Source organism: Chloroflexus sp. (genome assembly GCF_034434295.1).
GTDB lineage: Bacteria > Chloroflexota > Chloroflexia > Chloroflexales > Chloroflexaceae > Chloroflexus.
The window spans coordinates 1-57,671 of the sequence record NZ_DAOTZQ010000060.1 but is presented as its reverse complement, the minus strand read 5'-3'; the positions used below and the strand labels follow the sequence as shown (position 1 = coordinate 57,671).

General features: G+C 55.0%; 41 protein-coding genes (1 of these 41 running past the window's edge). 12 read left to right on the top strand and 29 right to left on the bottom strand.

All coding sequences use genetic code 11. The features are described 5' to 3' along the window. Positions 1–61 carry part of the coding region annotated (locus VAE57_RS09710) for a Calx-beta domain-containing protein (RefSeq protein ID WP_322821685.1) on the bottom strand (this coding region is incomplete at its 3' end). Its footprint begins 2,781 nt before the window's first position, so 61 of the 2,842 annotated nt are shown. Continuing rightward, positions 9–2,264, bottom strand: coding sequence for an ATP-binding protein (locus VAE57_RS09705; protein WP_322821684.1), 2,256 nt, complete (start codon positions 2,262–2,264; stop codon positions 9–11). The genes VAE57_RS09710 and VAE57_RS09705, both read right to left, overlap by 53 nt. A gap of 371 nt (positions 2,265–2,635) precedes the next feature. On the opposite strand from VAE57_RS09705, the gene VAE57_RS09700 reads away from it, so the two are divergent. Together VAE57_RS09700 and VAE57_RS09695 are read left to right on the top strand one after the other, a co-directional pair. Further along, positions 2,636–3,388, top strand: a complete 753-nt coding sequence (locus tag VAE57_RS09700) for an MBL fold metallo-hydrolase (protein ID WP_322821683.1) — start codon at positions 2,636–2,638, stop codon at positions 3,386–3,388. A gap of 21 nt (positions 3,389–3,409) precedes the next feature. Continuing rightward, positions 3,410–4,531, top strand: coding sequence for a glycosyltransferase family 1 protein (locus tag VAE57_RS09695; RefSeq protein WP_322821682.1), 1,122 nt, complete (start codon positions 3,410–3,412; stop codon positions 4,529–4,531). A gap of 36 nt (positions 4,532–4,567) precedes the next feature. Here the strand turns inward: VAE57_RS09695 and VAE57_RS09690 are convergent, their stop codons facing one another. Together VAE57_RS09690 and VAE57_RS09685 are read right to left on the bottom strand one after the other, a co-directional pair. Further along, positions 4,568–5,494 carry an initiation factor 2B gene (locus VAE57_RS09690; RefSeq protein ID WP_322821681.1) on the bottom strand — a complete coding sequence of 309 codons (927 nt, stop codon included), beginning with the start codon at positions 5,492–5,494 and terminating at the stop codon, positions 4,568–4,570. Between the two features lie 104 nt (positions 5,495–5,598). After that, the gene (locus VAE57_RS09685) at positions 5,599–7,992 is read right to left on the bottom strand and encodes a response regulator (RefSeq protein ID WP_322821680.1); all 2,394 of its coding nucleotides are present in this window, start codon (positions 7,990–7,992) and stop codon (positions 5,599–5,601) included. A 130-nt stretch (positions 7,993–8,122) separates the two neighbouring features. Between VAE57_RS09685 and VAE57_RS09680 the strand changes: the two genes are divergently transcribed. From VAE57_RS09680 to VAE57_RS09670, 3 genes are all read left to right on the top strand, one after another. Then, positions 8,123–9,097, top strand: coding sequence for a carbohydrate kinase family protein (locus VAE57_RS09680; RefSeq protein WP_322821679.1), 975 nt, complete (start codon positions 8,123–8,125; stop codon positions 9,095–9,097). 21 nt (positions 9,098–9,118) lie between these two features. After that, complete coding sequence (locus VAE57_RS09675) at positions 9,119–9,973, top strand: BtpA/SgcQ family protein (protein ID WP_322821678.1); 855 nt, start codon at positions 9,119–9,121, stop codon at positions 9,971–9,973. 766 nt (positions 9,974–10,739) lie between these two features. After that, complete coding sequence (locus VAE57_RS09670; RefSeq protein ID WP_322821677.1) at positions 10,740–11,528, top strand: hypothetical protein; 789 nt, start codon at positions 10,740–10,742, stop codon at positions 11,526–11,528. 525 nt (positions 11,529–12,053) lie between these two features. Here the strand turns inward: VAE57_RS09670 and accC are convergent. From accC to VAE57_RS09650, 4 genes are all read right to left on the bottom strand, one after another. Beyond that, a complete protein-coding gene (accC, locus tag VAE57_RS09665; protein ID WP_322821676.1) occupies positions 12,054–13,844 on the bottom strand; it encodes an acetyl-CoA carboxylase biotin carboxylase subunit in 1,791 nt (596 codons plus the stop codon). Between the two features lie 77 nt (positions 13,845–13,921). Beyond that, a complete protein-coding gene (locus VAE57_RS09660) occupies positions 13,922–15,508 on the bottom strand; it encodes an amidase (protein ID WP_322821675.1) in 1,587 nt (528 codons plus the stop codon). A 310-nt stretch (positions 15,509–15,818) separates the two neighbouring features. Then, the gene (locus tag VAE57_RS09655; protein ID WP_322821674.1) at positions 15,819–17,099 is read right to left on the bottom strand and encodes an NAD(P)/FAD-dependent oxidoreductase; all 1,281 of its coding nucleotides are present in this window, start codon (positions 17,097–17,099) and stop codon (positions 15,819–15,821) included. Further along, positions 17,080–18,540: an NAD-dependent succinate-semialdehyde dehydrogenase gene (locus tag VAE57_RS09650; protein ID WP_322821673.1), complete on the bottom strand. Its 1,461-nt coding sequence runs from the start codon at positions 18,538–18,540 to the stop codon at positions 17,080–17,082. The genes VAE57_RS09655 and VAE57_RS09650 overlap by 20 nt, the downstream gene beginning before the upstream one ends. 245 nt (positions 18,541–18,785) lie before the next feature. Between VAE57_RS09650 and VAE57_RS09645 the strand changes: the two genes are divergently transcribed. Then, positions 18,786–20,879 (top strand): NAD(+) synthase, encoded by a 2,094-nt coding sequence (locus VAE57_RS09645; protein ID WP_322821672.1) that lies wholly within the window; start codon positions 18,786–18,788, stop codon positions 20,877–20,879. Between the two features lie 392 nt (positions 20,880–21,271). Then, the gene (locus tag VAE57_RS09640; RefSeq protein ID WP_322821671.1) at positions 21,272–22,012 is read left to right on the top strand and encodes a class I SAM-dependent methyltransferase; all 741 of its coding nucleotides are present in this window, start codon (positions 21,272–21,274) and stop codon (positions 22,010–22,012) included. A gap of 75 nt (positions 22,013–22,087) precedes the next feature. On the opposite strand, the gene VAE57_RS09635 is transcribed toward VAE57_RS09640, so the two are convergent. Beyond that, complete coding sequence (locus tag VAE57_RS09635; protein ID WP_322821670.1) at positions 22,088–23,560, bottom strand: hypothetical protein; 1,473 nt, start codon at positions 23,558–23,560, stop codon at positions 22,088–22,090. A 251-nt stretch (positions 23,561–23,811) separates the two neighbouring features. On the opposite strand from VAE57_RS09635, the gene VAE57_RS09630 reads away from it, so the two are divergent. Beyond that, positions 23,812–24,246 (top strand): carboxypeptidase-like regulatory domain-containing protein, encoded by a 435-nt coding sequence (locus tag VAE57_RS09630; protein WP_012257255.1) that lies wholly within the window; start codon positions 23,812–23,814, stop codon positions 24,244–24,246. A 10-nt stretch (positions 24,247–24,256) separates the two neighbouring features. Here the strand turns inward: VAE57_RS09630 and VAE57_RS09625 are convergent, their stop codons facing one another. The 3 genes from VAE57_RS09625 to VAE57_RS09615 are packed head-to-tail and all read right to left on the bottom strand — an operon-like array spanning position 24,257 to position 27,973. After that, entirely contained in the window at positions 24,257–25,435 is a 1,179-nt protein-coding gene (locus VAE57_RS09625; RefSeq protein WP_322821669.1) for a glycosyltransferase family 4 protein, read from the bottom strand. A 10-nt stretch (positions 25,436–25,445) separates the two neighbouring features. Then, on the bottom strand, positions 25,446–26,705 hold the full coding sequence (locus tag VAE57_RS09620) for a polysaccharide pyruvyl transferase family protein (protein WP_322821668.1): 1,260 nt from the start codon (positions 26,703–26,705) through the stop codon (positions 25,446–25,448). After that, positions 26,702–27,973, bottom strand: a complete 1,272-nt coding sequence (locus VAE57_RS09615) for a lipopolysaccharide biosynthesis protein (RefSeq protein WP_322821667.1) — start codon at positions 27,971–27,973, stop codon at positions 26,702–26,704. Before VAE57_RS09615 ends, VAE57_RS09620 begins: the two co-directional genes overlap by 4 nt. A 528-nt stretch (positions 27,974–28,501) precedes the next feature. Here VAE57_RS09615 and VAE57_RS09610 point away from each other — a divergent pair. After that, positions 28,502–28,990: a hypothetical protein gene (locus VAE57_RS09610; protein ID WP_322821666.1), complete on the top strand. Its 489-nt coding sequence runs from the start codon at positions 28,502–28,504 to the stop codon at positions 28,988–28,990. Between the two features lie 201 nt (positions 28,991–29,191). Here VAE57_RS09610 and VAE57_RS09605 read toward each other — a convergent pair whose 3' ends face one another. The 6 genes from VAE57_RS09605 to VAE57_RS09580 form a co-directional block, all read right to left on the bottom strand. Beyond that, the gene (locus VAE57_RS09605) at positions 29,192–30,709 is read right to left on the bottom strand and encodes a YifB family Mg chelatase-like AAA ATPase (protein ID WP_322821665.1); all 1,518 of its coding nucleotides are present in this window, start codon (positions 30,707–30,709) and stop codon (positions 29,192–29,194) included. Between the two features lie 348 nt (positions 30,710–31,057). Further along, complete coding sequence (locus tag VAE57_RS09600; protein ID WP_322821664.1) at positions 31,058–32,017, bottom strand: ABC transporter permease; 960 nt, start codon at positions 32,015–32,017, stop codon at positions 31,058–31,060. Further along, positions 32,014–34,038, bottom strand: a complete 2,025-nt coding sequence (locus VAE57_RS09595; RefSeq protein ID WP_322821663.1) for a dipeptide ABC transporter ATP-binding protein — start codon at positions 34,036–34,038, stop codon at positions 32,014–32,016. The genes VAE57_RS09600 and VAE57_RS09595 overlap by 4 nt, the downstream gene beginning before the upstream one ends. Further along, positions 34,038–34,877: an ABC transporter permease gene (locus VAE57_RS09590; protein ID WP_322821662.1), complete on the bottom strand. Its 840-nt coding sequence runs from the start codon at positions 34,875–34,877 to the stop codon at positions 34,038–34,040. The genes VAE57_RS09595 and VAE57_RS09590 overlap by 1 nt, the downstream gene beginning before the upstream one ends. 384 nt (positions 34,878–35,261) lie before the next feature. Continuing rightward, positions 35,262–36,881, bottom strand: coding sequence for an ABC transporter substrate-binding protein (locus tag VAE57_RS09585; RefSeq protein ID WP_322821661.1), 1,620 nt, complete (start codon positions 36,879–36,881; stop codon positions 35,262–35,264). A gap of 108 nt (positions 36,882–36,989) precedes the next feature. Beyond that, positions 36,990–37,481, bottom strand: a complete 492-nt coding sequence (locus tag VAE57_RS09580) for a DUF427 domain-containing protein (RefSeq protein ID WP_322821660.1) — start codon at positions 37,479–37,481, stop codon at positions 36,990–36,992. Positions 37,482–38,071: 590 nt separating this feature from the next. Between VAE57_RS09580 and recA the strand changes: the two genes are divergently transcribed. Next, complete coding sequence (gene recA / locus VAE57_RS09575; RefSeq protein WP_322821659.1) at positions 38,072–39,127, top strand: recombinase RecA; 1,056 nt, start codon at positions 38,072–38,074, stop codon at positions 39,125–39,127. A gap of 1,106 nt (positions 39,128–40,233) precedes the next feature. Here the strand turns inward: recA and VAE57_RS09570 are convergent. From VAE57_RS09570 to VAE57_RS09545, 6 genes are all read right to left on the bottom strand, one after another. Next, positions 40,234–42,561: a sodium-translocating pyrophosphatase gene (locus VAE57_RS09570; RefSeq protein WP_012257190.1), complete on the bottom strand. Its 2,328-nt coding sequence runs from the start codon at positions 42,559–42,561 to the stop codon at positions 40,234–40,236. A 222-nt stretch (positions 42,562–42,783) separates the two neighbouring features. Beyond that, the gene (locus VAE57_RS09565; protein WP_322821658.1) at positions 42,784–43,665 is read right to left on the bottom strand and encodes an STAS domain-containing protein; all 882 of its coding nucleotides are present in this window, start codon (positions 43,663–43,665) and stop codon (positions 42,784–42,786) included. 128 nt (positions 43,666–43,793) lie between these two features. Further along, positions 43,794–44,657, bottom strand: a complete 864-nt coding sequence (locus tag VAE57_RS09560) for an STAS domain-containing protein (RefSeq protein WP_322821657.1) — start codon at positions 44,655–44,657, stop codon at positions 43,794–43,796. A gap of 15 nt (positions 44,658–44,672) precedes the next feature. Next, positions 44,673–45,518, bottom strand: coding sequence for an STAS domain-containing protein (locus VAE57_RS09555; RefSeq protein ID WP_322821656.1), 846 nt, complete (start codon positions 45,516–45,518; stop codon positions 44,673–44,675). Between the two features lie 30 nt (positions 45,519–45,548). Beyond that, the gene (gene proS, locus VAE57_RS09550; RefSeq protein ID WP_322821655.1) at positions 45,549–46,991 is read right to left on the bottom strand and encodes a proline--tRNA ligase; all 1,443 of its coding nucleotides are present in this window, start codon (positions 46,989–46,991) and stop codon (positions 45,549–45,551) included. 201 nt (positions 46,992–47,192) lie between these two features. Further along, entirely contained in the window at positions 47,193–47,438 is a 246-nt protein-coding gene (locus tag VAE57_RS09545; protein WP_012257195.1) for a hypothetical protein, read from the bottom strand. 194 nt (positions 47,439–47,632) lie between these two features. On the opposite strand from VAE57_RS09545, the gene VAE57_RS09540 reads away from it, so the two are divergent. Together VAE57_RS09540 and pulA are read left to right on the top strand one after the other, a co-directional pair. Then, positions 47,633–48,205, top strand: a complete 573-nt coding sequence (locus VAE57_RS09540) for a DUF1997 domain-containing protein (RefSeq protein ID WP_322821654.1) — start codon at positions 47,633–47,635, stop codon at positions 48,203–48,205. A gap of 642 nt (positions 48,206–48,847) precedes the next feature. Further along, entirely contained in the window at positions 48,848–52,402 is a 3,555-nt protein-coding gene (gene pulA / locus VAE57_RS09535; RefSeq protein ID WP_322821653.1) for a pullulanase-type alpha-1,6-glucosidase, read from the top strand. 377 nt (positions 52,403–52,779) lie between these two features. On the opposite strand, the gene pxpB is transcribed toward pulA, so the two are convergent. The 5 genes from pxpB to VAE57_RS09510 form a co-directional block, all read right to left on the bottom strand. Continuing rightward, the gene (gene pxpB, locus VAE57_RS09530; protein WP_322821652.1) at positions 52,780–53,424 is read right to left on the bottom strand and encodes a 5-oxoprolinase subunit PxpB; all 645 of its coding nucleotides are present in this window, start codon (positions 53,422–53,424) and stop codon (positions 52,780–52,782) included. Then, on the bottom strand, positions 53,421–54,182 hold the full coding sequence (locus tag VAE57_RS09525; RefSeq protein ID WP_322821651.1) for a 5-oxoprolinase subunit PxpA: 762 nt from the start codon (positions 54,180–54,182) through the stop codon (positions 53,421–53,423). Before VAE57_RS09525 ends, pxpB begins: the two co-directional genes overlap by 4 nt. Positions 54,183–54,189: 7 nt before the next feature. Beyond that, positions 54,190–55,350, bottom strand: a complete 1,161-nt coding sequence (locus tag VAE57_RS09520; RefSeq protein ID WP_322821650.1) for an MFS transporter — start codon at positions 55,348–55,350, stop codon at positions 54,190–54,192. Then, positions 55,347–56,627 (bottom strand): glycosyltransferase, encoded by a 1,281-nt coding sequence (locus VAE57_RS09515; RefSeq protein WP_322821649.1) that lies wholly within the window; start codon positions 56,625–56,627, stop codon positions 55,347–55,349. The genes VAE57_RS09520 and VAE57_RS09515 overlap by 4 nt, the downstream gene beginning before the upstream one ends. A 414-nt stretch (positions 56,628–57,041) precedes the next feature. After that, positions 57,042–57,671: glycosyltransferase family 2 protein (locus VAE57_RS09510; RefSeq protein ID WP_322821648.1), on the bottom strand; the 630-nt coding region annotated here is incomplete at its 5' end.

The window sequence follows — 57,671 nt, the reverse complement described above, 5'->3', positions numbered from 1 at the left end:
GATCGCGCTCAAGCAGCCGATTCCAGACCGGTTGCTGGTTTTTCAGGAGTGGCGGTATCATCGGCGTACCGTAACGTGAAGAAGAACGTACTTCCCTGACCTGGCGCACTCTCGACGCCGATCGTTCCCCCCAGACGCTCGATCAATTGCTTACAAATAGCTAATCCCAACCCAATGCCACGTTCGCTGGAATTAATCCCCTCACTTGTCCCATCACCGCGAAAGAAGCGCTCGAAGATTTGTTGATGCAGGTTTGGTGGGATGCCACGCCCTGTATCACTAACCTCAATCCGCAATGCATCAGATTGAGGAACAGCACGAACGGTGATGGTACCGGCACTCGTATAACGCCGGGCATTGTCAAGCAACTGAAGCATGATTGTGCGGACATGATCGAAATCGGCCAGGACCTTCGGCAACTTCTTTGGTATTTCAACCTCAAGCCGCAATCCCTTAGCTTTGATCTGGCCTTGCGTCTGCCAGATCGCATCTTCAATTGGCCGCTGCACCTCAATAGGTTCGAGCGTGGATTTCAGCGAACCAGAGTCGAGATTAGCAATCGTGATGACATTGCTAATCAGAGTTGTCATGTTGTTTGCCTGTAACCGAATTGCTTCAACGAAGCTCTTCTGTTCATCTTCGAGTGGCCCGGCCAGACCACGCGCCAGCAGGTCGGCATTCCCACGAATGACCGTGAGCGGGGTGCGAAGCTCGTGGGAAATCGTACCGATGAAGTTGGTCTTTGCCCGGTCGACCATCACCTCTTCGGTGAGGTCTTGCAAGACGGCAACGTACCCTAACAGATGCCCATCATCTTCACGTACATCTTCGACTGACAGCCGAACAATATAATCGCCAAGGGTATAGAGATTTTGGGCACGTTGATCGCCAAAGCCCGGAATACCTTCGGTCAGTGGTGCGAGTGGTAGATCACTGAGATGTTTGGGCAGTGCTGTATCATCACTCAAACCAAGCAGGCTGCGTGTAGCGCGATTAATGGAACGAATCTCGCCATGGACATCAATAAAGATAATACCGTCGGTGATACTTTCGACGATTGCAGTGCGCTGGCGAGCTTCGGCACGTACCTGGGCAAGCAACTCAATCAGGTACTCGGTCATTCGATTGAATTGTCGAGCCAAAACACCAATCTCGTTCTGCGTATTCACTGATGCACGTCGTTGCAGATCGCCGTTCACAATGGCACTGGCTGTTTCCGCCAGCTCTTCGACGGGGCGGGTAATTCGGCGGGCTACCCACAAGCCAAGGACGGCAATGCCCAGGCCTAAACTGAAGGTGACCAGTGCCAGCAACGGGCTGATATTGTCCCACGTTAATAGCACCTCTTCGCGGGTGCGGGCGGTCGCCAGGATACCGGCACGTCCCCCACGGATGGTTAATGGTACATAAGCAAATTGATACTCTACATCATTGATCGTTTCGATGGTGAAGAGGGTTTGTCCATACGGGTTGGGATTGGCTTTAACCTGTGAAACCAGCTCCTGCCGCAGTGGTGTAGAAGGCACCTGATTGCTAAAGGTAGTGGCTATCACGTTTCCTTCCTGATCGTAGAGAATGATCCCATCTAATCGGGACTGTTGTACAACAGTGTTGAGCAGGTTATCGATGCGAATTGCTACGATCAGGCCGCCAACTACCTCATTACCCCGTCGTACTGGTGCGATAGTTGCCAGGTAGAGCGTTTGCGTATTGCTAAACTGGATCAGACCAGCGTATTTGTCACCACGCTCATCGGCCTCACCATTGAGGATGCGTGACGTAAACCAGGCACTGCTGAGATCAATGGAATCGTGCGTAATATACGTCTCTTCACGGGCGAGTGGTGGCCGCTCAAAATCGACGATTGTGCGACCGTTGCGATCAAATGCAATCAACCGGTCAAGGCGGACATCACTGCGCCGGGTACCTTGCCGGAAGAAAGGTTCGAGGGCGAGCCGTAATCCTTCAACGTTGTTTTCGTAGAATGCGTCAGCAACTGCTGGTGCATTGATGCTTTCGTTGCGCTGGGCGAAAGCTACTTCGCGTAAAAAGCTGAGATTCGCCTGTTCCTGAGCAAGAAATGCATCGCTAACTGTGCGAGTTGCTGCGGCCAGCTCGTTGTCAAAGCGATCCTGTTGCTGACGGGCGAGAAAAAAAGCGACAATTGTCAACCCCACGATTGCCACCACAATCGCGAGGAGGAGGAAGGGGCCGATGATCTGGTACTTGAGCTGTCTTTGCAGCTCGCCAATCAGCCGTCGCATGACTGTCTTCCTGTAGTACGCTGGTTTGTTGTCCGAAAGCAGAAAGGATGCGTGTCATAAGCCTATCTGTCTGAGAGGCGTCTTGTACTTCCACGTGCATCCCGCTGGTGAATGATACATTCCTCCATTTAGGTCACTCACCAATAGTATAAGACAGGTTAGGACACTTGCGAATACCTTTATGATGCCAAATGGCTGACAGTTTATTTATGTACGAAAGGTCTGTAGTACGGTCCTGTAGTACGGTATAGTTTGAGATAATGCGTTGTGATATCTGAAGCCAAAACCGCAAAAGCGCTTTTCGTCGTGTTGTCATGGTATAATGCCGCCAAGTGTTTAGATTCATTGTTTATTCATCTCTGTGCGGCGCCATGCAATTACGCTTTCTCGGCACCGGTACGTCAATGGGCGTGCCCGTTATCGGCTGCGATTGTCCAATTTGTACCTCTTCCGATCCACGCCATCACCGGTTACGTACATCGGCGCTGATCCGCAGTCACGGTCTCACAATTCTCATTGATGCCGGCCCTGATTTCCGCATGCAGGCGCTAAATGCCGGTCTACGGCGCATTGATGCGGTACTGTTGACCCACGCTCACTTCGATCACGTCGCCGGTCTCGATGATTTGCGACCGTTCTGTTTGCGGCAGGGATCGCTTCCCATTTTCGGCAGTGCGCGAACGCTGGCCGATGTGCGACAGCGCTTTGCCTATGCCTTTGATGATACGTCACAGGGTTCTTCGCGTCCCTCAATTACCCTTCACGTCGTCGAAGAACCGTTTCAGATCGGGCCATTGACGGTTGTGCCGATTGCTGTCCCCCACGGTACCTGGATGATTACTGCCTATCGGATTGGTGCGCTTGGGTATGTAACCGATGCCAGTAGGGTGCCGCCATCCGCTATTATGGCACTCCGCGGTGTGCGAGTTTTAGTACTCAATGCGCTGCGTGCTGAGCCACATCCAACCCACCTCTCGATTGCTGAGGCGGGTCAGGTGGCACAAGAAATCGGCGCTCAACGCACCTTTCTGGTTCACATGACCCATTCGGTTGATTATCGGGCAGACTATGGCCTGCCACCTGAGGTGACCTTTGCCTACGATGGTCTTGAGATTGAGGTGTGATCCACTGTTACCGAATAACCAATGATGATGCGTTTTGCAATCGATGCCCGTTTACACGCCTACCGACAGGGTGGTATTACCCACTACACGCGCAGTCTGGCGACAGCCATGATCCCGTTGCTCGGCGATGATGAGGAGCTGATCGTTTTGGAGCATGTCCGTGCCCGTACCTCGCTCGTTGCAGCAGTACACCGGAGCCGGTTGTTTACCCCGCCGCATCATCCCCTCGAGCAACTCGCGTTACCGCTTGAAGTCTGGTTTCGTCGTCCCTCACTGCTGCACAGCCCCGATTTTATTCCGCCGTTGTTCCGTACATTCCCGGCAGTCATTACTATTCACGATCTTGCATTTCTGCACTTCCCAGAGATCCTCGACCGTGCAGCACGGCGCTACTATGGTCAGATTTACCAGGCTGCTGCCAGCGCCGAGGCAATTATTGCGGTATCGCAGGCGACTCGTGATGATATTGTTGATCGATTAGGAGTACCACCCGAACGAATCACGGTTATTTATGAAGCAGCCGATACCCGTTTTTGTCCCTGGCCCCTGCCTCCAGGTGCAACACGAGTAATCGATGGTCAGACATTGCGAGCCGATACGTTCTTGCTCTTTGTCAGTACCATCGAACCGCGTAAGAATATTCCTACGCTGCTGTACGCTCTGCGCATCTGCTGTGATCGCCGACCATCGGCAAATTATCGCCTGGTACTGGCCGGCGCACGAGGCTGGCTTGATCAACCGATTTTGTCACTGATTGGTGAATTGGGTTTGCAGGATCGCGTCACCCGGATCGGCTTTGTTAGCGGTGAAGATCTGCACTGGTTGTATGCAGCCTGCCGCATCTATTTGAATCCATCGCGTTACGAAGGGTTTGGATTACCGGCACTTGAAGCACTGGCCTGCGGTGCGCCAGCAATTGTCGCCGATACCAGCAGTCTGCCCGAAGTTGTTGGTGATGCCGCCTGGCTGGCACCGCCCCTCGATCCGATTGCCTGGGCCGATCTCATCGAGAGTCTCTGGCATGATGATTCGGCAAGGAGGGAACTCTCCCGGCGTGGGCCACAGCAGGCGGCACGTTTTTCATGGACAACGGCAGCTCAGCAGACACTTGCCCTCTACCGTCAGTTGATCAGCCGATCCTGAGAATGGTAGATCTCTGCAATGCAACAACTCTACCGTTTAACCCTCTGTTATTTCGTTGCGTAAAAGGGGATGCAGGTGCGTTGCCGCCAGCCACGCCTCGATGCCAGCCGGTGGCGAGATGCCCCGTTCCGAGATAATACCGGTCAACAAATCGAGTGGTGTCCGGTCGGAATACGCGGTCTGCACCGTAATGCCCGGCGGTGCGTCTGGCCAGATCTGGTACGGTGCCATTGATGGTTGTGGTGGTAAACGATAGCCGGGGGGGAGCAGTTTTTCACTGGAACAGAGCGTGTAAAACGGCACATCAGTCGCATGGGCGACCAGGGCAAGAGGATAGGTTCCGACACGGTTGATCAAGCCATCGCTGCTGATCAGATCGACGCCAACCAGGACGAGCTGGCAGTGGGCGACCTGAGTCGCTGCTGAGGCATCGGTGATGAGCGTGGTGTTAATACCACTTGCGGCCAGCTCACCGGCCAGCATTCTCCCTTCTCCAGCAGGACGGCTTTCCGTACAGATGACTCGCGGTCGCCGACCGGCTCGCTGTGCGTGACGCAACGCCGCTCGTACCGTTGTACTTCGTCCGATGGTGAGAATTGTAGCTTCCTCGCTAATCAGACGAAGGGTTGTTTCAGCAATTGCTGCCTCATGGACATGCAGACGGCGGCGAAAATCATTTGTCGTTTCATCGACCAATCGCAGCGCCGTTTCACTCTCGTCCGTCTCGTCGAGTCGCCAGAGTAAGCCATTGACCAGATTCACCAGTGGCGCTATCGTTGGGTGGCTGCGAATTAATGCTCGCCCAACGGTAAGTATCTCACGTTGCACGTCAGCGCGATCAGCCATCGGTCGGCTACGTACCGCCCTGGCCAGTATTTCTGCACATTTTTGGGCTATTTCTACGGCACCTGAGACCGTATCGGCTGCAATTGCGGCAACGGATTGGGCGATAAATGGATCCATAGCAATTCCTGTGCCGGCATTCAATAAATATACATCACTGGCTTCATTGCCAGCCTTCACCTATCGAATCTTACCATAGCACAGGTTGGTAATGTTCAGAGTCGTTAATTTGTTTGCCGGTGAGGGAGATTGCGCAACAGTTCGGCCAGTTGTGGAATCGAGAACGGTTTGGAGAGCAATTTACCACGGAGTTGCTCTTTCTGTTCCGGTTTCAGCGTGCTAAGTGTGTCACCGCTGATAAAAATGATACGCTCGGCTAAGTGTGGATACGTATGCCGAATGGCTTCGCTGAGATCAAAACCACTTTTTTGCGGCATCCGCAGATCGGTAATCACCAGATCGAACGGTTGGGTTGCCAGCGCTACCATTGCCTCATCGACAGTGCCGACCGTTATTGTCTGATGACCCAGTTCGCCAAGCAGGCGTTGCAGCATGTGCCGAATAGTTTCTTCGTCATCGACCACTAACACCCGTTGACGCGGGCCACTCTCTATCTCAAGAGGTTGCTCTGGTGGTGCCGTTTCGGTAGTCGATGTGCTGATCACCGGCAGACGGATGAAGATAGTTGTGCCTGTTCCTTCATGGCTTTCAACCCAAATCTGGCCATTATGCTCTTGAATGATGCCATAGCAAATCGAGAGGCCAAGGCCGGTACCTTGGCCAACCGGCTTCGTGGTGAAGAACGGGTTGAAAATCTTATCGAGATATTGGACCGGAATACCGATACCTGTGTCACTAACGATAATTTCAATAGATAAACCATCACCCGATTCATAACGCTGGGTACGAATGGTTAGCGTGCCCGATCCTTTTTCGCTCATTGCCTGGCGAGCGTTCGTGATGAGATTAAGCAGCACTTGCTGCAACTGATGGGGGTCGGCCAGCGTTTGCGGCAACTCCGGATCGAGTTCGAGCTTAACGGTGATATTGTCTACGCGCAACTGATACGCTTGTAACGACAGCGTACTCTGCACAACCTCATTTATCTGGACGAGCAGGCGTTCCGGTTTATGCTCACGGGCAAACATCAACAGGTTCCGCACAATGCGACTGGCGCGGTCGGCCTGTTGACGAATTTGTTCAACGTCGGCACGAACATCGTCTGGCAGCGTGCGATTGCGCATCAGTAATTGCGCATAGCCAGAGATGCTTGCCAGCGGGTTGTTTAATTCGTGCGCAACACCGGCAACTAACTGACCAAGCGCCGAGAGTTTATCCGACTGAATGAGCTGCTGTTCCAGACGACGCCGTTCGGTAAGGTCTCGTCCGACACAGACAATCATTGCCTGGTCGTCAACGTTAAGGCGTTGAGCATTCATCTCAACAATCGCAGACTCTTTTGACTGACGTTGGAGTGAAACGGTAAACGGTGGCTGTGGTAAACCTCTTGCTACTCGCTGGAGCGCTTGCGCAATCGTTGGCCATTCCTGGGCCAGGCACCAGCGCTGTAATGATTGTCCGACGAGTTCACTGACTTCAACGCCGAGTATCTGTGCACTGCTCTGGTTGCCACTGATGATACGCCAGCTCGCATCCAGCATTAGTATCATATCGGAGGCGTTGGCAAAGATTGTTCGATAACGTGCTTCATTCCGCTGGGCTGCCTGGTACAGGCGGGCGTTTTCGAGCGCAATCGCTGCGTAGTCGGCCAGGGCTGCGAGCAGATACTGGTCGCTCTCACTAAAGCTACGATTGCTTCGGCGATGATTGACAACCAGGACGCCGGTAATCCGATCTCCAACCTGCAACGGTGTCTGGAGGGTTGCATGGACAACAAATGCCGGTGCGATAGTGATCGGTTCACCGGTCATACCACTGTGCAGGCGTAGTGATTTTCCGCTCTGAATAACCTGACCTACCAGTGAACTGGTGACCTGGAGACGAAGCTGGTGCGGTGATTCGACGGCAACATTACGTAATGCCAGAGGTATAAGTTCGTTCCCCTGATCACTGTATTGGAAGAGCACTCCCTCATCGGCCTGCGTGATATAGACAGCCGCTTCCACGATCCGATCCAGCAATTGACGTTGATCAATTAACGCAGTGACCGATTTGCCAACGCGGGTCAGCACAGTTAACTCTTGCACCCGCTGTTGGAGCAGAGCAACCAGACGATCACGTTCACGCTTCAGGCGTCGTTCGCGCAGAGCCTGATCAATCACTTCACGGGCTTCAGCATCAGAAAAGGGCTTGATGAGATAATTGCGGGCACCAAGGCGAAATGCTTCAACCGCAATCATTTCAGAGCCGTGAGCCGTCATTAAAATGACCGGAATGTCGATCCCTTCCTGAGTTAAGATACGGAGAAAGTCAAGCCCATTCATATCGGGCAACTGAAGATCGAGTAAAATCAAGTCTGGCTGGTGTGTGCGCAATCGTGCCAGCCCACCCTGGCCGGTGAGGGCAATTGCCGCCCGGTAGCCCAGTTCTGGCAGCACAGTGTTGGCCAGCATGCGGCCCACGTGCTCACTATCATCAACCACAAGGATCTCTTCCATGGTGAAGGTTCCGCATTGATCTCATGTAAGGAGAGGTTGGTCAGGTTGTAAGTTATATATAACGATAACCAACTCTGGTGTAGAATTGTACATGGAAGCTATGCTAACTGCAACTTTGTAAAGGATAGCCATGGAAGCGGAAACGCGGCGAATTGTGACGACGCTGGGCGACATCAATGTCGATCTCGGCTTTTTGTTGCCGCACTTTCCCCGCGAAGGCGACGACAATCCGGCGATGGCGGTGCATTGGGGTGGGGGTGGTGCCGGTCTCAATATGGCAGTTGCGGTTGGGCGATTAGGTGCTATTCCCTATCTGATTGGTCGGGTTGGGAATGATCTAGCCGGCTCGTTTGCGCTACAGACGGCACGTGCCCATGGTGTGCAGGTAAGTACGGTACAGGTTGATCCCGGTGCTGCTACCGGTTTATGCGGCATTGTGGTGCCCCCTGGCGGTCAGCGTAGTTTTCTGAGCTTTCGCGGTGCGAATGTCTTTTGTGATGCCTCTACGATTACGCCTTCGCTCATCCGTTCAAGTCGTTTGCTGCTGATAGGATCGCATACACTACTTGATGATCCACAGCGTTCAGCCGCACTTCAGGCAATGGAACTGGCTATCGAGCAACGTTGCCCAATTGTGCTTGATCTTTGTTTGCCGGCGATCCGTGTTGCACGCCGCTTGATAGTGCGGCTCTTACCACAGTTGTGGCTCCTGACGATGAATGAAGATGAACTGCGGGCCTTGTTGCCAGGACAAAGTATTGCCCAGGCACTTGACAGCTTACTGAGCGCCGGTGTGCAGCATGTGGCGATTAAACGTGGTGCCCAGGGGTGTAGTGTCGCCAACAATCAGGGGCGCCGACTCGATGTTTTGCCGCCTGCGGTGTCGGTCGTTGATACGACAGCATGCGGTGATGCGTTTAGCGCTGCATATGCCTGGGGCTTGATCCACGATCTCGATCTGTCGCAAAGTGCAACCCTTGCCAATCTGGTCGGTGCGCTAACGGCGACGCGCCATGGTGCAGTTGAGGCAATTCCTGCAGTAGACGAAATTCGGAGTCGGTTGAATGCCACTATCGCTGATCGCTTGTGGCCGTCTGTACCGTAAGGTACGGTAAGGAGTTTAGAGATGCCCCCAATGTGGAAAGAACATCTTGATCGCTTGCGTTTGCACGATTTGCGCGAGATTTTTCGTACTGCAAAGCCGATCATTGGTATGGTGCACTGCTGGCCTCTCCCCGGTGCTCCCGGATACACTGGCTATGGGATGCAAACGATCATCGATCACGCTATTCGAGATGCTGAAGCACTTGCCGAAGGTGGGTGCGATGGACTGATCGTTGAGAACATGTGGGATATTCCCTTCCGGGCCGGCCCTCATGTCCCACCGGAGAGCATCGCCGCTCAGTCCGTGGTTGCTCACGCCGTGCGGCAGGCGGTTCCTGAATTACCCCTTGGGATCAATCTTGTTCACAACGGTGGTGTGGCTTTGCTGGGGATTGCCATTGCGGCTGGGGCCAGCTTTATTCGCGTGTGTATGTTCACCGGGGCTGGCGTGTGGGATGCCGGGAGCTGGGACGAAGGATGTGCTGCTGATCTGATGCGTCGGCGTAAAGAGTTGCACGCCGAGTCGATCAAGATTTTTGCCGATGTTGATAAGAAGCATTCGGTACGTTTCCCGGGCATTGATCTGGCAACTCATATCGAATGGACGCGCTTCTTCGGCGCCGATGCGATCATCGTTTCTGGCCGTATGACTGGTGATGCACCGGATATCGCAAAGGTCAGGCAGGCACGAGAGTTGGCCGGCGACACCCCCATTCTGCTTGGCAGTGGTACCACCGAACAGAATATTGCTGACTTTATGGAGGTAGCCGATGGGGTTATTGTTGGCAGCAGTATCAAACAGGACGGTGAGATTTCCAATCCGGTGGATGTGGCACGGGTGCGTCGGTTCGTGGCGGCGGCACGTGGCCGTGGCTAGGCGCATCTGAGATTATCGCTCTGCTCATTGCTAGCTGTTCAATCTAGGTTATAGCAATGCTACCTTGTGCATGGTATGATATGATCGTCTACTCTGCCTCGCGTACAGGTGCGGGGTGTGACCATCGCTAACAGCTCATGGTTCTATACACTCCTAATAGTACTTTTGGCTTGATAAGAGATAGTACCGATTTTATTCTTCGACGGGACTATCACACTATTGCGGTGCTGGTTGCCGTAAGATAATATAGGGTTGAACGGTAAATATATTTGACATTCTGCTCCACCGTTCTTCAGGTCAGGTTGTTAGTACGGCGTTACGGGGTATCAACAATCGTTTGCCCACCGTCGTTGCTAGCGTTGCAGCTTCATCTCATCAGACATTGTAGCATCAACCTTGCTAGTTGTTGAGCGTGACGTCGTAGAGATCATCATCTTACAGTACGTTGTTCGGCAAAATCATCTAACAGCCTTGACCACTAAACGCCCCGCCTACTGGCGGGGCGCTTTCTTTTCGTGTTTGCCGGCGGACAGATTGCCTGTTAGGGTAAGGTGTAAAACGAGCTAGTGGTTTGCTGTCGGTGAGTAGTTGTGATACGTTACCTGTAATCCGGGCCTTGCATCTGCCTTTACTGCTATGATTTGAATGAATGCTTTGCATGATGCAGGCGTGGATTTATGTTGTGCTCACCGGCAGCACCACAGTAGTTTTGTAACGCCTGAGAACAGAACCACTCGCGCACTCGCTTCTGGGAAAGGATTGAATAATGAATGTCGCTTTGGCCGCAACCCACCATGATCCCGATGGTCGGCTTTATGCGCAGATGGTACGTGCCTTTCCGCGTCTTCAACAGTATTTTGATAACATCGCCATTCTCTTGACCCCAACCAGTGCCGTACAGACCCAAAGCTGGCTCGCGCAAGCTGACATTACCTTGCGCGTGGCACCGCCTGATGAGCCGATTGGTCATTTGCACCTGGGGCGCTGGCGGAGAGGAGCGGTTGCTCTGGCATTGCAGGCGTTTGCTGATGCCGATTGGTTTCTGTTTTGTGATCTCGACCGGGTGTTGCACTGGATTGAATATTGGCCTGATGAGCTGATGGCGACGCTTGAGGGGTTACCGGCGGCTGATGTGACAGTGCTTGGCCGCACGCCACGGGCGCTCGCCAGTCATCCGCGTGCGCAGGTAGCGACCGAGTCGCTGGTGAATGAGGTGTTTGGGCGCGTAACCGGGTATGCGTGGGATGTCATGGCTGCAGCCAGAGGTCTGTCTCGACGGGCAGCTCACCTGATTGCGACCACCAGCCGGGATGATAGCATCGGCGCCGATTGTACGTGGTTGCTGTTGGCTCAGCAGGCAGGGTTGACCATGGCGTATCGGGCCACGGAAGGGTTAGAATTTGAGACCCTTGATCGCTTTCCCGATGAAGTAGCGGCTCTTGGTAGCGCAGAGGCATGGATCGAGCGTTTCGATGCCGATCTGCGCAACTGGCTTATGCGGGTTGATCTGGCCCGCACCGTCATTGCTGCGCTGGTTGCATCCAAAGCGCTGTGATCCTGTTCAGACGATCGGGTTGCTCGCCAGCTTCTCACTTGTGGGCAAAGCAGAGTGTCTACTTCGTCTCGATCAGGTGCCGGTGAACGTGCTGTCGCAGGTACCGTCATACCGGCAACCTGAAGGCAGCTACGGAGTGGGCACTCTGCTGCCCATGCCGTGGGGTCACTTACTGGCGAGGAGGCGGTTTCCCACCCAGGTTGCCCGTGGCGCACAATGTTGCGTGCGACAGCCGCACTGCCGCACAGCGTGCTCACGCGCAGGTGCGGGTTGCAGCGCGTACTCGTGCCGGTACGTCTCCTGGTGACGAGGATACACAAGCGCGGGCAGTAGGGGCGACGCATGCCTCGCCCCTACCAGCGCTGACGGTGCATCGTTCTGGTAAAGCATCTGGATCAGCGTTGGCTGGTGTATTATAACCTCTATGCTGCCAGATTTGACAGAATATGTCTGTTGAAATTGGCATCAAAATGGGCGAAGGATTTGCCTTCGCCCACCAGTGTGATCGAATCTCAAGACAGGTTCCTATTTGCCATTCGTGTTGTTCGCCGTATTCTGATACATTGCCAGTATCGCCCCGGCTTCAACCGTCGTTCCCACCTCAACGCGCACTTCAGCAATAGTGCCGCTATGTGGCGCAGTGATCTCATTCTCCATCTTCATCGCTTCCACGATAAAGAGCACCTGGCCCGCTTCCACCTGCTGCCCATGGGCCACCCGCACTGCGACGACGCGACCCTGAATCGGGCTGATCACTGCATCAACCGGCGCAGCCAGCGTCGTCTTCTTGGGGGCAGCACGGCGAGCAGGTGCTGAACGTGATGGCAATGCGACCGGTGCCGAATTCATACCGTCACCAAAAACGGCCACCCCAAAACGCCGGCCATTGACTTCGACAGTAAATCGGCGTGGTTCCGGTGCCGGTTCAGCCGTTGCTGAAGCCACCGTTGGTGGCATTAGTTCTGCCGCACGGGAGAAGAGTTCGGGATGGCGCGGAATAAAGTTGACGGTCGCTACACCCGCCGTAAAAACAGGATGCTCAAGCGCTGCCTGATGGAATGGAATAATTGTCGTGATACCCTCAATCCGGTACTCGGCCAGCGCCCGTCGCATACGGGCAATTGCTTCCTGTCGGTCACTTCCCCAGGTGATCAGTTTAGCCAGCAACGAGTCGTAATGTGATGGCACGGTATAGTAGGCGCGCACGCCACTATCTACCCGTACCCCAAAGCCAACCGGCTCGCGGTATTCGCCGATGGTGCCCAGTGCCGGGCGAAAGTTGTGGAGCGGGTCTTCTGCATTGATCCGACACTCGATAGCGTGGCCGCGGGGCACTACATCCTCTTGTTTGAACCAGAGCTTCTCGCCCTGGGCAATCCGAATCTGTGCGGCAACCAGATCGATGCCGTACACCATCTCGGTGACCGTGTGTTCGACCTGAATGCGCGTGTTCATCTCCAGGAAGTAGTAACGTCCATCTTGAAAGAGAAACTCTAACGTGCCGGCGCTGACATACCCGACGGCTTTTGCCAGCCGTACCGCAGCAGCTCCCATCTCTGCCCGCAGTTCGGGCGTCAGGGCCGGCGAGGGGCACTCTTCGATCAGTTTTTGATGGCGGCGCTGTACTGAACAGTCGCGTTCTCCCAAAGCCACCGCATTCCCATAACGATCAGCCAGCACCTGGATTTCAATATGTCGCGGATCGTCAAGGTATTTTTCGACGTACAGCTCACCATTCTTGAACGCGACTTCAGCTTCACGTCGGGCTGCTGCGAAGGCTTCATCAACCTCTTCCGGTGACCGCACCACGCGCAGACCACGACCACCACCACCGCCTACCGCTTTGATCGCAATTGGGTAGCCAAATTCTTTCCCTAATCGCCGCACCTCTGCCGCTTCCGTAACCGGTTCGAGCACACCAGGAACAACCGGTACGCCGGCAGCGGTTGCTTCGCGCCGGGCAGCAGTCTTGCCACCCATGCGCTCCATAGCTTCGGCGGGAGGGCCAATGAAGATCAGACCGGCTGCGCTGACTGCACGGACAAAACTGGCATTTTCAGCCAGAAAACCATAACCAGGATGAATCGCCTCAGCACCGGTAGCTTTGGCCGCTCGGATAATCGCGTCAATATTGAGATAACTTTCAGCCGGTGAAGGTGGGCCGATCAGGAAGGCATCATCGGCATAAGTCACGTGCGGGGCGTCGCGATCTGCTTCTGAATAGACGGCGACGCACCGCAACCCCAATTCCCGGCAAGCGCGCATTACGCGCAGGGCAATCTCTCCACGATTAGCAACCAACACTGTACGAAACATCGCAGCGCTCCTCAATGCTGCTCTCGTCGCTTCAACACTGTGCGACGCCGGCACCAATTGTAGCATAGCACCGCGTGTTACAGTGGCAGCGGTAAGTGCCCGATAAATTCCTCGGCGTTTTGCGCGACGCACAAGAGCAGCGATTCACTCCAGGGTCGGGCAATCAGTTGGGCAGCGCGAGGCAACCCGTTCTCATCCCGTCCGGTTGGCAGGCTGAGAGCAGGCCATCCCAGGAAGTTCCATGGCCCGGTAAAGGACGTTGGTGTCGGAATACCTAGTGCTGGCGCTGGCCCCGGCGTGACCGGTGTGATCAGGACATCGATCCCGGCCAGACGTTCTGCCACTCGCCGACGCAGGTTGGCCCGGGCCTGTTGGACGCGAACAGCATCTACCGGTGAGTAGATGAAGGCGGCCAGAATACGCTGGCGCATAAACTCGCCATACTCGTCGAGACGGGTGCGTAGCCATGGCAGATGCAAGGCGGCTGCTTCCATTGCCAGCAGTGCCGGGTTGAGTAACCGCAGCGCTTCCAGTTCGGGAACTTCAATCGGTATCACAGTCGCGCCTCGCTCAGCCAGTGCATCGGCAACGCGCTGCATTGCGGCCAGCCCAGCTTCATCGGTCAGTGCCTGATCACTGCCATCGGCGGTGAGAAGTCCAATCCGTACCTGATCAATATCATCTAGCAGACCGCTTACCGTAAAAGGGGATTCCGGTCGTAAGGTACGGGGATCGCGTGGATCGGGCCCGGCGATAGCCTGGAGGACGATGGCAACGTCGGCGACTGAGCGGGCCAGCGGGCCGGCGTGATCGAGTGACCACGATAAAGGAAATCCACCGGCCAGGCTTACCCGGCCATGGGTTGGTTTGAGACCGACGATCCCGCAGTGCGCCGCTGGTATCCGAATCGAGCCGCCGGTGTCAGTACCGATAGCGGCATAGGCCATCACCGTGCTGACAGCAACCGCACTACCGCTGCTACTGCCACCGCTATCCCGCTCCGGGTTGTAAGGGTTGGCAGTTGGACCGTAATGGGCATTATTCGAGCCGGGTGAGTAGGCGAATTCTGACATCCGTGTTTTGCCGATAATGATGGCCCCGGCTGCCCGTAAACGCGCAACCACCGTCGAATCACTGCTCGCCATGGCTCCGGCACGGATGCGCGATCCGGCTGCGGTCGGATAGCCGGCGACATCGAACAGGTCTTTCACCGCTACTGGTACGCCGTGCAGTGGACTACGAATGGTGCCAGCTCTGATTTCGGCGTCGGCAGCCCGTGCGTCGGCTAAGGCACTTTCGGCCATCACAATCTGAAATGCGTTTAAACGGCTATCCTTCGCCGCAATTTCCCCTAGCGCCCACTCAACCACTTCAACTGATGAAAGTGTGCGCTTCCGTAATTCTTCAGCTACACCCATAATGGTGTTCAGATCATCGTCGGGCAGCGAAGTGTCGCCACTGTCTGTCTGATCGCCACTTACCGGCAGACTGGTGGCGTCGAGCATATCGGGTAACTGCTCCTGATCGACGGTATCGAGCAAGCGTTCGACATCGGCAAACCGGCTGAGAAAGCCCTTCTCCAGAATACCGGCGAAATCGGTGTCGGTAGCCGGGATTCCAGCGGCGTATAAGGCAGCCTGCAATCGTTCAATAAGCGCGTCCATAGATGCTCCTTTTCAGTAGCGGAGGCTCAGCCCTGGTATGGAAATCATCTCATCATAGGGTACAGTGTGCATAGAATTCAGCCAGTGCTCCATCAGAGCGGTCATTAAAGAGATGTTGTTCGCAAATGTGTGAAATGTTCATGCTGGTCTGGAATGATGATATTTCGCTACCGCAACCTGTCTGGTACGGCGCACAGATGCTCACAAATTGAACGCATGGCGATTGAGAGCGTACAGCTCAGCCTTCCGCGTTGCTCCTTGTGCGATGGCATACTTGCCCGGTTCACTGTAAACAACTTGCTGTGTTCTCTCAGCGCAAGCACTCCTGCGCTGCTCGCCGGCCACTATCAATTGCGCCGTGGACTGTTTGCGGGTTGCTGTCGAACGCGGTGGCTTCACCGGCAAAATGCAGCGAACCTTCTGCCGTAGCCAGTGCCAGTCGTGCCCACGCTGTCCCCGGCAGCAGATGGGCATAGCCACCTCTGGCAAAGGGATCGTGTGCCCAGCGATAGCGGCGAAACCCGGTACACCGCATGGCGACATCGTCACGGCCCAGGATGCGACTGAGCTCGGCGAGGCCCAGCGTTCGCACTGTATCATCGGGTAAGCGGTCGAGTATTTCAGCCCGACTGGCCGTTACGTAACAGCAGATCAGGGGCGCCTTCAAATCGGGATGGGCCGGCGTCCACCAGCGCGCAAACAGGCCGCCGTGTGCGGCGTAGGCAAACCCGGCATCCCACAGCGGCTCATCGAACCAGAAGAAGTGCTTGGTAGCCGGTAGGGTGCGAAATGCGGTTATTGCCGCCTGTTTGGAAGCGGAAAGTGGCGGATCAAACCGAATCATCCCGGCAGCCAGCACTGCTACCGGTACCGAGATGATGCAGTGACGTGCCCGCAAGATGCTGGTCGGCGTTTTGATCTGAACTTCATCAGCCTGATGGATGATCGCGTGTACCGGCGAACCTAACCGAATGTCGAGGTCTCGTGCCAGCCAATTCAGCAGCGTATCGTAGCGTTCACGCAACCGGAATTCACGAGGACCGGCGCGATCTCCGCGTATTTCGCGGGCCAGATCAACACAACTGAGCGTTTCCAGTTCAGCGCAACAGGTCTGCGCCAGAATAACATCGGCAATCGGTAGCCTGGCCGGGTCAACTCCGCGCTGCATCAATTCGGCGGTCAGGGAGCGATCAGCAGCGTCATCAGGGTACTGTGTCGCCAGCTTATACCACACATCCCGTGCCGCAGTGATTGTCTGCCGATCCGGGTCGGTGGTTGGCAAATCCTGGATTGAGCGTGCAGGTGCGCCCCACCGTAACCCGTTGTAACGGTCAACCTCATCGATAGTAAGCCCGGCCATGTGTGCCAGCGCTACCGTACTGGTGTGCTCACCGTGGATCAACTCGGCCCCTAACTCGATTGGGTAGGGGCCGCAGCTCCGTTCAGTCCAGACGCGGCCACCGATTCGTGGCCGGGCTTCAATAATGGTTACCCGTGCACCGGCGTCGTGTAAGGTGCGGGCCGCCGCCAGGCCGGCGGCACCGGCGCCAACGACGACCACATCCAATACGTCAGATGCCAATCGAGACATACTTGATATCCAGATATTCGCCAATACCGGTTGGCCCACCTTCGCGTCCGATCCCACTCTGCTTGACACCGCCAAACGGCGCCTGGGCTGTCGAGGGAATGGGATCGTTGATACCAATGATCCCGTATTCCAGCCCCTCCGCCAGCCGCCAGACCCGACCAACATCGCGGGTGAAGGCGTAAGCAGCCAGGCCATAGGGTGTGTCATTTGCCATCCGAATCACTTCTGCTTCGTCGTCGAAGGGAATGAGGGGGGCAACCGGGCCGAAGGTCTCTTCACGGGCAACCAGCATATCGCTGCGCGCATCAAGCAGCACCGTCGGCAACCAGAAATTGCCGCCGAGCGGGGCAGGTTCGCCACCAACCAGAACCCGCGCACCGGCAGCAATCGCATCGTGAACGTGACGTTCAACCTTCTGGCGTGCTTGATCATCAATAAGCGGGCCAATGTTGACCCCCGGTTGTAAGCCATCACCAACGGTCAGGCGGTTGACTTCAGCCGCAAACCGCTCAGCAAAGGTCGCATAGATAGGACGCTGCACAAAGATACGATTTGCACACACACAAGTTTGACCGGCATTACGGAACTTCGAGGCCACTGCACCGCGAACCGCAGCATCGAGGTCGGCATCAGCGAAGACAATAAATGGCGCATTCCCACCCAATTCCAGCGACACTCGTTTAAGAGTGTCGGCTGAGCGGCGCATCAGCTCTTTGCCGACCTCAGTGCTACCGGTGAAGCTAATCTTGCGCACGCGAGTATCGGCGAAGATTGTATCAGCGAAGGGGCGTGGGTCCTGACAGGTCAGGATATTGATCACACCGGGTGGGGCACCTGCCTCGCTGAAGAGTTGACCTAGCGCCAACGCCGAGAGCGGGGTCTGCTCGGCAGGCTTACAAATGACCGTACAACCGGCGGCCAGGGCTGGCCCTAGCTTGCGGGTTATCATCGCACTCGGAAAGTTCCAGGGCGTAATCATCGCCACCACACCCACCGGTTGACGTAACACCAGAATCCGTTTGGCGTTGGTTGAAGCGGGAATAGTCATGCCGTAAATGCGTTCCGCTTCACCGGCAAACCAGCTCAGAAAACTCGCAGCGTAAGCGATTTCACCGCGTGCTTCGGCCAACGGCTTGCCTTGTTCGAGGGTCATAATGGTGGCGAGTTCTTGCTGCCGGTCAAGCATCATCTGCGCAACCCGCCGTAACAAGGCGGCCCGCTCACCGGCTGGCGTGGCTGCCCAGCCCGGTTGAGCGGCTACGGCTGCCGCAATTGCAACTCGTGTCTCTTCGACGCCGGCGTCAGGAACATAACCCAATACCGCACCATTCGCCGGATTGATCACCGCAAACGTTGCCCCATTGTTTGCTTCACGCCGTTCGCCATTTATCAGCAGACGCAATGGCAGCGTTGACAACACGTCCTCTACGGTCGCAGTCATCGCTCACTCCTTTCTCAACGGCACCTTCGGTGGACAGAATAACCAGTTTTCGGGTAACCTGTGCTTCTTCTATTGTACAGCGTTTGCCCAGAGAGTATACTAACAGTGGTACTGAACAACGGGTGAAAAAAGGCTGGTCTCAAGCGAAATCACCTTTCTGTCAGGCCGATGTTGCTTTCGGGTAACGGTTATCCTGACAGCACGCCAACCTGTTCATTAATCGCAACACAGTCGTGGATGATGATATGCAACCATTCTTCTCAATCTATCGCCACAATCTGGTCCGATTAGCCGTGGCCATTCCCGCAGTACGGATTGCCGAACCGGTCTTCAATGCTGAACGAACGATTGTCCTGGCCCGACGTGCTGCGGCTGAAGGGGCAATTCTGGTGCTATTCCCCGAACTCGGCATCTCGGCCTACAGCAACGATGATCTCTTTCAGCAGTCAACTCTTCTCGATGCGGTTGAGCAGGCGCTACTCACGATTGCTACGGCGACAAACGACATCAATGCCCTGCTGCTCGTCGGCGCTCCCCTTCGGCACGAAGGCCGGCTTTTCAACTGCGCGGTAGCCATCCACCGCGGGCAGATCGTTGGGGTTACACCCAAGAGTTACTTACCGAATTACCGGGAATTTTACGAAAAACGCCATTTTGCCGCTGCCCGTGATGCCATCGGTGACACTATCCAACTGGCTGGTTGGAACGTACCTTTTGGCACCGATGTCATTTACGACGTTACAACGCTGCCCGGTCTTGCTGTGCACGTTGAAATTTGCGAGGATTTGTGGACGCCGCTCCCGCCCAGTACCTTTGCGGCGCTGGCCGGGGCGACAGTTCTCTGCAATCTGTCGGCATCAAACATCACGATTGGCAAAGCCGATTACCGGCGGGCGTTGTGTATGAATCAATCGGCGCGTACCCTTGCCGCCTACCTCTACTCGGCTGCCGGGCCGGGTGAGAGTACGACCGACCTGGCGTGGGATGGACATGCGCTGATCTGCGAAAACGGCGAGCTGTTGGCCGAGTCGCAGCGCTTCTGTGACGAGGAACAGATCATTTTTGCCGATGTCGATCTGGAGCGCCTGCTCCAGGAGCGTGCTCGCCAGACTAGCTTTAGCGACAGTATTGGCGACTACCGCTCACACGTGCGTTACATGCGCCGTATCCCGCTCGCCATCACCCTGCCGGTTGTGACCGACTTGCGGCGCAGCGTTGCCCGCTTCCCCTTTGTGCCCAATGATCCGGCGACCCGTGATGAACGCTGCTACGAAGCGTACAACATCCAGATGCACGGTCTCATGCAGCGCATGCGTAGTGTCGGGGTGGAAAAAGTGGTGATTGGTGTTTCGGGCGGTCTTGATAGCACCCAGGCGCTGATCGTCGCGGCCCGCACGATGGATCGGCTGGGATTACCGCGTCAAAACGTTCTGGCCTACACAATGCCCGGCTTTGCGACTAGCAGTCAAACTCGACGCAACGCGCACGCGCTGATGTCAACCCTTGGCGTGAGTGCGCATGAAATTGACATCCGCCCCTCGGCGTTGCAAATGCTCCGCGATCTGGGCCATCCGGCAGGTGCAGGGGCAGCCGTCTACGATGTCACGTTTGAAAATGTGCAGGCTGGCGAACGCACCTCGCATCTCTTTCGTCTCGCCAACTACCACAATGCGATTGTCGTCGGCACCGGTGATCTGAGTGAATTAGCACTTGGTTGGTGTACCTATGGGGTGGGTGATCAGATGGCGCATTACAACGTCAATGCGTCGGTACCTAAAACCCTGATCCAGCATCTGATTCGCTATGTCATCCGTAGCGGCGAACTGGGAGACGAAGCCAACCGGGTGCTAGAGGACATTCTGGCGACTGAAATCTCGCCTGAGCTGGTACCGGCTTCGAGCAGCGACGACAAACCGGCGCAACGCACCGAAGAGATTATCGGGCCATACGCGCTTCAGGATTTCAACCTCTACTACATCACCCGCTACGGCTTTCGTCCGGGCAAAGTTGCCTTTCTCGCCATGCACGCCTGGGGCAATGCCGACATTGGTGCCTGGCCAGAAGGGCTACCGGCAAGCGAACGGCGCACTTACGACTTGCCGACCATCCTGCACTGGTTACGGGTCTTCCTGTTCCGTTTCTTCCAGATCAGCCAGTTCAAGCGGTCGGCCATGCCCAACGGCCCCAAAGTCGGCTCAGGTGGCTCGCTCTCGCCGCGTGGCGACTGGCGGGCACCGAGTGACGCACGGGCAACGGTGTGGCTGGCGGAACTTGATCGGGTGGTGGCGGAGGTGGGGGATACGCTTGAGGAAAAGGATTGGGATGTGCGAAATGCGTGATCGCACCGATCTGACGCATGAGAATGCGAGATAAGCACAAGTGTAGAGAAATTGGTGTCATCTACCCAAAGCTATCGTACTGTACCATGACAAGCCTGGGCAAGACGGAATATAGCTCCTTCGATGATCGATCACGAAGCGGGTAAAGGGAAATCTTTGCGCAGATGGAGCATGTCTCTGACTCCCATAATGAAGGGCATTTAGGAAGTTTAAACTAATCAGATCGCATCACAACACAGGAAATGATAGAGGTATCTGCTCAGAGCAACTCAGGGCTTAGCCCAAAACCCTACACAGGAATCTTGCCCGATGCTGAGGCGAAGGTCTTACTTTCGTCTTCCCAATAGTAGTCTGCGGATAGGTGCTTAGAATTCTACATAAGGTGCTATGTTATGTCATTGTATACAACAGCACGACGCTGGTTAGCCACGAACTCTTCACGTGTTTACTTAGAACGCTTTCTTCAACAAGCTGCCCGACAACTACCGGCAGGTAGTCTTGTACTCGATGCAGGTGCAGGAGATTGTCGATATGCAGACCTGTTTCAGCATACCAACTACATAGCCGTCGATTTTGCGAAAGTGGCGAAGCCATACGGTGAACTTGACGTAATTGCTGATCTGGTTCATTTACCGTTTCCATCCGCGTATTTTGATGCGATTATCTGCACCCAGGTGCTTGAGCATCTCCCAAAACCACAGATTGCATTGGGCGAACTACACCGACTGCTGCGTCCCGGCGGAAAGTTATGGCTCACTGCGCCGCTCTACTACGAAGAGCATGAGGCACCATTTGATTTTTATCGCTACACTCGGTTTGGTCTCGACCATCTGCTTTCCGCTGTCGGTTTTCAGATCACATCACTCATGCCATTGGAAGGCTATTGGGGAACACTGGCATACCAATGGCGTTCGGCAGCGTACCAGTTACCCTGGATACTGCCATCTTCCTATGGCGGTACTATCGTGCGTCTCGTTTCAATACCTTTTTTGATCACCATGAAACTGGTGTTAGCAAGCGCGAGTGTGTTTGCCACACATATAGACCTGCGATATTACGATACATCACGCTGGCATTGTAAAAATTACAAGATAGAAGCGTATAAGCCAGATATACCCAAAAGTGCTCTGTAGCAACAGTAAGGTATATACAAAGAGCGCGGCACACATTTGTGTGCCGCGCTCTCACCGTTGCTCTAGCCTATCAAATTAATTGATCGGAATTGCGTTATAGTCTTCGGCGACAATATCTGCCGTGTTCGTTGCCGAGTTCGCCGACGCGATACGAACAACGGCAACAATCTGACAGCCACTTCCTGCACATTCAATCGTCGCACTGCCACCGAAGCCACCGATGTAGCCAAACTCCGCAAGGTCGGCTGTCGTCTTGCCTGCCGCAGGTGTGGCAGCGATGGGGGTCGAGTTCGTCTTCTGACCAGAGTTGATAGAGTTGATCGTATGGGTGCCAATCAGATTACCATTCAAATCGTAGTATTTGACCGTAATGGTACCTGACGCGCCCGAACCGACATTCTGAATGGCAATAAATGCGCGCTGTCGGTTACCAGGGTTAATATCGAAGCGGGTCTGTGTCCAGCGCACATATGGTGCTGCCAGCTTGCTGGCACCGGCAGACGCACCAACGAATGCGGTGGCCAGTGCGGCGTATGTTGGGCTGCCTGAGAAGACTTTACCAATGGCAACAATCGGTGCGCCCGAGCTGGTAATGGTTGCTGAGCCGCTAAAGTTATTCGGGATACCGGCGGCACTGCACGTCTGGAAGCTGAATTTGGCGTTGGCCGGAATAGTTGCATTCTGGGTGGCAACTGTATTGTTGCTTGTATCTTTATACGTCACAGTGACAGTTGCCGAACTTGTGGTGCTGGTGTTCTGCACAGCATAGGCAGAGCGCTGCTGAGTGCTACCAAAATTGCAGAGGGCGCTTGGCATGTAGACCGTATTGCTCCCCTGGGCAACACCTTCAAACGCGCTCACTTTGTAAGAAGTATCGGTTGTTGCTTCAATTGCCGTAGCCACAACTTTACCGGTAGCTTGAATGGTTGCCGATCCGTTGAAGCTTGTGCCGAGCTGGCTAATGGTACCGGCATCAAAGAAGCGAGCGGTACCAACACTCAATGAAAAGGTCTCGGTGTGGGTAGGCGTGGCTGAACCAATGGCAAAAAATCGCAACGTTACGTTAACATTTGTTGTGTCAGCATTTTGGATTGAGAACTTGGTGGTCTGATTAAACGTATTCTTCAATACCGTTGCAATCAGAACGTTGTTGCTACCATCGTTGCTACCAAAGCCATTGGACAGGGGACGATTGCGTACACTTGCATTCTGTGGCAATTGCACGACCGTCGCCACAATTGGCTGATCCGAGGAAATGACCGCCGAACCCTGCCCGGAAAAGCCGCTCAGCTCGCTTGTTGAGCCAACATTGAGCGATGCGCCGGCATTAGCAGCAAGAGTACGGCTGAATGAAATTGGCGTACCGCTCGATGTTGGGTAAAAGGTAAACGTAATGTTTGCGGTAGTGGTGCCGACATTCTGGTACGTAATGGATGTGATAAAGTTGGTGTTGTAGGCACTGCCCTGTTGTGCGCTCACCGGAAGTGCAGAATGAGTTGCCAGGAGCAGCGCAATCACTACTAAAAGGGCATTGAACACACGACGCATAGCTATCTCCTCTCCTGAACCGATATGCTCGTTCGGTCGTATCATACTGTTGCTGCGCAGGATTAGCGATACCACCAACAGGTTATTTGTGCTACTCGCTTTGGGTAATAGGCTTGCACTGAGCCTTGATTGTAAGTAACATTAGCGATACGAGATCGCGCTAGTTGTGCAGTGTAAAAATGTAAGAAGCTACGTTCTTCTGAGATAGCAAGATTTATTCGCTCGTTGCCAATGATGAGGTGGAGGTAGCCTTGCGTACCATTATCGTCTTGTGCCTGTTGTTGAGCTTGACCGCTTGCACCACAGCTCAACCTACACCCACGCCCACTGATGAATTAATCATTCCAACCCCGGTAAGTGGGCAGGCTGTTGTCTATGGTCGGGTACTTTCCAGTATTACTGGACAACCAATCTATCGCGTCCGGGTGGCTTTCGCGGAAGTGATTCGCAACGGTGAAACTGCGATCTTTGTCGATGACGCTGCCTTTAGTCCTTTCGCCGAAACTGACACTGATGGTCGTTTTGTGTTACCAGATTTGCCACCTAAAGAGTACGTGATTGTCATCGGTGACCCGTTTGGCCTCAATGATGTAGTGCGTAATCCTGATGGATTACCAAAAGTGTGGAACATCGAAGCCGGCCAGCAGCTTGATATTGGCGAGGTGCGTGTTAATATCGGGGTCTAATACTTTTGGGTTATTGACGTTTTTGAGGTATTAATGAGTGATACAGCCGTTCATATTGTCGTGCGGCAGCGGTTATCGAGAATTGTGCTGCTCGTTCGCGGGCAGATGCCACTAATCGCTGCGCCAATCCATGATCGCTGACTAACCGTATCATTGCTTGCGCCAGCGCCGGTGGATTCTGCGGTGGTGCGAGTAATCCGGTTTGCTCGTGTACGATAAGTTCACGCGTGCCGGGAATGTCAGTTGCTACAACTGGGGTACCGACAGCCATCGCTTCCAGGATGACTGTTGGTAACCCTTCCCATAGCGATGCTGAGAGTAATACATCGAGACTGGCAATAATATCAATTGCATCGGAACGCGCTCCCAGCCAGAAGACTGCTTGAGACAAACCAAGGGCAGTAGCTTGTTCCCTATAGCGTTGCGGTTTTTCGCCGTAGCCATCTCCAACGATAATCAGTACGGCATGGGGTAGCCGTTCGCGCACCAGCGCAAAAGCCTGTAAGGCATCAGGGATACCTTTCTGTTCGGTCAGCCGTCCCACTAACCCAAAGAGGGGAGTATTGGGATGTAATCCCAAATCCTGGCGAATGTTTGTACCTCGTCGCTGCTGGACGATCCGCTCAACGTCGATCCCATTATTGATTGCCCAAATCGGTTGCCGGGTGATGCGTACCAAAAGCTGGTGACGTAAATTATCAACAATCGTGCTCGATACACCAACCTGTACAGTGGCAAGGAATGGATAAAGTATTGTGGTGGCCAATCGCAATGGTGGATGATTGGGAAATTCGCAGGTGGTATGACAGGTGCGAATCAAGGGGATAGACCGATTTATTAATCGTAGACCCATCCCTATGACGCCGGCGTATTCACCGTGAGCATGAATGATGTCGGGGCGAAGACGGTTCATTAACGGGTGGAGGTCCGTTAGTGATTGCACTACGGCGTGTATCATGTGGGGATTGTAAGGTGGGCCGTAATGGACCTCGATCCCATCACGCCGTAGCTCGGTTTCCCACTGTTGTTCAACCGGTCGATTAAAGCGCCACAGACAAACCATCTGTACGCGAAATAGCCGCCGATCCAGCGCCTGTGCCAGCCGGATACTGTAGAGTTCCAGCCCTCCGCCCAAATCACCTACGATCAGACCGGGTATCAATTGAACCACACTGATATGCTCGTCCATAGCCCGACTTTTAATCCTTTCCATATCGGCTGGCAAGTTCTTGCCGGAGTGCTTGCTGGTGTGAACGAGCCATAGCGATATAGGATTTGATGTGCTCAGGTAGTCCTTCACGCTGCAAGCGACAAAATGCCTGCCAGAGATCTGCAATGTTCACATGTTGAATGTCAAGACAGCGATCAGGTAAACCCATATCGGATAGAATGCCGATACTCTTGGTCAGATAACCAATCGACAGGGCTGGCACGCCAGCATTTGTTGCCAAAATAAAAGAGTGAAGGCGGGTTGCGACGAAGTAATTCATGCACCCGTAAAGTGCCTGGAGCAGTGCCGGGTGAATGTGTTCATTGAGCATCACGACTCGTGCTTGATGTCGCACCTTGTGATACAGCCGCATATTAACCAGTCGGTCATCTTCTTCCTGACCAGGGCCACAGGTCTGGGCAAACAGGACAACTACCGCACCCTGGTCAGTTAGACGATTGATGAACTCAACTAATGTCTCCTCGTAGTGTTGTTGTTGTCGAAAGCGCGAATTTTGACCCTGCCAGTTGATAGCAGTAATACCAACGTACATCGTTGCCGCATCGGGTATTGACAGTTGCCACTGCAACCATGCCTTGGCCACTTCGGCTGGGGCCGAGGGAAAGGCAAATGCCAGATCAGGTTCGTAACGCGCTTCTCTGGCTCCCAAATCTTGTGCGCGGCGGAGCGAGATTGACTCACGGGTGAGTACCAGATCGGCTCTGGCTACAATCTGCCTCGCCAGCCAGACTTGCAATGGATGATGGAATGGCCCAATGGATTGTGGCAGCATGACCAGCTTGCGCCGCATTACAAGTGCACTGAGGCTTAGTGCAGAGGCAAAGGTAAACCAGTGGTAGAGATACCCGCCACCACTTGCCACAACCAGATCGGCTGAAGCCAGTTCTACGAGCAAGCCTTGTTTTTGAGGATCACGGAATACTCGGATTGGTTTGCCTGTCCAGCGTACCAGGAGTGCGCCGATCAGTAAGAGGATGAGATACCATCCGCGAATAAATCGTGATGCCTTAACAGATTGCCGGTGCTGGTTGAGTTCGACCCCCCAGGCTGGTGGTGCAGCATAGATTCGATAGGTTGGGAGCAGTGCCCGGGCAAGTGCTGGCTCGTTGAAGGTTAAGCTAATATCAGCTTGCGGGAAAGCCGCGTGAAGCAGATTGAGAGTCTGGAGCAGAATTGCATAATCACCAGCATTTAACACTGAGTGATTATTGATCAAAACGATCTTCATATGCGTGTCTTGTGCAGTGTGTAGAGTGCTCCGATCCAATAGAACACACAAAGTGCTATCTCAACCACTACATACGTTGCAGTTGCACCCATGACACCGGAGGAGGGGATAATGATTAGACCTAACAACAGGCTGAGGATGACAACGATACTCTGCATAACAACGCGCAAGCGTTGCGCACTTAGTGCCAGCATAATGGCAACTGCAACGAAACTGAGGGATTTGAAGAGCGGCACAACGCTAAGTGGTGTAAGCAAAGGAACGACTGCCTCGTATTTATTGCCGTAGAAGAGGCGGAGCAGGTCAGCGCCAAACCACCAAAAACCGAACAAGGTAATGACTCCATAACAGGTAGCTAAACCAAATATGCCGAAAATTATATGATACCTCTGTCGTCGTTCAATGTTTTGACGACTCAATAGAGGTAGGCTCACATTGAACATTGCCATAGGTACCAGAAAACTCATAGTGATGAGATTGATCGCAGAGCGAAATATACCAACATCTACATCACTGGTAAACAATGCCAGAATAGCGATTTGGGCCTGAGAATAGATATTTGCCAGTACATCGGCTAAAACAAAAAAACCGGCACTCCGCATCAAATGCCCCAATCGTAGAGGCCGCCATGCTCCACGCCAGTGGTTGGCCAGTAGTATTGCCGCAATCATCAGGACAGTACCACTTACGATGCTTTGACCAACAACCAGTGTCGCTACCTGGGGTGGCCAGTTCATCAACAGAAGTATCAGCACCACTGCTAGCAAGGCGTCGAGACTCTGCAAAACAGCGACCAGTCCATTTCGACTGAGTGCATGGAACATTACATAACCGGTATTAAGGTAGCTCTCGGCAATGATGCCAAGCATGCCGACGATGACGAGCCAACTGAGATCCCTCTGGTTCCAGGCCACTACTAATGCCCCAATGAGGATGCTGGCTGCACCGAATTTCAGGACTAGCAGGCGCCGAGCATTGAACGACAACAGGCCAGGGTCACGACCACCCTCGCGGAGTAACCACGTGTCAAACCCCAGCCCAAGCAGGTTTGACATCAAGGTCAGGGTGGTAACCAGTGTCGCATATTGGCCATACAGGGCCGGCCCGTCAAAATAACGAACGAGTAGAATACCGGCGACTGCGCTGAGAATTCTTCCGAGAAGTGAGCCAGCAGCTACCGCTACAAAACCTCGAATGAGGATGAGCATTGCTGGTGAGGTGACATGGTGTAAGTGGTGTTTGATCGCAATAAGTTTAGGTGATGTCATTATTATTATTGTCTGATGTGTTGCTCAGTAAATCTTCGTTTCGGTTTGAGAGGTTTCTTTGAGTTCCGGTTGATAAATTTGATAAGTGAGTTTTGTTGACGTTGTTGTTAAAACATGTTTGTATGTTATTAATTATGTTTGATTTTTCTTTTAAAAGATTTTGATTTATTTAGGAATGGCGCGAAAGATTATACCAGATAGTGTGGATGATTGTCAATAACGTCGGTTCTCCCTTGCACAACAGTGATATGTGGTTGGGGAAAATGGTCTTCAGAGAAATATCTCTTTCGGGCTGGTCAGGTGTTTTTGTTTGGTGATATTGTCACGAACCCCGGACCCTCCAGGATGGTGCTGCATACGCCTCTTTTCTGTTTGATACCTTTTCTGGATGGCTGATAGTGTCTTTCTGAATACAAATGTAATCTATGTATCTATTAATGTCATGACTTTCTATGCTATATTACACTATCAGGGTGCGGTATACTCTTGAGGGACAATCGTACTGCAATATCTTTCTACGAGGTTACTATGTATCGTCTCTTCATCGGCTTGCTCTGTCTACTTGTTATTTCTGGGTGTGCAAACACAACCGTTTCAGAACCTTCACCTACGCCATTAATTCCTTATCCGGCTTATCCGGTAGAACCAATTCCCACTAGTCCGGATGCGAGTTATCCAGGACCTGATAGCAGTGGTCAGTCGCAGGCTACTCTTTTCTTTTACATTGCCGAACCTGTACGAGTGTCTGATAGCCAGATTCAGGGTGGTGGTCCTCCACAAGTGCCGATCCGTGTAATCAATTTGTCTCGTAACAATGCGGTAATTGCCGACACAGTGGTAGGGGCCGACGGTCAGTTTGTCGCGCCGTTGCGTGATGTCGCTGCAGGTGATTCGGTGGCAATTATTTTTAATGAGCAGATTAGTTCTGCGTTTACCCGTGAACAGTTGCAGCCGTTTAGTGTGCAAGTGCTTCCCTCCGGTGAACTGGTGATGAGCAGTGTGGTCGTTGCTCCCTGATTTGATGCGACTGCATGTTCTACCTCACGCCCGTTGCTTGTGGGGTGATCGTAACAATCACCCCACTACCCACTACTGATGACGATGTCCAGAGGGTGAGGAGAGAATTTGCCTTTGTTATGCCACAACAACATGTTGTCCCTTTTGAGGAATAGCCAGTCGTCGTACTCTATTCGGGCCAGTCCTGTACCTCCCTCTCCCCTACTCCACCTGCCGTGGGCGGTACTGAATCGCTTCGGCAACATGCACAGCGGCGATCTGTTCCGCTCCGGCCAGGTCGGCGATGGTGCGGGCCAGGCGCAGGATGCGGTGGAAACTGCGTGCCGAGAGGTTGAGCCGCTGGACTGCCGATTTGAGCAGAGATTGCCCGGCCTGATCAAGGGTGCAGATGGTGCGAATTTCAGCAGGGCCGAGATCGGCATTGTTCCGACAGCGTGGATGGCCGTTGAGGCGCTCGATTTGACGTTGACGTGCTGCAATGACGCGCTCGCGCACGATTGATGATGGTTCCCCCGGCGCCAGGCTGCTCAGTTTGTCGTATTTGACCCGCGGTGCTTCGACGTGGATGTCGATCCGATCCAGCAGTGGCCCGCTGACCCGGCGCTGGTAGCGGCTGACCAGTGCCGGTGAGCAGGTGCAGGTGCGTTCCGGGTCGCCGTGCCAGCCACATGGACAGGGGTTCTGCGCTGCGACTAGCATGAAGGCCGCCGGATAGGTGATGCTGCCATGCGCCCGGCTGAGGGTGACGATCCGATCCTCTAGGGGTTGGCGCAAGACCTCTAGCCGATTGCCGAATTCGGGTAGTTCGTCGAGGAACAGGATGCCACGATGGGCCAGCGAGATCATGCCTGGCCGCACCCGACTCCCACCGCCCACCAGGCCGGCGGTCGAAACAGTATGATGCGGTGCGCAGAAGGGGCGTGTGCGGATCAGGGGGGTGTCGCGTGGAAGTTGTCCGGCGACGCTGTATATCTTGGTGACTTCCAATGCTTCGGCAAAGCTGAGCGGTGGCAGAATGGAATGGAGCGCTCTGGCCAGCATGGTTTTACCGGCTCCCGGCGGCCCACTCATCAGGATGTTGTGACCGCCGGCTGCTGCTACTTCCAGCGCTCGTTTAACGTGTTCCTGCCCGCGAACATCGGCAAAATCGACTACCCCGTCTGGTAGTGCCGGGGTAAAGCCGGTGGTACCGGTGTAGGGTCGCAATGGCCGTTCACCACTGAGATGGGCAATCAATTCTCGTAACGAAGGTACCGGGAAGATGCGTAAGCCCTCGATGAGTGCGGCCTCTGCGGCATCTTCAGTCGGTACGTAAATGGTCGAAATGCCATGGGAACGGGCTACGGCTGCCATCGGCAAAATCCCGTCGGTATGGCGCAACGTGCCGTCTAGCCCCAATTCACCAATAAAGACGGCATCACTGACATCGGCTATCAATTGATCGGTGGCAATCAGTAACCCTAATGCAATGGGGAGATCGTAGGCCGGGCCGGCTTTGCGCAGATCGGCGGGAGCGAGATTGGCGGTGATGCGGCGCATCGGGAAACTCATGCCGCTATTACGCACTGCCGAGCGTACCCGTTCGCGACTCTCGTGGACGGCAGCGTCACCCAGTCCAACAACGCTGAATGCCGGTAGACCACTCAGGACGTCAACCTCGACCGCAACCAGTATCCCATCCAGGCCAATAACAGCACAGCTCAGAACTTTGGCAAGCATCGCTTCTCCGGCTTTCGTCAGACTAACCCAAGTTGCCACCTATGCTATGAGCAGGCTATGGAGTCTGACTGTCAGGATGAATAACACGACGTTGCACTCAACCGTGAATCATGTGGGTAGTAGCCAGTTCCTATGGATGTGTCAGATCACGCTTCGCGGTAGCAACCCGGGTTATACCCATCCTCTGTGTCCTCTGTGTCTCTGTGGTGATACAGGTGGCAACTTGGGTTATGCTTAACTGCTACTTCTTGATGTCCTATTAATAGAACCGGAGATCGGCGGCAAAAGGTGCACGGTTTTGGCAATTTTGCGTAAAAATCATTGGCTGGTGGTCGAAAACTACCGGCCTCAAGGGCTGTGTTCGTCACCGAGCCGAATACGTGGGTCGAGCAGGGCATACATGAGATCGGCCAGCAGATTGGCGACGGCAAAGATCACGACGGTAATCATCGCTACCGCCTGGAGCAGCAAGAGATCGCGGCGGTCGATGGCGAAAGTCAACAGACGCCCAATACCCGGATAGTTGTAGACATTTTCGACCACGATCAGGCCGCTAATCAGCCAGCCGAGGCTGATGGCAATCACGGTAATGGCCGGCAATAAGGCATTACGTAAGACGTGTCGGCGGAGGATTGTTGCCGGTGTCAGTCCTTTTAGCATCGCGGTGCGAACATATTCCTGCTCAAGTTCGGCGATCACCCCGGTGCGCGTTAGCCGGGCGATGTAGGCCAGCAGAACCAGAGTGGCCGTGATCGCCGGTAATACCAGTTGGGGAAGTATCTCGAAGAATGAGGCATCGGGTCGGATTGATGAGTTGGCCGGTAGCCAGCGCAGGCGAAAGGCGAAGAGATCGATGAGCAAAAGGCCGGTGACAAACTCTGGTAGACCGGTGACGGCCAGGGTTGAAACGCTGATGACGGTGTCGTCGGGTTTGCCGGCCCGCCAGCCGGCCCATACCCCCAACCCAATTCCCAGTGGTAGTGCGAGAGCTAATGTTGCGCCAGCCAACAGGAGTGAATTGCTCAGGCGTTCCATGACCAGAGGTCGAATCGGTTGGCGTGTGCTGTACGCGATGCCCCAATCGCCGGTGAGGAATCCTCTCAGCCAATCAATGTATTGGAGTGGCAATGGCCGATCCAGCCCCAGCTCGGTGCGCAGTGCAGCCAGCGCCGCTTCACCGGCTTCGCGACCGAGGAGGACGCGTGCTATATCACCGGGTAAGAGGCGACAGATCAGAAAGATGATCAATGAGCTGATGAGAACAGTGCCGCCGAGCAATACTATTCGTCGTAACAGATAACGTATCATGGCGTGATTGCTTCGGGCTGTTGAATGGTTTGCAGTTCTGCGAGTGGAATATGACAGCGGAGACGGTGCCCGTTCCCGGCTTCGCGCCACGGTGGTGGGGTAGTCACACAAACGTCGCCGAGTGCTCGTGGGCAGCGCGGTTGGAAAGGGCAGCCATGTTGCGGTGGATCAGCACCCTCTTCAGCTTCGCGCAGACGGAGACCGTGAGCACTGGTGGCGGTTAACAGCGCTTCGGTGTACGGATGGAGCGGTGGTTGTAAGACGGCGGTGACCGGCCCCTCTTCGACGATCTGCCCCCGATACATCACGGCTACGTCATCGGCCAGGTAGCTTACAACAGCCAGATCGTGGGTGATGAACAGATACGCAATGCCGGTGTCGGTTTTCACGTCGGCCAGCAGGTTGAGGATTGCAGCCTGCACCGAGACATCAAGCGCCGAGACGGCTTCATCGAGCAAGAGCAGATCGGGTGCTGCGGCCAGGGCGCGGGCAATAGCGACACGCTGTTTCTCGCCGCCACTCAGTTGGCCCGGTCGTCGTTCGGCGTAGCTGATCGGTAGTTTGACCAGTTGCAGCAGCTCTGGCACGAGCTGCATGGCGCGTTGACGATCCAGCCCTCCCAGACGGATGAGAGGACGGATGAGCGCTTCGCCGACGGTAAGCGCCGGATTCAGGGCTTCTTGCGGGTTTTGCAATACCATCTGCAAGCGCCGTAATTGTTCCCGACTACGATGTTGAATGGTCGGTGCTAACGGCACATCGATCAGATCGATGCTACCGGAGGTAGGCTCTGTTAAGCCGATCACACAACGGGCAAGGGTTGTTTTGCCGCTCCCACTTTCGCCAACGATCCCAAGCGTGCGATTGCGCCGTAGCTTCAAATCAACATCGGTTAATGCCTGGACAACCGACGACGGTTTCCGGCGGATTAGATCGGTGACGGAGCGATGCTGGGTGATGGTTTTTGTCAGTTGCGTTGTGCTCAGCAAGACCTCGCCATTGGGCGCGGTAGTTGTCATAGTGGGAAAGGGAGATAGGCTATCTGTAGTCACCTGCTGCCAGTACTGCCAGTAGTGGCAGCGTGTCCACTGATTACTGTTTACGGGCAAGAGTGGTGGCCGTTCATTGCGGCAACGGTCATCGGCCAGGGCGCAACGCGGTGCAAAGATACATCCTTTTGGAAGGGCGCCAGGTGCAGGAAGTACGCCGTCGATGGGTTGTAAGGGATGATGATTGTAGCGCAGGCCCGGACGTGGCAGGCTGCGCAGCAAGCCCTGGGTATAAGGGTGGCGCGGTTGTTGAAAGAGCAATTCTGTAGGGGCAAGTTCAACCAGTTCGCCGGCGTACAGGACTGCGGTACGAGTAGCAATCCTCGCCACAAGGCCGAGATTATGTGAGATAAACAGTGTCGCCGGCTGACGTTCAGCGATTAATTCGGCCAGCAGATCAACTACTGCTGCTTCGGTAGTGACATCAAGGCTCGTCGTTGGTTCATCCAACACTAGCAGACGAGGTTCACCGTGTAGGGCCATGGCAATCATTACCCGCTGCTGCATACCACCACTCAATTCGTGGGGATAGCTGCGCATCACTCGTGCCGGATCGGCAATCTGGACACGGTTTAGTAGCGCTAACGCCTGCTGCGTTGCTGTTGTTCGGTCACCACCGATAGCTTCGATCAATTGATCGCCGATCCGCAGGGTGGGATTGAGTGCCGCCAGTGGATTTTGTGGCACCAGGCGTAATGAACGCGCCCACAGTGGACGGAGTGCCGAGGCGGGCAGATGGGTCACATCAGTGTCATCAAGCAGTATTTGCCCGGAACTGATGAGGCCACCGGCTGGTAGTGCTCGCAAGACTGCCAGTCCCAGGGTGCTCTTTCCACTACCACTTTCGCCGACCACACCCAGTACTTCGCCGGCAGTGACCGTCAGGCTGATTTCACGCACAACCGGCAACATCTGCCGACCAACTCGATACGCCACGGTAAGATTATTAACAGCTAAAACCGGTATTGTCATCAATAACCTGCCATCTCACCACGGATCGCCCGCCGCACGCCCTCGGCCATGAGATTGATCCCGACCACCAGCAACGCGATGGCCGTTGCCGGTACATAGAGCGACCATGGAGCAAGCGCGAATTCATTGCGCGCTTCGAGTACCATCAAGCCCCAATCAGGGCTGGGAGGTTGAACACCAACGCCGAGGAAGCCAAGCGATGCGACGAGAAAAATCGCATACGAGAAGCGGAGGGCAGCTTCCACTGCCAGCGTTGGTGCTACCAGAGGTAACAACTCACGCCACAAGATGTACCCAAGGCGTTCACCGCGCATACGCGCTGACTCGATAAAACCTCGCGGCTTGAGCGATAATACAACACTCCGCACAACGCGAGCCACGATTGGCGTGTAGACCAGCACAATCACCAGCAGCACACCGGTACGCGAAGGGCCAACCGCACCGAGGAGCAGTAGCGCCAGCAGTAATGCTGGCAGCGCGAGCAGACCATCGAAGAGACGAAAAACCAGCTCTTCCAACCAGCCGCCCAGATACGTTACACTCACGCCAATCAGTGTCCCAAGTACCACTGCCAGAACTGTGCCACTCCCGGCAAGTGACAGAATATCGCGTGCTCCGTACACGATCCGGCTCAGCAGATCGCGACCAAGCCGATCCGTGCCGAGTGGGTGCGCGAATGAGGGCGGCTGTCGGATCAGTTCAGCGTTCTGCGCGGTCGGACTGTAAGGCGCGATCAGTGGCCCAAAGAGTGCCAGCCCCAGGAAGCAGAGCACGATGACGGTGCCGGTTGCAGTTGCCGGGTCGGCAAAAAAGGCTCGTCTCAACGATAGAAGACTCATGTTTCGGTGACAGTATCAATGCGTAGTCGCGGCTTGCAAGATCAGCTCTATCAGAATGCCGTGACATCGATCCGAAAAGACCTTACCGGGATGGGAGAGGGCATGATCTTCGCCTTCCCAGCCATAAATCCTGTCCTCTTCAGACAGGTTTCAACGCCTGTTATACACCTGGTTTGAACGTGACACGCTCTGCTCTCGTTCTAGTGGGCTACCCGGTTGGTGGAACTCGTTCCACATTCAACCTATACAATCGCTGGTTTGGATGCGAAAGCCACGCTTCTGCATCCATCGTGCTCCGCACCGAACGGGTTTGGTCACGCCAGGCCACCGTATGAATAGAAATATTGTTCAGATAGCAGCCTGACCCCTCGTATCCTTCCAGGATCACACCGCAATTGCCGCCAGATCGGTGCGGCCTGGAAATGCTTTCGCAACATAGCCGCGCAACCCTTCACGATGTGCACTGAGTTGCGCAAAGAAATAGGGAATGATAATTGGGCCGCGTTCAATCAGAATACGCTGAATCTCGCGGTAGGCGCGTAGCCGTTCTTCCTCATTGAGGGTAGTACGGGCAGTGGCTGCCAGGGCATCAAACTCGGGGTCGCTGAAATGACTCTCATTCCACACGGCACCGCTGACGAGCATGACGTCGAGGTAGAACTGAGGAATCGGTCGCGAACCCCAACCGGTAATTCCCAAATCAACCTCAAGCCATCCGTTATCACCGTAGTACACACTTTCCGGTTCGACAATTACATTGATGTTAATACCGGCTTCAGCCCATTGCTCCTTGAGCACCACCGCCAGATCAGGCCGATCCCCCGAATCGGGTACGTGGAGATCGAGTTGCAAGCCATCAGGATACCCGGCGGTTGCCAGCAATTGCCTGGCCGTAGCCGGATCACGGGCCGGCAGGGGTGTCTCTTCCGAATAATACGAGCTGAAGAGAGGGCCGATGGGGCTATCACGCCCGATTGCCCCAAGACCGGCTTTGACCTGGCGAAAGATCGCGTCACGATCAGTTGCCAGCTTAAGCGCCCGAATAACCTCTGGTTTATTACCCGGCTCGCGGTCGGCCCGCAGGCGAACCAGATCGAAACCGTTGGTAGGTGTCTGGACGGTAACGATACCACCCGTTTGCTGCAATGTCTGGAAGAGTGGCGTGGGCATGCGTAACACCAGATCAACCTGCCCACCACGTAAAGCGTCGACTGCTGCGGCCTGATCGGCAAAAAAGATAATCTCCAGGTTAGCAACGGCCGGCTTACCGGTCTGGAAATAGGCCGTATTTGCAGCCAGATCGATGCGATTCTCGGTGCGATATTCGACCACTTTGAAGGGGCCGGTGCCATTAAAAGCCGTTGCCGGGTTCTCGGTATTGGTGCGCAGAATCAGGGCGTGGTTGTCAGACAAATCGTACAGGAAGAATGGATTTGGCTCGGTAAGCGTGAAGACGACCGCGGTATCGCCATCAGCAGCAATATCGGCAATGTTGGCGTAGAGATCGGCGGTTGGCAACTGCAACGCGGGATCGCGCAGCCGGTTAAACGTCCAGACTACATCTGCTGCCGTGAGCGGACTTCCATCGTGAAAGGTAACCCCGGTGGCCAGGTTTAGCCGATAACGTAAACCATCGTCGCTGATCGTCCATTCCCGTGCCAGCCGGGGCACGATAGCATTGCTCGCATCGATGTCAACCAGATAATCGTACACGTGGTTGAGAATAAGAATTTCGGCGTCAGATGAGGCGAATGCCGGATCGAGCTGAACGGGAATCTCACTCGCCACCCGTAAACGCCCCGTTGGGCCGGCGGCCGGTGATGGTGGAGGTGATGCAGGCGCCGGTGTAGATGCGCCACCGCCACAGGCAGCCAACGCAGTTGCACCCGCAGATAAGCCAAGGGCCAGACCAAGGCGCAGGAAGGCTCGTCGGCTCATCCTGCCGGCCAGCACTTCGGAACGGGCCATCTGCAACAGGTGCAGTCGTTCGTCCGCTGAACTCATGAAACTGTCCTTTCCTTCTAATGCAAATGATCCTGGCACAACCTCCTGTGCATCAGCAATGACTTTCGAGCGTGTGATCGGGCAAATGGGATGATCGAGCGTGCCAGGCTACCATCCCCACGTTCCCGGCCCACCTTTAAAGGGGCCGACGACATCGCTGGTGATCCAGCCACCGTAGAATCCACCTGGTTGGGGAGTGACCTGTTCATCATCAACGTAGCAGGCGTCCATTGGCTCGGCGTAGAATGCGAGATAGCCACGGATGTGGGCGAACGGTGGTGTGGGATCGAGATACGACCAGGCTGCCTGCAAAGCGGTGCGCTCACCAACAACTACGTCGTAATATGCGGCAATTCCTTTAAACTCACAGAACGAACGTGCAGTATTCGGGCGCAAAAACGCCATCTGTACATCATCGGGCGGCACATAGTAAACCGGTGGATGGCTGGTTTCCAACACCCGAAATGCGCGCTGGCTATCCACTATCGTGATACCGGCAACGATTACCCGGATACGCCGCGATGTCGGTTCCAGCCGCGGTGGACGAGGATAATCCCATACTGACTCCTGTCCGGGTCCTGGTGGAATGCGCTTAATCATCAGCATACTCCTGTGGCATATCACCGTGGACTATCTGCAATATACCACATTCTGCAGGGTATATCACCCTGAATCGTTCGTTGATAATACTGGTATTCCCGATCTGACCAGAACCTGTTTCACACCGTACTGTACCCTGATGAGAAAGAAATGGACATCGGCGACGGGATCGCGGCAAGCGTTATGCCAGTGCTCCGTGCAGATGGCGCAGCAGCAATGAGGATGCGATCCGCGACATTTGTATCTCACCTGTATCACCACAATGAGTCAACTATTACATCCACACAATGCCACTTCAGGGGAGCAATGAGGTCTCCCTGGCTCACCCGACCGGGATTGCAGAGGTAGATCGTGTGTATGGTAAGAGATTTCTTGCCGAAAATCTGTAATCCAGTGCACCAAAGACGCAATGAGAGCGGTATACTAATAGGGAGGAAAAATCAACGACATCCCTCTTGCTGAAATCGCACACCTGTGCTATTATAGCACATATGTACGGGGCAGGCAACGGCGTTGACAGCGCCCTCCCCATCAAGTAGAGTAGCAAGAGGAGTGTACGTGTGAGTAAGAACAATGGAGGAGCGCCCGCGATGGCTATCACCCCGGAGAAAGAAAAAGCGCTCGCGGCAACAATGGCGCAGATCGACCGCAAGTTCGGCAAAGGTTCGATCATGAAGATGGGTGAGGCGAGCAGTCGGCTGGCAATTGAAGCCATCCCGACCGGTTCCATCGCTCTCGATATTGCCCTCGGCATTGGTGGCGTACCGCGAGGGCGGGTGGTCGAAATCTTTGGCCCTGAAAGCAGTGGTAAAACCACACTGGCCCAGCATATCATTGCTGAAGCGCAGAAAATGGGCGGAGTCTGCGCCTTCATTGACGCCGAGCATGCCTTTGACCCGGTCTACGCTGCGCGGTGTGGAGTCAACATCGATGACTTGCTCGTTTCGCAGCCGGACACCGGCGAACAGGCGCTCGAAATCTGTGAGATGCTGGTTCGCTCGAATGCAATTGACGTTATCGTTATCGACTCGGTTGCCGCTCTGGTACCGCGTGCCGAAATCGAGGGCGAGATGGGCGATTCGATGCCCGGTATGCAGGCCCGGCTGATGAGTCAGGCGTTGCGCAAGTTGTCAGGTGCAATCAGCAAGAGCCGCACAGTTGTTATCTTCATCAATCAGTTGCGCATGAAGATCGGCGTCATGTTCGGTTCGCCGGAAACCACGACCGGCGGCCAGGCCCTGAAGTTCTACGCCTCGGTACGGCTTGATATTCGTCGTGTGGAAACCCTCAAGCAAGGGCAGGAGGCAATCGGTTCACGGGTACGGGTGAAGGTGATCAAGAATAAGGTTGCCCCCCCCTTCCGCCAGGCTGAGTTTGATATTCTGGCCAATGAAGGTATCTCGCGTGAGGGCAATATCATCGATATCGGTACTGAATTGGGAATTATTCGCAAGAGTGGCGCATGGTTCTACCTCGGCGAGGATCGACTTGGTCAGGGGCGTGAAAATGTGCGCGAGTTTCTGAAGAATAATCCTGCGCTTACCGATGAGATCGAGCGTCTGATCAAAGCGCAGGCATTGACGAATCCAACGGTGATTGCGCCGAGTGTCGATGTTGGCGACGATGACGCTATGTTTGAAGAGTAAAACCTGTTTCAAAAAGTTATCTCATTCATTGCCGGGCGACTCCAGGATCGTGACGGGCACACCTGGTATCCGCGGGACTAGCCGGGTCAACGGCGTGCCAGCGCTGGATTGTCAGTACAGCAAGCGCGGCAGCCATGCTGCCGCGCTCCAAACGTTGCGTCACACGTATGACAGGTGGGTAAGGCCCCTGATCCAACGCGTGAGGGCATTGGCGATGATCGTCAGCTTGCCTCGCTTTCATACCGGCAACCTGGGCGTAGGATAAACTATCGTTGGTCATTAGCAAGCGTTTATGCGCCTGTGCAATGGCTGGTTAGTACGACGGTACAGCTTTTATGAAATAGTTCTAATAGTACGTTCGGTGTGCAAACGACGCAGCTATATGCTGTAGCAAAGGGCAGGTTTCAAAACCTGCCCTTTGCTGTTGCTTCAAAGATAGTATGGTCATTGGTGGCAAGAAAACTGTGCATTCGATTGCCATGCGGGTGTTCAGTGGGTTGGCGCGGCGGCGGATGGCACGTGGTGGGTTGAGCTGTCGGTGGGTGAGTGGTTTGGTAAGTTGAGCAGTCGGTGGGTTGATGGGTGGGCGAATTAATGGGCTGGTGGGATAAACCCCTGCCTCACTTCCTGGCAGCCCCTGCTGGGCTGGCCTGACGGCAGGGCGTGTGGAGCCGGGCGTGCTCACGGATAGCTCCAACAGGGCTTGTACGTTGTCAGGGAGGGCTTTACCCGCGTGACAGTGGCGGATTTAATGGGTCGGCGGGCTAAGGATTGGCGGGTTAAACCCCTGCCTCACTTCCTGGCAGCCCCAGCGGGGCTGGCCTGGCGGTGGGGCTTGGGGCCAGGCATGCTCAAGAATAGCCCCACAGGGGCTTGTACGTTGTCAGGCAGGGCTTTAGCCCGCGTGCCCTGGGTGTGCAAACCCTGTCTTACGCCGTAGAAGGCCGGCAGGGCTGGTCTGGTAGTGAGGAGGATTACCCCACCTGGAAGTGGCAGTTGGTGGGAGCGAGTCGGTGAGGTGAAACCTCGTCGATAGCGAGAAAGTTAGCAAATTAACCCCCCCTGTGCTGAACTGCACAGGGGGTATTCATCGTATAGACAAGGGTTTAATCCGCTGAAGCCGGTGCCTGAGCGATCTCCTTAAGCGCCTCGCTCTCGCGCTTGCTCTGCCAGATTGCCCAGACCAACGCTGCGCCACAGATAATCATCGCGATAATCACGCCAGGGCTACCGGGTTCGATAGTCACCACAATGGGTGCAATGATCAATGCGACCAGATTGATCACCTTGATCATCGGGTTGAGCGCCGGGCCAGCTGTGTCTTTCAGGGGATCACCGACCGTATCACCCACAACTGCGGCCTTGTGCGGCTCGCTGTGCTTACCACCGAAATTCCCCTCTTCGATATACTTCTTGGCGTTATCCCAGGCACCACCAGCATTGGCCTGGAACACAGCCATCAACTGACCGGTCAGGATAATCCCGGCCAGGAAGCCACCTAACGCTTCGACGCCCAGCGTAAAGCCGACGATGATCGGTACCATCACGGCGATCAACCCCAGGCTGATCAGCTCCTTCTGAGCAGCGGTGGTTGAAATCTGCACGGCACGGGCGTAATCAGGCTGTACCTTGCCTTCCATCAAACCTGGAATACGGAACTGCCGGCGCACCTCATTGACAATTTGTGCCGCAGCCCGCGAGACAGCCCGAATGGTGAGTGCCGAGAAGAGGAATGGTACTGCACCACCGATGAGCAAGCCGATAAATACCGGTGGGGCGGCAACGTTGATCGACGCCAGCAACTCAATGCCTTGCCGACCTTCATTGATCATTTGCTGCAAGACCTTGTTCACGTCGGTGAAATACGACCCATAAAGCGCCACTGCCGCAATCACCGCTGAACCGATAGCGATACCTTTGGTCACCGCTTTGGTCGTGTTGCCAACTGCATCGAGATCGTCCATCACATTGCGGGCATTCTTATCCAGGCCGGCCATTTCGCCAATCCCGTTCGCGTTGTCCGAGATCGGACCGAAGCTGTCCATCGAGATGGTATTGCCGGTCAACAGCAACATCCCGATACCGGTCAGTGACACGCCGTAGAGAATAGCGGTAAACTGGGTAGCCGCCGGCTCACCAGCGTAGATCAGGACCGAGGTAAAGATCGAGGCCGAGATGACCAGAATCGCCCAAACGCTACTTTCCATACCCAGAGCCAGACCAGAGAGAATATTGGTCGCCGATCCGGTCTGTGAAGCCTTAGAGGTCTCTTTCACCGGGCTAAAGTGGGTGCTGGTAAAGTATTCGGTCAGCTTATCCAACACAATTGCCAGCACCACACCCGACAGGGTAGCGAAGAACGGCCGCCAGTCAACTTCGCCGGTCGCTTCGTTCACCATAAAGACGGGCGTGGCTGCGGCACTGGCTGCAATTGCCAACCCGGCAGCAATGTAGAAGCCGCGATTCATCGCAGCCATTGCGTTGCGCTTCCGCTCATCGGTGGTGACAAAGAGATTGCCGATCACCGAAGCGACGACACCGATGGCGCGTAGTACTAGTGGGAAGATAATAAAGCGCAGATCGTAAGCACCATCACCGATGGTACCAACCACAGCATCACCCAGCACCAGTCCCAGGATTAATGCCGAGACCAGGGTCACTTCAAAACTCTCAAACACGTCGGCAGCCATACCGGCACAGTCACCGACATTATCGCCTACCAGGTCGGCAATAACGGCAGCATTGCGGGGATCATCTTCTGGAATGCCAGCCTCAACTTTGCCCACCAGATCAGCCCCAACATCAGCCGCCTTGGTGTAGATACCACCACCAACGCGCATAAAGAGTGCGATCAACGATCCACCAAAGCCAAAACCAAGCAGCGCATCCGGGGCAGCAATCCCGAACACCATAAAGATCAACGTACCGCCGAGCAGACCGAGGCCGACCGTCAGCATGCCGGTCACGGAACCGGATTTATACGCCACCTGCAATGCCGGATTATAACCTTTTCGGGCTGCCGCAGCGACTCGCACATTCCCCTCTACCGCCACGTTCATGCCAACGAAGCCGACAGCATAGCTGAAGAGCGATCCCATTAGGAAGGCTACTGCCCGCCCGATGGCTACCCAGATTGTTGCCGCTTCCTTGCTCCCAAAACGTTCAACGGCTTCAGTCGTGGGAGGAATAATAAACACACTTGCTGCCAGTACAAACGTCAAAATCACGATCAAAATTGAAATTGTGCGGAATTGTTGGCTCAGATAAGCATTGGCGCCGGTCTTGATAAAACCCCAGACCTCGCGCATTTTGGGAGTGCCCGTATCCTGGGCGAGGATTTGACTACGAATGAAGAAGGCGTAACCGATACCGAGCAGTGAGATGACGAGAACGGCCCAGACTGCAAGGCTTTGGACGGCATTCAGATCCTGCATGATCCCAACTCCTTCGTTGCACGAATGCACGAACCGATGTACCTGACGGCGCGGCGTGTGATACTACTCTCACGCGAGGCGCTGGCTATGGTGGAAAAACTCCTTACGGTAGACGTGGATTATTCTAGCATAGTCGAGTTACGATTGCAACGGGCGGCACAATCGCAATGTTGGGCAGAAACCGTGCGAAGATTGTGCGTTTATCGCTGAAGCCAGATAAAACTATGATTGTTTATGATTATCGCTTCTCTTACGCACAATCTGCCGCCCTAGCCGTCGAAATGCCAGCTCAATCCCATTTTGCAGATTAGCGCCAATGAGAATGTGACCAAGATCAACGCCAAGCTGGACGATAGTCTGGGCAATTTCCGGGCCAATACCGACCAGAATCACCTGGGCTCCGATCAATTGTGCTGCCCGGGCTGTTTGTAAGAGGTAACTTGCGACAGCGGTATCAATCACCGGCACGCCGGTAATATCAATGATCACAATGTCTGATTGACGCTCGGCAACCGTCGTTAGCAGGCGTTCCATCATCTGCCCGGCACGGAAACTGTCAATCGCGCCGATCAGAGGCACGACAAGAATCCCTTCGTAAAGCGGAAGAATCGGGGTACTCAGTTCACGAATTGTTTGTTGTTGAGCCTCAATCTGATCGGTTTGGTTGCGAAGCTGATGATGCAATTGATCATACGTAAAGCTAAAACTGGTAACGATAGCACGTCTAAACTGATCCAGCATATCTTCTACAGTGCGCACCGTTTCAACGGTGCAATCCGGGCGCTCAGCGGTAAAGGCCATCAGTGCATCCCAGATGAGCGAACGAAAGATATGGACTGCTATTAAGACATCGCTGAGCAAAAAACCGGTATGAGCGCGCACTTCACCAAGCGCTTCTGCATATGCCAGTAATGGTAGCAGGTCTTGGGTTCCAATTGCCTCCGCCAGCGATTCGATGGTGGTTCCTACCGAAAATAACAATTCTTCCTGATTGAAGCGAGCATAACCGGCACTCTGACGTTGCACCTGTTGTGCCAGTGCTTGTTCCATTGCCGAACGTCGGGCCAGGAGAAAGTCTTGTAGATCGGTGAAGATGTCTGCCACGCGACCTCCTTGTCGCTACACGACGTATCGTCAGATGCATCGTCAAGCCTCACCCGGTGGCGTACGCTTGTCTGCGGAGCGTGGGGTGAGGTTCCTGTAACCAGATGGCAACAGCCTGAAATTGGCGTCTATCGTTGTAGTGGTTTTATTTCATGGCAGGTACGCTGGAATGCCAACTCGATCCCGGTTTGCAAGGTTGCGCCGACCTGGATGCCACTCAGATCAACTCCAAGTTGCACAAGAGTTTGAGCAATTTCCGGGCCAATACCGACCAGAATCACCTGTGTCCCGATCAACTGTGCTGCCCGTGCCGCCTGTAAAAGGTAATTCGCAACTGCGGTATCGATCACCGGCACGCCGGTGATGTCAATAATCACAATGTCAGATTGACGTTCGGCAATTGCAGTGAGCAGGCGTTCCATGATCTGGCTGGCGCGGAAGCTATCAATCACCCCAACCAGTGGCACAACCAGAATACCTTCATAGAGCGGGAGGATCGGTGTACTCAGCTCACGAATAGTCTGCTGTTGAGCAGCAATCTGCGCAGCCTGATCATTGATCTGAAGCTGCACATCACGATACATAACGTTAAAACTGGTGAGTAGTTCCTGAGCAAAAGCATGAATAATATCTTCTACTCGCCGCACATGATGAACAGTTACTGTCTGATGTTCGCGATCAAAATCCTCTATCAGATTCCAGGCAATCCGGCGCAATTCATTCAAGGCACCGAACATATCAGCGGCGATGAACCCACTATTGGCCCGCTCCTTACCAATTGATCGAGCATGTTCCAGAAATAGTTGTAAATCACCGGTTCCAATTGCATGGATCAGTGTCCTGAGCGACGTAGTTACCGCTTGCAGCAGTACGGCCCGATCCATAGCCGCGTAGTTTGCGTGGTGGTTACGAAGCTCATCGGTAAACCGTTCAGCAGCTTCGACCAGGCGTGCCTCGCAGAAGGCGACGATGTTTGCAATAACCTGGGGCATCAGTACCTCACCTGATCAGCGAATGGTGTAGCCTTGCTGACTTAATGCCAGTTCAATGCCGGCCTGCAGATTGGCGCCAATCTGAATGTTACGCAGATCAACGCCCAGTTGCACAATCGTCTGGGCAATTTCAGGGCCAATACCGACCAGAATCACCTGGGCGCCGATCAACTGCGCCGCCCGCGCCGTCTGCAAGAGATAGTTGGCGACCGCAGTATCGATCACCGGCACACCAGTAATATCAATAATCACAATATCAGACTGGCGTTCAGCAATGGCCGTTAACAGGCGTTCCATAATCTGGCCGGCGCGGAAACTGTCAATCGCGCCAACCAGTGGCAGGACAAGAATCCCTTCGTAGAGCGGTAGAATAGGGGTACTTAGCTCACGGATGGTCTGCTGCTGAGCAGCAATCTGTTCGGCCTGATCACGCAATTCTTGCTGGAGGGTCAGCATTGCCTGACTGTATCCCAACAACAGCAAGCGGTTAAATTCGCTGATAGCATCTTCAAATTGACGTACATCACCGATGGTTAGGCGATCACTGCCGAATTCGGTTAACTCCTGCCAGCAAAACTCACGGATACTTGAGACAACACTCATCATATCGTCGAGCGACAGCCCCATCCGGGCGCGTCGCTCTCCGATGTAGGGTGCCCATTCGTTCAGCGGATCAGCATCATTATCACCAAAGACAGCACAGATCGTCTCAACCGAACGTTGCAAGGCGGGACGGAGATCGTCAGCCGGGATTGCAGCATATCCGCTACTACTGCTCTGCACGGCGTGCAGCAAACGTGCACTCGTCTGCGGTAACCGTTCGCGAATGAATGCAGCCAGGCTGCTCAGGATGGCGCTCATGGTATTCTCCGACACTAAACAGATACCGCCTCAATAGGCACGGGCAAAGATTACCTGACGATCAGTTTCGCGACCGGTGTAAACGCAGCGACCGACCGACCCCGGCTGTTCGAGTGGAATGCAACGGATCGTCGCCCGCGTCTCTTCTTGAATACGCTTTTCATCAGCGGTATCACCAGCCCAGTACGCCCGGGCAAAGCCACGTTCGACCTGTTCTTTCAATTCGTCGTAGCTGGTGACATCCGCAGTATGTGCTTCGCGGAAAGCAAGTGCACGCTGGAAGAGTGCAGTCTGCATCTCGTTCAACAATGCCTCAATTCGCTCAGTCAGACCAGCCTGGGGGACGAAGCTCTTGCCGGCTTTACCGGGAATATCCCGGCGGGCGAGAGCAACCGTCTCTTTAGCCACATCTTTCGGCCCAATTTCAATCCGAACCGGCACACCCTTCAACTCCCATTCGTTGAATTTATAACCGGGACTGTAATTGTCGCGGTCATCAACTTTAAAGCGCAGGCGTCCCTTCCAGGCTGCGGTCATCTGCTCGACGGCGGCCATTACCAGGCTGCGCTCTTCGTCGTTCTTGTAAATCGGCACTACCACCACCTGAATGGGAGCCAGACGAGGCGGCAACACCAGCCCCTCATCATCCGAATGAGTCATAATCAGTGCACCGATCAGACGGGTACTCACCCCCCAACTGGTTGTCCAGGCGTATTGAATGGTGTTGTTCTGATCGGTAAAGGTAATATCGAAGGCGCGGGCAAAATTCTGACCGAGATTATGCGACGTACCGGCCTGCAATGCTCGTCCATCCTGCATCATTGCTTCGATACAGTATGAACGTAGCGCACCGGGAAATTTCTCTTTTTCAGTCTTAAGCCCACGAATGACCGGCACGGCCATCTCTTTTTCCACGAAATCGGCATAAACGTCGTGAAGAATGCGCAATGTCTCTTCCTCGGCCTCAGCTTCAGTAGCATGGGCAGTATGGCCTTCCTGCCACCAGAATTCAGCCGTGCGCAGGAAAGGGCGGGTGCGCATTTCCCAGCGCATGACATTGGCCCACTGGTTGTAGAGCACAGGCAGATCGCGGTACGAGCGAATCCACTTGCTGTAGAAATAACCGATGATAGTCTCGCTGGTAGGACGGATAATATATGGTTCGGCCAGTTCTTCACCGCCGGCGCGGGTGACTTCAGCAACTTCCGGCGCAAAGCCCTCGACGTGCTCAGCCTCTTTCATAATAAAGCTCTTGGGGATGAGCAGAGGGAACTGCACGTTGGCATGACCGGTTGCCTTGATCCGATCATCGAGCGCACGCTGCATCAATTCCCAGATCGCCCAGCCGTGGGCCTTAACGACGATACAACCGCGAACAACTTCGGCAACTTCGGCCAGATCAGCTTCCCGCACAATATCGAGGTACCACTGGTTGTAATCAACACTCCGTTGGGTAATAACCTCTTTTGGCATGCCGTTCCTCGGGCTGATGATGGTACGCTGTAAGCGTTACATTCTATTCATACTTCCTCTATTATAGCTGATATAGCAAAACTCATTGCAAAGCGGTTTTGCCGGCATATGGGAACTGCACGTCATAATAAGGCGGTGACCATCTGGTCACCGCCGTCAGTTGCTTTGAAAATACTTGTATATATCGTATGGGAAGACCGACTATTTCTTCAATTCCTGCTGGATCGTCGCCATAATTCGATCAACATCAAGCCCGGCTTCTTTGGCCAGACGAATCTGTTCAAGCAAACGAGCCTGCGCTTCGGCCAGACGGCGCTGCTGATCAATCTTCTCCTGTTCGCGATCAGCTTTAGCTTGCTCTTCTGCCCAGTTCCAGACCTGTTCCCAGAAGAAACCTACTTCGCGGAACATCATGCCAAAGATGCCGCCGCTCTCTTTCACTGACATGGATCGCTCCTTCCTGCGGTCAGCCCGGCTGCGAACTGTCATTGCGGTTCTGATTGTATTCTATTACGTAAAAAGCAAAACGTCAATCCGATTTACACTTGCACAAAGCGTACTGAGATGCTATACTGGCGGTAATTGATGTCATATATGAAAGTTGTGTCGGTTCACAAACTGGCCGACCACAAGGAGCGTCTATGTCGGCGCCCTACACACCCTCTGTAACCAACGAAGAGCAGCGCCGGGCCGTCGATCTCAGTGGTGCTGCGGTACACCTCTTTCGTTTCCGGGGGCCACTCGATCTCGCTTACGAATACTTCTGTGATGTGCCGGCTGTTTTCAGTCTGCTCCCCGATGTGATTGAGGTTTTTGCCTATGCCCCTAACCGCTACCGGCTGATCGTCGGTGCTACTGATGGCCACGGCCATGCAATGGCCGGTTACTTCGACGTTGCCGCTACCTTTGAACCTTATCGTCTAATTCGGATTATGCCGGTTGATGATGGCCCGCCGATTGACCTTAGTGGTTTTGTCTTTCCAGGTCAGCTCTTTGCTGAGGCCGTGTTCTATCCTCACGCCCACGGTACCGATGTCGAATATACGGTTGAACTGGCAATGACGATCCCGGTGCCAAAGGTGCTCTGGTTTATGCCCGGCAGTGTGTTGCAGGCAATCGGCGAGCGGGCAATGGAACACAAGATGAACCATATGATTAATGGTTTTTCGCGGGCCATCGATATCGATTTTCACGCCTGGATCGGCAACGAGTAGTCATAATACAAATAACCCAGGTTACTACCTTATATCACCATATCACCACAGAGGCGCAGAGGATGGGTATAATCCTGGTTGTTGTCGTGAGGCGTGACGTAGTGCGTCCATGAGAACCGGCTGCTGCCTAAATCGTTATGCAGTTACGCCATCCGGTTGAGTGTAACGTCGTGTTGTTGCCCTGATAGTTAGCTTCCATGGTTTATTCACAGCGTAGATGGCAACTTGAGTTATCTACTAAAAGCTATATCGGTCATTACTGGTTGACGCCACGATTATGTCAACGGTGTCTCACGGGCTGGATCGTGAGCGCGGCTGCTGCGGCAGCCGTGCTGCCGCACTCCAAACGCTGCGACACGCGCATAACAAGCGGGCAAGGCAACCAATCCAACGTGTGAGATAGTCGTCAGCCCTCTTCGCTACCATACCATTAGCCTGCGAGCGGGATATGCTGACGTTGGCGATTGGTAGGCGTGCCTGTGCTTGTGAGACAGTCTGGATGCATGACAGCACAGCTTGTGCAAAATGAGTTCTTCTGCCAGGCACTGCTTTCAGGCGAGCCGATGTCTTGTAGCGGCTCGCCAATGTTGTGCTATACTATCCACAAATAGTTCCGCATTCAACTATCTGTAGAGGAAGGCTATGTGGCTCCCTGTCTGGCCGCGACGCTTCTTGTCAGTATTGTCGGTTTTGTTGTTGATCTGCTGGTTTCTGGCCAGTTTTCCGGTCGCCGCTCAAAATGCGCCTGACCCGAAAACGGTCACTATTCCCGGTACCATCCAGAGTGTCCTGGGATGTCCCGGTGACTGGCAACCATCGTGTAGTGTCACCTATCTGACCTACGATCCGGCAGTAGACCTCTGGAGCGCCCGGTTCGATTTGCCTGCCGGTGCCTACGAATACAAAGTTGCCCTCAACGACAGTTGGGCCGAAAATTATGGTCTGAATGCGCGGCGTGATGGGCCAAATATTCCCTTACAGGTGCCGGCCCCAACCAGTGTGCGCTTTATCTACGATCACAAGACGCATTGGGTCACCGATAGCATCAATACCCCGATTATTGTGGCGGTTGGCGAGTTTCAGACGGCCCTCGGTTGTGCGACGGCCAACGATCCAACCTGTCTTGGCTCGTGGTTGCAAGACCCTGATGGTGACGGATTGTATACGTTTACCACCAACCGGATCCCTGCCGGTGATTACCAGCTCCGGCTGGCTATCGGTGAGACGCTTGACGGCGCAATTGGTGAGGGTGGCGCCGGTGGACCGCCTTTTGCCATTACCGTTACCGAAGGTGGCGAGGTCTATATCGGCTATAACGCAGGGAGTGGCGAAGTGACGATTTCAACTGCTGGGGCACCCAAAGGCGATATTTCGCGTGCCCGTGCTTATTGGGTTGATGCCGATACGATTGTCTGGAATGTAATCGGCACGCCACGTTATCAGTATGCCTTGTTCAGCGATCCAGGCGGTAATCTGAAACTGACCCCCGAAGGAGTGGTTGGTGGTCAGCGGATCGATCTCACCTTCTCGCCGGCTGGGCCTGGCGAAGCGCTGAAAAAGTTTCCCCATCTGGCAGGATTCAGCGCGTTCAAGCTGCCACCCCTCGACCGGGCACGTTTGATCGGGCTAACCCGTGGTCAACTGGTGGTGGCGATGTACGATGAGAATGGGCAGCCACTTGATGCTACTCGGATCCAGATACCCGGCGCTCTCGACGCTCTTTTCCCTTACAATGGCCCGCTGGGGGTTTCGATTGAAGATGGCCTGCCGACAATTCGGGTCTGGGCCCCAACGGCCCGTCAGGTGCGATTGCACCGCTTCGCCGATTCCCGACCGGATACGCGGGCGGTGGTGCTGCCGATGACGCTCGATGCTACGACCGGCGTTTGGAGCATTCGTGGCGAAGCGAGCTGGATCGGTCAATATTATCTGTTTGAGGTGGATGTCTACGTACCGGCTGCCGGGCGGGTTGTGACCAACCTGGTGACCGATCCCTATTCGGTGGCGCTGAGCGCCAACAGTACCCGCAGCCAGATTATTGATCTCAACGATCCGGCATTACAACCGTCGGGCTGGGAGACACTGCGCAAGCCACCGCTGGAGGCACCGGAGGACGTGGTTCTCTACGAGTTGCATGTGCGCGACTTCAGCATTCTCGATGAGAGTGTTCCGGCGGACCTGCGAGGTACGTTCCGTGCTTTTACCGTTCGTGACAGTGTAGGGATGCGTCATCTGGCCGAACTCGCCGATGCGGGTGTCACCCATGTTCACCTTCTGCCGGCATTTGACATTGCCACTATCGAGGAGATTCGTGAGCAGCAGGTGCCGTTACCCTACGACCAGCTTCGGGCGCTTCCACCCGATTCGCCTGAACAACAGGCACTGATCGAGCCGATCCGTGATCTTGATGGTTTTAACTGGGGGTACGATCCCTTTCATTACTCGGTGCCGGAGGGAAGTTACAGCACCAATCCTGATGGGCCACAGCGCACGCTCGAGTTTCGCGAGATGGTGCAGGCGCTGAATGAAACCGGCCTGCGCGTCGTGATGGATGTTGTCTACAACCACACCAACGCCAGCGGTCAGAACCCGCGCTCAGTCCTTGATCGTATCGTGCCCGGCTACTACCATCGTCTCGACGGCGACGGCAATGTCACGACTTCCACCTGTTGTGCGAACACGGCGACCGAGCATCGCATGATGGAGAAGTTGATGATCGACTCGGTGGTGCTGTGGGCGAAGTATTACAAAGTTGATGGCTTCCGCTTCGATCTGATGGGCCATCACATGAAGGACAACATGCTGGCGGTGCGCACAGCACTCGATGCGCTGACCCTAGAACACGATGGGGTTGATGGCAAATCAATCATCATCTACGGCGAGGGTTGGAATTTTGGTGAAGTCGCCAATAATGCCCGTGGTATTAACGCTACCCAGTTCAATATGGCCGGTACCGGCATCGGTACCTTCTCAGACCGACTCCGCGACGCAGCCCGTGGCGGAGGTCCCTTTGACGACCCACGGCTCCAGGGATTCATTTCTGGTCTGGCTACCGATCCGAGTGATTTCCCGCAAGGGACACCGGATGCGCAGCGGGTCAAACTGCTGGCTGAGACCGATTTGATTAAACTTGGCCTGGCCGGTAACCTGAAGACCTACCGGATGATCAATTACGAAGGTCGTCTTGTACCTGGTGAGCAGATCAAGTACCGTGGCGCAGCCGGCGGCTACACGCTTGATCCGCAAGAGCAGATTGTCTACGTTTCAGCCCACGACAACGAAACGTTGTTTGATGCGGTGCAACTCAAGGCCGCAGCCGGTACACCTATCGCCGAGCGGGCACGAATGGTCCAACTCGGTCTCTCGCTGACTGCGCTGGCGCAGGGTATTCCCTTCTTCCACGCCGGTGATGAACTGCTCCGCTCGAAATCACTCGACCGCAACAGCTACAACTCATCGGACTGGTTCAACCGGATTGACTGGCGTGGTCAGGAGAATACCTTTGGCTCCGGTCTGCCCCCGGCCTGGGACAACCAGAGCAATTGGCCCATTATGGCGCCATTGCTGGCCAACCCGGCACTCAAACCGGACACCAGCCTGATGCAGGCCACGTATGAGCACTTCCGCGAGATGCTCCGCATTCGGCGCAGTACACCTCTCTTCCGTCTGCGCACGGCTGCCGAGGTCGAGCGCATGGTTTCGTTCTTCAATAACGGGCCTGATCAGATTCCCGGTCTGATCGTTATGAGCATCAGTGATAATGGCCCAAGCCGCCTCGATCCGAACATCGGGCAGGTGGTGGTCTTGTTCAATGCCCGGCCTGAGACGGTGACGATTACCATCCCCGAACTGGCAAATGGCGATCTGTCCTTACACGACGTTCAGGTCGCATCGAGCGATGAGCGGGTCACGCAATCACGCTATACCGCCGACGGCACCTTCAGCGTGCCCGGACGCACCACGGCGGTCTTTATGGGGCCGCGACCGTTGGTGCCAGCTCCCGCCCCTGAACCGACCCCGACAGTAGCGGTGGAGCCGTCACCAACCGTCAGCGCAGAGGCAACAACGCCGACTACGCCGGCACCCGCCGCACAGGGAAGTGGTGCGCCGGGCTGGTTGTGGATTGTGCTCGTCGTTATTGCGCTGGTTGGAGCGGGAATATTCGTTACCCGGCGTCGTGGCGGCGGCGCAAGGTAGTTCTGAGCGGTAACAGAAGTATCTGAGACGCACCGTGATGGTGCGTCTCTTCGTCTTTGTATCAATACTTGTTCAACTTGGGATTGGTTCAAGGGCGATACCAACGCGCCGGAGGCGCGTGCTCCCAGGTTTCAAGGGGGCAATACCCGTGCGCCGGAGGCGCACGCTCCCAGGTGTTGGTGCAAATCCAGCGCAACCTGATGCGGTAGGGGCACGGCATACCGTGTTTCCATTATTCACAAATGTACATCGTTCAGGTAAACACCAGGGTAATGATTGGATAGCCTGTCATGTTTTCTCTGCTACCAGACTTGAGATGATTGGAGACACTCAGGCAAAGATACACTGGCGAACAGGACGCCCAATACCGGCGTCGGTTACTCTTCTCGCACAAAGCGCACCCGATCACCGGGTTGCAACAGTGTTGGTGGATCAGCAGTCGGATTGAACAATCGCAGGCCGGTGCGACCAATAATATGCCAGCCGCCGGGCAGCCTTGTCGGATAGATACCGGTCATACCGGCGGCAATTGCCACCGATCCGGCAGGAACTGCCAGGCGCGGCGTTGCCCGCCGTGGCAGATGCAGGGCTGGTGGCAACCAGCCCAGATAAGGGTAGCCTGGAGCAAAACCGATCATCAGCACACGCTGTACGGTCCCGGTATGTAAGGCCACCACCTCATCTGGTGACAACCCTGATTGTGCAGCGACCTCATGGAGATCAGGCCCCTCATCGCCGCCGTAACGCACCGGAATAACCACCTCATGTCCGACGGGCAGCGCGGTTAAGGGTGGATGCGTAGCCAGATCGGCCAGACGGCCAGCAAGGCGATCTCGATTGGCGATTAGCGGATCGAAACAGACTAACAGCGAGTCAATTGCCGGCACCAGATCGATCAAACCGGCGGGTGGATCGGCTTGGAGAGCGGCCATTGCGGCCAGCGGTGCCCCTGCGCCGGCCAGCCTGGTCGACCAGCGCACCAGAAACGCCGCCTCGCCAAATGGATCTACCCGTCCGCTCATCGTTGTGGTGCCTGTACGGTGACGCCTGCGGCAGCCAGACCCTGGCGGATCGTTGCTGCCCGCAGCGCGGCACCCGGTGTATCGCCGTGGATACAAATTGTGGCGGCCTGTAATGGCACGAGTGTGCCATCAACGGCTCTGACCGCACCATCGCGAACAATATGCAGTGTCTGGGCCAGACATGCTGCCGGATCGACAATCAGGGCATCGGGATGATGCCGGTTGCGCAGCGAACCATTGGCTTCGTAGGTACGGTCGGCAAAAGCCTCTGCCAGCACCGGTACACCGACTTCGTGGCCGGCGGTAACCAGCAACGAGCCAGCCAGTCCAACCAGGGCCAGTTCGCGGCTGAAGGCAGCCACAGCACGGGCAATCGCCATCGCCACGGCAAGGTCGCGGGCGGCCACATTGTAGAGCGCACCGTGGGGCTTCACATGGCGCAATTCAACCTTTTCCGAGCGGGCAATGGCGGCCAAAGAACCGATCTGAGCCAGCACCCACGCCTCGATCTCATCCGGCGTTAGCGGTAATACCCGACGGCCAAAGCCGTACAGATCAGGGTAGGATGGATGGGCACCAACCGCCACCCCCAGGTCACGGCAACGCCGGACAGTGCGCCGCATCACCATCGGATCACCAGCATGACCGCCACAGGCGACATTTGCCGAACTGACAAACGGCAGTACGCCATCGTCGTCACCGACCTGAAAAGCGCCGTAACTCTCACCACAATCGCAGTTGATATCAATTGTCAACATCGCCTCGCTACCCTACTGGTGCCTCCGCGACTCTTGGCACCCGTTTCATCCCATGTCGTGCCACAACCAGCAGCAATAGCATCACACCGGCATCAACCACAACCAGGATTGCACCACTCACCGGACCAAACCAGCCGATTAACTGACCGAAGAGTGCCGGCAGAAACAACCCACCACCGGTGCCGATGGTCAGTGCAACGCTCAGCGCAGCCGCACTGCGACCGGCAGCCTGCGTGATCAACAGCATCGTCGTAGGGAAGATCGGGCCACACGATAGTCCCATCAGCGCAACTGCGACCAGTGCTAAAGCGACCTGATTCACACCGATGACTAACAGCAAACCACCGGAGCCAAGACCGATCAGACACAAGAGCAGCATACGCAACGCACCCAGGCGATCTCCCCAAAAGATGGCCGCCATGCGCCCGGCGGTCAACATCCCCCAGAACAAACTACTACCCAGGGCTGCAATCGGCGCAGCCAGACCACCACCGCGTTCGAGAATCAGCGCAATCCAACCACCAATCCCGATTTCGGTACCGATGTAGGTAAACATCAGCAACCCACACATCACGGCTGCCAGCCAACGTGGCGGCCCGGCCATTTGGGCTGAGGGGGCCTGCGTCGGCTCACGCAATTGAGTGGCCGGCCAGACCAGTGCCAGCATGAGCAGTGCGCCGATCCAGATGGCAGCCTGGGGACGGTCGACAAGTGTCAACATCAGCGCAACCAGCAAAGGGCCGCCGATTGAACCAACGCTAAAGAACAGATTCAGGGCATTCAAGGCACCGGCAGCGCCGTGGTACAGTCGCGCAATCAGCAGGTTCCCACCGGCCAGCATCCCGCCGTAACCAAAACCGGCCATACCGGTACCGAGCAACATCCCAATCAGAACCGGACTGAAACCGAGCGCCAGCATGCCGCTACCCATCAGCGCGGCACCAAGTGCAATCACGGGGCGCATCCCCCAACGCTGGATGGCCGAACCGACACCTACAGAAGCCAGCACACCACCCAGCGAAAACGCCGTAAAAACGGCACCGAGATCAGTCACTTCACGCCCGACCTGCGCTGCAAGGCCAGGAAGACTCGGCCCGATAGCCGATAACATCCAGCCCACCCCCAGGTAAAGAGCGCCTACGATCAATAAAGCCAATGATGGTTTCACGACACCCGTACCAATCGCCGTACCGCCCAATTCGCTGCATTTGCGGCAGTCAATTCATCATAGAGCGCAGCAATGCGACGCGCAATGGTTGGCCAGCTATACTCGGCTGCACGCTGTACCGCAGCCGAACGCAGACGTGCAGCCAGCTCTGCGTCGGTTAGAACACGTTCAATCTGCGTAGCTAACGCAGCATCATTATCGGGTGGGAAGAGCAACCCGCTATGGCGATCTTCAATCGTCAACGCCAATCCACCAACATTAGAGGCGACGACCGCTGCACCGCATGCCAGTGCTTCGAGGGCAGCCAGCCCAAACGACTCATAATGCGAAGGTGCAGCCACCACATCGGCAGCCATGTAATAGAGCGGCAAACGTTCCTGGGGTTGGGCACCGGCAAACACGACCTGATCTTGCACGCCCAGGGTGCGGCGCAAATGATCGAGACGACGCTGTTCACCATTCCACAGTGTGGCCTGAGTCTCGTCTTCACCACCGATCAGCACCACCTGCAAGCGATCACGCCACTCTGGATGGGCGGCGAGCAACCGCGCCGCCGCTCGAATCAGGGCATCCATCCCCTTCAGCGGCTCCATCCGCCCCACACACACCAGAAGGATCGCGTCTTCCGCAACGCCCAATGCCGCCCGTGCCGCAGTGCGCTCTCCCGGCTGAAAGCGACGCAAATCAACCCCGCACGGAATGACTCGAATCCGCCCGGTATCGGCGCCATAATGCCAGACCATCTGCGCTCGATCAAGTGGCGTTGCTGCAACCACTGCATCGACCTCACGCATTAACCGCCGCTCAATTGCAATCCGACGCTTTGTTTCCACCTCTTCCTCAGAGCGGGCAACACTGTTCTTCATGGCACCCAGGGTGTGAAACATCTGCACCACTGGTGCCCGCCAGACTCGTCGCAGGCGCAGCGCAGCCTCACCTGATAGCCAGTAATGGCTATGGATCAGATCGTAACTCAGGTCTTCACCATCGGCAAAACAGCGTACCCGGCTGACAAACTCTGGCAGATAGGTCAAGAGCAGGTTCTTATCATAAGGTGTTGCCGGGCCGGCGTGCAGGCTAATCAGCCGCACACCACGGCTCAGAGGAATAATCGTTGGTGTATCGCGGTCCTGGCTACGGGTAAAAATATCAACCAGTATCCCCCGCTGCCCCAATTCACGGGCCAGCTCGCGCACGTAGACATTCATCCCGCCCGCTTCTTTACCACCCAACCTGGCCAGCGGACTACTATGCACACTCAACATTGCCACTCGCATGGATTCCTCGTAACGAATGAAAAGCGAGCGTATCGGAAAACCCGTACCGCCCGCCCCTCAGCGGAATAGTATGCAGGTACCAAACCTGCCTTTCTCGAGTGTTGTATCACAAATTACCTGATTGCACAAGTATTAGCGGAAAAACTGGTGGTGGCGTAACCCGGCGGAGAGGAAAACCGGGGTTACGCCTGTTTGCGCCCTGTGTACAAACCATCACGGAGCATCATCTTCAACTGGGATGAACGATGTGGAATGAACGTGAGTGTCGTCATAGGTGCAGGGCGCACCACACCTCTCTCCTACATACCGGTCGTATGGGTAGAGAGTGATGGCAAGCGAAGCCAGCAGGGTTTTCCCCGCGACGAAACACCAAGAGGTGGCAAATGATTGCTGCCCCTCACCTGATCGTTGAGGTTACCACCAAAACCGATACTTGAAAAGGGCAAAAATCGCATAAAACCCCTGAATAGGCTTCATCTTCTTTCCCTCTTCATAAGTACGCCCCAGATAGCTCACCGGTACTTCATAAATGCGATAACCCCGGCGCAGAACCTTCGCCGCAATCTCTGGTTCGATCCGAAAATCATTACTCTCCAACTGCAAATCACGCAAAATATCGGTTCGTACCACCTTGTAGCAGGTCTCCATATCGGAGATCCAGCAATTAAACAAAAAATTGGTCAGGAAGGTTAAAAACTTATTCCCCAGCGCATTCCAGAAATACATACCGGTATGGCGACCAAGAAAACGGCTGCCGAAGACAACATCAACGCGACCGGAGGCAATTGGCTTAACCAGTTCGTAATAATCCTGGGGATCGTACTCCAGATCGGCATCCTGCACGATAGTGATCTCACCACGGGCATGCGCCAGGCCACTACGCACTGCTGCGCCTTTGCCGCGATTATGAGGGTGACGGATGACGGTGATATGGGAACGAGAACGACGTAGCTCTTCCAGAATGGCCGGTGTCTCGTCGGTAGAGTGATCATCAACGATGATAATCTCTTTGTCGAGATTAACGGCTTCAACCTGATCGAGGAT

Bases quoted from the DNA above. Each gene is read 5' to 3' on its own strand.
- VAE57_RS09705 (WP_322821684.1), bottom strand. From the start codon at position 2,264: ATGCGACGGCTGATTGGCGAGCTGCAAAGACAGCTCAAGTACCAGATC.
- VAE57_RS09700 (WP_322821683.1), top strand. From the start codon at position 2,636: ATGCAATTACGCTTTCTCGGCACCGGTACGTCAATGGGCGTGCCCGTT.
- VAE57_RS09695 (WP_322821682.1), top strand. From the start codon at position 3,410: ATGATGATGCGTTTTGCAATCGATGCCCGTTTACACGCCTACCGACAG.
- VAE57_RS09690 (WP_322821681.1), bottom strand. From the start codon at position 5,494: ATGGATCCATTTATCGCCCAATCCGTTGCCGCAATTGCAGCCGATACG.
- VAE57_RS09685 (WP_322821680.1), bottom strand. From the start codon at position 7,992: ATGGAAGAGATCCTTGTGGTTGATGATAGTGAGCACGTGGGCCGCATG.
- VAE57_RS09680 (WP_322821679.1), top strand. From the start codon at position 8,123: ATGGAAGCGGAAACGCGGCGAATTGTGACGACGCTGGGCGACATCAAT.
- VAE57_RS09675 (WP_322821678.1), top strand. From the start codon at position 9,119: ATGCCCCCAATGTGGAAAGAACATCTTGATCGCTTGCGTTTGCACGAT.
- VAE57_RS09670 (WP_322821677.1), top strand. From the start codon at position 10,740: ATGAATGTCGCTTTGGCCGCAACCCACCATGATCCCGATGGTCGGCTT.
- accC (WP_322821676.1), bottom strand. From the start codon at position 13,844: ATGTTTCGTACAGTGTTGGTTGCTAATCGTGGAGAGATTGCCCTGCGC.
- VAE57_RS09660 (WP_322821675.1), bottom strand. From the start codon at position 15,508: ATGGACGCGCTTATTGAACGATTGCAGGCTGCCTTATACGCCGCTGGA.
- VAE57_RS09655 (WP_322821674.1), bottom strand. From the start codon at position 17,099: ATGTCTCGATTGGCATCTGACGTATTGGATGTGGTCGTCGTTGGCGCC.
- VAE57_RS09650 (WP_322821673.1), bottom strand. From the start codon at position 18,540: ATGACTGCGACCGTAGAGGACGTGTTGTCAACGCTGCCATTGCGTCTG.
- VAE57_RS09645 (WP_322821672.1), top strand. From the start codon at position 18,786: ATGCAACCATTCTTCTCAATCTATCGCCACAATCTGGTCCGATTAGCC.
- VAE57_RS09640 (WP_322821671.1), top strand. From the start codon at position 21,272: ATGTCATTGTATACAACAGCACGACGCTGGTTAGCCACGAACTCTTCA.
- VAE57_RS09635 (WP_322821670.1), bottom strand. From the start codon at position 23,560: ATGCGTCGTGTGTTCAATGCCCTTTTAGTAGTGATTGCGCTGCTCCTG.
- VAE57_RS09625 (WP_322821669.1), bottom strand. From the start codon at position 25,435: ATGGACGAGCATATCAGTGTGGTTCAATTGATACCCGGTCTGATCGTA.
- VAE57_RS09620 (WP_322821668.1), bottom strand. From the start codon at position 26,705: ATGAAGATCGTTTTGATCAATAATCACTCAGTGTTAAATGCTGGTGAT.
- VAE57_RS09615 (WP_322821667.1), bottom strand. From the start codon at position 27,973: ATGACATCACCTAAACTTATTGCGATCAAACACCACTTACACCATGTC.
- VAE57_RS09610 (WP_322821666.1), top strand. From the start codon at position 28,502: ATGTATCGTCTCTTCATCGGCTTGCTCTGTCTACTTGTTATTTCTGGG.
- VAE57_RS09605 (WP_322821665.1), bottom strand. From the start codon at position 30,709: ATGCTTGCCAAAGTTCTGAGCTGTGCTGTTATTGGCCTGGATGGGATA.
- VAE57_RS09600 (WP_322821664.1), bottom strand. From the start codon at position 32,017: ATGATACGTTATCTGTTACGACGAATAGTATTGCTCGGCGGCACTGTT.
- VAE57_RS09595 (WP_322821663.1), bottom strand. From the start codon at position 34,038: ATGACAATACCGGTTTTAGCTGTTAATAATCTTACCGTGGCGTATCGA.
- VAE57_RS09590 (WP_322821662.1), bottom strand. From the start codon at position 34,877: ATGAGTCTTCTATCGTTGAGACGAGCCTTTTTTGCCGACCCGGCAACT.
- VAE57_RS09585 (WP_322821661.1), bottom strand. From the start codon at position 36,881: ATGAGTTCAGCGGACGAACGACTGCACCTGTTGCAGATGGCCCGTTCC.
- VAE57_RS09580 (WP_322821660.1), bottom strand. From the start codon at position 37,481: ATGATTAAGCGCATTCCACCAGGACCCGGACAGGAGTCAGTATGGGAT.
- recA (WP_322821659.1), top strand. From the start codon at position 38,072: ATGGCTATCACCCCGGAGAAAGAAAAAGCGCTCGCGGCAACAATGGCG.
- VAE57_RS09570 (WP_012257190.1), bottom strand. From the start codon at position 42,561: ATGCAGGATCTGAATGCCGTCCAAAGCCTTGCAGTCTGGGCCGTTCTC.
- VAE57_RS09560 (WP_322821657.1), bottom strand. From the start codon at position 44,657: ATGCCCCAGGTTATTGCAAACATCGTCGCCTTCTGCGAGGCACGCCTG.
- VAE57_RS09555 (WP_322821656.1), bottom strand. From the start codon at position 45,518: ATGAGCGCCATCCTGAGCAGCCTGGCTGCATTCATTCGCGAACGGTTA.
- proS (WP_322821655.1), bottom strand. From the start codon at position 46,991: ATGCCAAAAGAGGTTATTACCCAACGGAGTGTTGATTACAACCAGTGG.
- VAE57_RS09545 (WP_012257195.1), bottom strand. From the start codon at position 47,438: ATGTCAGTGAAAGAGAGCGGCGGCATCTTTGGCATGATGTTCCGCGAA.
- VAE57_RS09540 (WP_322821654.1), top strand. From the start codon at position 47,633: ATGTCGGCGCCCTACACACCCTCTGTAACCAACGAAGAGCAGCGCCGG.
- pulA (WP_322821653.1), top strand. From the start codon at position 48,848: ATGTGGCTCCCTGTCTGGCCGCGACGCTTCTTGTCAGTATTGTCGGTT.
- pxpB (WP_322821652.1), bottom strand. From the start codon at position 53,424: ATGAGCGGACGGGTAGATCCATTTGGCGAGGCGGCGTTTCTGGTGCGC.
- VAE57_RS09525 (WP_322821651.1), bottom strand. From the start codon at position 54,182: ATGTTGACAATTGATATCAACTGCGATTGTGGTGAGAGTTACGGCGCT.
- VAE57_RS09515 (WP_322821649.1), bottom strand. From the start codon at position 56,627: ATGCGAGTGGCAATGTTGAGTGTGCATAGTAGTCCGCTGGCCAGGTTG.